The following is a 50,380-nucleotide window of genomic DNA, read 5'->3' on the forward strand; positions in this document are numbered from 1 at the left end:
CGGCCTGGTCCAGCGTCTTGCCCTTGACCCATTCGGTGACCAGCGACGACGAAGCAATCGCCGAGCCGCAGCCATAGGTCTTGAAGCGTGCATCTTCGATCACTCCGGTTTCCGGATTGACCTTGATCTGCAGCTTCATCACGTCGCCGCAGGCGGGAGCGCCGACCATGCCCGTACCAACGGAGCCGTCACCCTTGTCGAACGAACCCACATTGCGGGGGTTTTCGTAGTGGTCTACCACTTTTTCGGAATAAGCCATGATGTCTACCTCTTCAATTCTTCAGACCGTGGATCTTTGGACCAAGCTCAGTGGGGCACGCCTAGTGGGCAGCCCACTGGATGCTGCTGATGTCGATGCCGTCCTTGTACATTTCCCACAAGGGGCTCAGTTCGCGCAGCTTCTCGACATTTGCGCGGATGGTGCCGATCGCGTAGTCGATTTCTTCTTCGGTCGTGAAACGGCCGATGGTCATGCGCAGGCTGCTGTGGGCCAGTTCGTCGCTGCGGCCCAGGGCGCGCAGCACATAGCTGGGCTCGAGGCTGGCCGATGTGCAGGCCGAACCCGACGATACCGCCAGGCCCTTGATGCCCATGATCAGCGACTCGCCTTCAACGTAGTTGAAGCTGATGTTCAGGTAATGGGGAACGCGATGCGTCATGTCGCCATTGACGAACACCTGCTCGATGTCCTTGAGACCGTCGAGCAGACGGGTCTGCAGGGCACGCGCCTTGGCGATGTCCTGGCCCATTTCTTCCTTGGCGATGCGGTAGGCTTCGCCCATGCCGACGATCTGGTGCGTGGCCAGCGTGCCCGAACGCATGCCGCGCTCGTGACCGCCGCCGTGCATTTGTGCTTCCAGGCGAACGCGGGGCTTGCGGCGCACGTACAGCGCACCGATGCCCTTGGGGCCGTAGGTCTTGTGCGCCGTCAGGCTCATCAGATCGACGGGCAGCGTGGCCATGTCGATAGGCAGCTTGCCGGTTGCCTGCGCGGCGTCCACGTGGAAAATGATGCCCTTTTCGCGGCACAGCGCGCCGATGCGGGGGATGTCCTGCACCACGCCGATTTCGTTGTTCACCAGCATCACGCTGGCGAGGATGGTGTCGGGGCGGATCGCGGCCTTGAAGACTTCGAAGTCCAGCAGACCGTTGTCCTGCACATCCAGATAGCTGACTTCAAAGCCCTGGCGCTCGAGTTCACGCATGGTGTCGAGCACCGCCTTGTGCTCGGTCTTCACGGTGATCAGGTGCTTGCCCTTGCCCTGGTAGAAATGGGCCGCGCCCTTGATCGCCAGGTTGTCGGACTCGGTCGCGCCGCTGGTCCAGACGATTTCACGCGGATCCGCATTGATCAGCGCCGCCACATGACCGCGCGCCGCCTCGACCGCCTCTTCGGCTTCCCAACCCCAGGCATGGCTGCGCGATGCCGCATTGCCGAAGTGCTCGCGCAACCACGGAATCATGGCGTCGACCACACGCGGGTCCACCGGCGTGGTGGCGCCGTAGTCGAGATAAATGGGGAAGTGCGGGGTCATGTCCATGGCTGGCTCAATGCAATGTCTGGCTGGCAAAAAAACGAAATTTTCTCTACACACCTGGCAGTGCCCCGCCCCCTGGCGCTGGCACCGTTGCTCGGCGCGGATTACGACTTGGCGAAAACGTTGCCCAAGGCAAACACCGAGTTCGGTGCATTCACGCGTATCGGCTTGACCACGGGAGCCGTGGAGATCGCGCGGCGCACCACAGGCTTGTCTTCGATCTGCACGCCCTTGGCGATCTGTTCGTCGACGAGCTTTTGCAAGGTCACCGAGTCAAGAAACTCGACCATGCGCTGGTTCAACGCGGCCCACAGCTCGTGGGTCATGCAACGGCCGGCTTCGCCCAGACAGTTTTCCTTGCCGCCACACTGGGTGGCGTCGATGGGTTCGTCCACCGAAACGATGATGTCGGCAACAGTGATATCCGCGGCCTTGCGGGCCAGCGTGTATCCGCCGCCAGGGCCACGGGTCGATTCGACCAGTTCGTGGCGGCGCAGCTTGCCGAACAGCTGTTCCAGATAGGACAGCGAAATCTGTTGACGCTGGCTGATGGCAGCCAGCGTGACGGGACCGTTGTTTTGGCGCAGGGCCAAGTCGATCATGGCAGTGACCGCAAAGCGGCCTTTGGTTGTGAGACGCATCGCGAGCTCCTTTGTCAGGCTTGTTCGTTACAGAAATACCCTAGGCAGGTTCTTGACCCGTCCGGGCACCGTCTCCGCCCATACTCCGCCCTACAAAAGGTCCAGAGCCCTTCTTCATCGAAGTCTTTGTTGTTATTGAATGTGGGGTCTAGTGTATCACAAACCCCATCAATTTTGTCGGGTACCCCAAGACAAAGCTCGCGGACCCGCTCACACTACTGGCGACTCGCGTCCGGAAGCGCCGAAAAAGCGCGCCTTGAGCTGCGCCAACTGGTCGCGAACGCGCGCTGCCTGCTCGAACTCCAGGCTGCGCGCATGCTCGAGCATCTGCTTCTCGAGGCGCTTGATTTCGCGCGCCACGTCCTTCTCCGACATCTCTTCCACGCGCACCCGTTGCGCGTCGGCCTGCTCCAGCCGCTCGGCTTCCTTGCCGCTTTTTTCGCTGTAAACACCGTCAATCAGGTCTTTCACCTGCTTGACAATGGCCTGCGGCGTGATGCCGTTGTCCAGGTTGAACTGCGTCTGCTTGGCGCGCCGGCGCTCGGTTTCGTCTATCGCCTTGCGCATCGAATCCGTGATGCGGTCCGCGTAGAGAATCGCCTTGCCGTTGAGGTTGCGCGCCGCGCGGCCTATGGTCTGGATCAGGCTGCGCTCGGCGCGCAGAAAGCCTTCCTTGTCGGCGTCGAGAATCGCCACCAGCGAGACTTCGGGGATGTCCAGGCCTTCGCGCAGCAGGTTGATGCCGACCAGCACGTCAAACAACCCCAGCCGCAGGTCGCGGATGATTTCCACGCGCTCGACGGTGTCCACATCGGAATGCAGGTAACGCACCTTGACGCCGTTGTCGGTGAGGTAATCTGTCAGTTGCTCGGCCATGCGCTTGGTCAGCGTGGTGATCAGCACGCGCTCGTTGATTTCCGAGCGCAGGCGGATTTCCTGCAGCACGTCGTCGACCTGGTGGATAGCGGGCCGCACTTCGATCTCGGGGTCGATCAGGCCCGTGGGCCGCACCACCTGCTCGACCACCTGGCTCGCATGGGTCTTCTCGTAGTCGGCAGGCGTGGCCGAGACGAACACGATCTGGCGCATGCGCTGCTCGAATTCGGCGAACTTGAGCGGCCGGTTGTCGAGCGCCGAAGGCAGGCGAAAGCCATATTCGACCAGCGTGGTCTTGCGCGCCCGGTCGCCGTTGTACATGGCGTTGAGCTGGCCTATCATCTGATGGCTTTCATCGAGGAACATCAGCGCGTCGGCCGGCATGTAGTCGGTCAGCGTGCTCGGCGGATCGCCGGGCGCCGCGCCCGACAGGTGGCGCGTGTAGTTCTCGATGCCCTTGCAATGCCCGATTTCGCTGAGCATCTCGAGGTCGAAGCGCGTGCGCTGCTCCAGCCGCTGGGCCTCGACCAGCTTGCCCTGCCCCACCAGCTCGTTCAGGCGCTCGGCCAGCTCGAGCTTGATGGTCTCGACGGCCGCGAGCACCTTGTCGCGCGGCGTGACGTAATGGCTGCTGGGATAGACCGTGAAGCGTGGGATCTTCTGCTTGACCCGGCCGGTGAGCGGATCGAACAGCTGCAGCGTCTCGATTTCGTCGTCAAACAGCTCGATGCGCAGCGCCAGCTCGGAATGCTCGGCCGGAAACACGTCGATGGTGTCGCCGCGCACGCGGAACTTGCCGCGGCTGAAATCCTGGTCGTTGCGCTGGTACTGCATGCGTATCAGCTGGGCAATCACGTCGCGCTGGCCCATGCGCGCGCCGGTGCGCAGCGTCATCACCATGCGGTGGTAGCTTTCGGGCTCGCCAATGCCGTAGATCGCCGACACCGTGGCGACGATCACCACATCGCGCCGCTCCATCAGGCTCTTGGTGCACGACAGCCGCATCTGCTCGATGTGCTCGTTGATCGCGCTGTCCTTCTCGATGAACAGGTCGCGCTGCGGCACATAGGCTTCGGGCTGGTAATAGTCGTAATAGCTGACGAAGTACTCGACCGCGTTCTTGGGGAAGAACTCGCGGAATTCGCTGTAGAGCTGGGCGGCCAGCGTCTTGTTGGGCGCGAAGACGATGGCCGGCCGCCCCATCTGGGCGATCACATTGGCCATGGTGAAGGTCTTGCCCGAGCCGGTGACGCCCAGCAGCGTCTGGAACACTTCGCCGTCCTGCAGCCCCTCCACCAGCTTCGCAATCGCCTGCGGCTGGTCGCCGGCCGGCGGATACGGCTGATAAAGCTCGAAAGGCGAGCCTTCATACGAAACAAATTGGCCAGTCAATGGCAGATCAGTAGCTTGGTGCATAACGTGGTGATACTAGCCTGCCCCGCAGGCCGCTAAAATTCCGGGGCTAACCCAAATGAATAATGCAGCTTGGGGCTGGCAGCCATATTTTCATCCTCCGAGGATTTTTTTCATGTCTTTGTTTACCGCCGTCGAAATGGCCCCCCGCGACCCTATTTTGGGTCTGAACGAGCAATTCGCCTCTGACACCAACCCCAACAAGGTCAACCTGGGCGTGGGCGTGTACTTCGATGACAACGGCAAGCTGCCCTTGCTGCAATGCGTGCAGACCGCCGAAAAGGCCATGATGGCCCAGCCCACGGCACGCGGCTACCTGCCCATCGACGGTATCGTCGCCTATGACAACGCCGTCAAGGGCCTGGTCTTCGGCGCCGACAGCGATGTCGTCACCTCGGGCCGCGTGTCCACGGTGCAGGCCATTGGCGGCACCGGCGGCCTGAAGATCGGCGCCGACTTCCTCAAGAAGGTCAGCCCCCAGGCCAAGGTGCTGATTTCCGATCCCAGCTGGGAAAACCACCGCGCGATCTTCCAGAACGCCGGTTTCGAAGTCGACTCCTACGCCTACTACGACGCCGAAAAGCGCGGCGTCAACTTCGAAGGCATGCTGGCCAGCCTCAACGCCGCAGCGCCCGGCACCATCGTCGTGCTGCACGCCTGCTGCCACAACCCCACGGGCTATGACATCACTGCCGCCCAGTGGGACCAGGTCATTGCCGCCGTCAAGGCCAAGCAACTGACAGCCTTCCTCGACATGGCCTACCAGGGCTTTGGCGAAGGCATTGCCGAAGACGGCGCCGTGATCGGCAAGTTCGTCGCCGCCGGCCTGGACATCCTGGTCTCGACCTCGTTCTCCAAGAGCTTCAGCCTGTACGGCGAGCGCGTGGGCGCGCTGTCGGTGGTTGCCAAGGACGCCGAAGAAGCCAAGCGCGTTCTGAGCCAGCTCAAGATCACGATCCGCACCAACTATTCCAACCCTCCCATCCACGGCGGCGCCGTGGTCGCGGCCGTGCTCAACAACCCCGAGCTGCGCGCCCTGTGGGAAAAGGAACTGGGCGAGATGCGCGTGCGCATCAAGGCCATGCGCCAGAAGCTGGTCGACGGCCTCAAGGCCGCGGGCGTGCAGCAGGACATGTCGTTCATCACCCAGCAGGTCGGCATGTTCAGCTACTCGGGCCTGTCCAAGGACCAGATGGTGCGCCTGCGCAGCGAATTCGGTGTCTACGGCACCGACACCGGCCGCATGTGCGTCGCTGCCTTGAACAGCAAGAACATCGACTACGTCTGCCAGGCCATCGCCAAGGTGATCTGAACATGTCCAGGGGCCCTGGTTCCCCTTGAAAAAGGCGCCAGGCTCCCTTGAGGATATCTGCAGCAAGCCCTCCCAGCCCCTCTTGCAGGGGCTTTTTCTTGCCTTGATTCACAGCGAACTTCCGGGCTGCCTGTGCCGGGGAAGCCTGATGCTGAGGAATACGGAGGCCAGTACGATCAAGGCCACGATCGACAGCGACCACTGCACGGGCATGTGAAACCAGGGCATCAGCAGCATCTTGGCACCGATGAAGACCAGCACCAGCGCGAGTCCATACCGCAGCAGGTGAAAGCGTTCGGCCATGTCCGTGAGCAGGAAATACTGCGCCCTCAGACCCATGATGGCAAAGATATTCGACGTAAAGACAATGAAGGGATCGGTGGTGACCGCAAAAATGGCGGGAATGCTGTCGACCGCAAAAACCAAGTCGCTGGCTTCTATCATGACGAGTACCAGGAACATCGGGGTCGCATAGCGCAATCCGTCAATGTGCACAAAGAAATCCTGGCCGTGAAACCCGGGCGTGATGCGCAGGTGGCTGCGCAGCCAGCGCAGCAAGGGATTTTTTTCCAGGTCGGGCTTATGGTCGACCAGAACCAGCATCTTGATGCCGGTGACCACAAGAAAAATGCCGAACACATAAAGCATCCAGCGGAACTCAGAAACCAGCCACACTCCCCCCATGATCATCACGGCACGCATGGCTATGGCGCCGAGCACGCCATACAGCAGCACACGGCGCTGCAACTCGGGTGGAACGCCGAAGTAAGCGAAGATCACCACGAACACGAACATGTTGTCCACGGACAAGGCCTGCTCGATCAGGTAGCCCGTAAAGAACTCCAGCGCCTTGCGATTGGCTATTTCGCGGCCGACCTCTGCATCGAGATGCCACCACAACAATGCACCAAAAGATGTCGCCAGAGAAATCCAGATGACGGTCCAGCCCGCGGCTTCCTTGACCGACACCCGGTGGGCCTTGTTTCCTCCCAGAACAAACAAATCCAGGGCCAGCACGATCAATACGAATACGATGAATCCGATCCACATCGGACCTGTCGCCAACGATTCGATGTTGTTCATGGGCCAGCTCCAGGAGCGTCGCGTTCATCGGGGTGGGACATCGGTCAATTCGCAGCCATCCAGAGCGCGAGGATTCCTGCGCCTGCCCCTATGCCTGCCGGGATGCCGACACGCTCGAGCGTTGAGGCGCTCTCGCCGGCGATCACTTCCACCGGAACATGGGCTCTTTCAAGCACCTTGTTGGTCACCGAACTCTCGACAAGACGCACCAAGGAGCTTTTGCGCGCCGTGCCCATCACAATGCCGTCGCAATGGAGTTCGGCGGCCATGTCGACAATGCAGTCGACGGTGTCGCCCACCTTGGAGTGGGCGGTATACGGAACTCCAGCATCGTCGAGCACCCGGCGCGCCGGCGCGAGTGCGGCATCGGCCTGCTCCTGGTGAAAATCCGTTCTGGCGATCTTGCTGCTGTGCTCGCAGATCAGCGCCGAAAACGGCGGCTGCACGTTGAGCAAATGGATATCCAGCGCATGGTTCTGGTCGTATTCGTGCAAAACATGGCGTATCGCGTGTAGCGCATTGCGCGAGCCATCCGATGGGACAAGAACTCTCAACATGATGCTTCTCCTGCGGTTGTGTTTCACGAGGGGCACTCCCACGATAAAGACACAGCCGCTTTATAGAAGCAGATAATCAGGAAGTATCAGTTCCGAAAAAGGTGAACCAATGAGTTCCGCCTTCAGTTACCGCCATCTGTACTACTTCTGGGTGGTTGCCAAGGAAGGCGGCATGGCCCGCGCTGCCGAGCGTCTGGGCATGGCAGTGCAAACCGTCAGCACACAGGTGAAGGAACTGGAGCGCGCGCTGGGCTATGCGCTGCTAAAGCCCGCGGGACGCGGCGTGGCACTCACGGAAGCGGGTCTGGCGGCCATGCGCCAGGCCGAGCAGATTTTTCAGTTGGGCGAGCAGTTGCCTGCACTGCTGCGTGACGCAGCCGACTTGCCGGCGGTCAGGTTGGTGGTCGGCATCTCCGACGAACTGCCCAAGCTTGCGGTCAGGAGCCTGATGCAGGCCGTGCTGCAAGAACCCCACCTCAGGCTTCTGTGCCTGGTCGATGAGTTTGAAGATTTGCTCGGCGACCTGGCCTTGCACCGGATCGACGTAGTGCTTGCCGACCGCGCCGCACCGCAAAATCCCAGTTTGAAAGTCTACAGCCACCTGCTGGGCGCATCGGAATTGGCGTGGTACGCGCCCGCACCGCTGCTGACCGCAGCACGCTGCAATTTTCCGCGCTCCCTGGCCGCGGTACCCGTGCTGCTGCCCACCGCCCATGCAGCGGTACGTTTCAGGCTGGACCAATGGTTCGAGCGGCTGGAGATCAAGCCGCACATCGTGGGCGAATTCGAGGACAGCTCAATGCTGCAAACCTTCAGTGCCGCAGGCATGGGTGTCTTTCCCATGGCGTCCCTCGTGCAAGACGATCTCACGATCCGATATGAGGTGCAAAAGATAGGTGCCTGTGAGGGCGTGGAAGAGCAATTCTTTGCCATAGGCGCACAAAAACATGTACAGCATCCCCTGGTGCAGAAAATGCTGTCGGGCCGTTTGGCGCAATAGGCCGTCAGCGCAGCGGGACTGCGTGCCCCAGCCAGCGCCTTCCTTGCGGGTCACCGGAAGGCCGCAAGGCCCTCCGGGATCAATCGCGATCAGTCCGCGATCGCGCCCGATTCGCGCACGACCTTGCCCCACTTGACGCTTTCCTTCTGGATGAAGGCGGCGAACTCGGCAGGCGTCTCACTGTAGGCCTCGGCGCCCTGGTCGTTGATCTTCTTCTTGATGTCGGGCTGGGCCAGCACCTTGACCAGCGCGGCGTTGAGCTTGGCGACGATGGGCGCAGGCGTGGCGGCCGGGGCCAGCATGCCGAACCAAGACGTGGCTTCATAGCCGGGCACGCCGGCTTCGGCAATGGTCGGCACGTTGGGCAGTTCGGGCGAGCGCTTGGCCGTGGTCACGGCCAGCGGCACCAGCTTGCCCGAGCGCACATGCTGGATGGCGGACGGCATGTTGTCGAACATGATGCCGATCTGGTTGCCCAGCAGGTCGGTCACGGCCGGCGCGCTGCCCTTGTAGGGAACGTGCACCATGTCGACCTTGGCCAGCGAATTGAACAGCTCGCCCGAGAGGTGGATGGAGCTGCCGCTGCCCGACGAACCGTAGTTCACCTTGCCCGGATTGGCCTTGGCGTAGGCGATCAGTTCCTTGACGGTCTTGTAGGGCTGGTTGGGGTTGGCGACCAGCAGGTTGGGCACGTTGGCCACGCGCGTCAGCGGTGCGAAGTCCTTGACCGGGTCAAAGGACATCTTCTTGTAGAGCGAAGCGTTGATGGCATGCGTGCCCACGGTGCCCATGAACAGCGTGTAGCCGTCGGCCGGGGCCTTGGAGGCCAGCAGGCCGCCAATGTTGCCGCCCGCGCCGGGACGGTTGTCGATGACCACCGACTGGCCCAGCTCGGCCGTCAGGCCCTGGGCAACGATGCGCGCCAGGATGTCGGTCGTGCCGCCGGCCGAGAACGGCACGATGATGGTGATCAGCTTGCTGGGGTACGGCGCCTGGGCCAGCGCGCTGGTGGGCAGCGCTGCAGCGCCGACAGCCAGGCTGGCCAGCGTGGCGAGGGCCGCGCGGCGGCCCGTGAACTTGGTGCTTGTCTTCATCATTATGGTCTCTGTCTCTCTAGTGGTTAGCACCTGCAGCCTCATGGGCCGCAGGCAGGGTCAAGGCCTTGGGGGCCTGTCGGATGGTGTGCGGCTCAGACGCCGGCAACGCCGACGGTCATGCCGCCGCAGACATAGATCACCTGGCCGGTGACAAAGCCGCTGCGCTCGTCGAGCAGGTAGCTGGCCGTGTGGGCCACGTCATCTGCCGTACCCACGCGCTTGACCGGCACCGATTCGATGATGGCGCGCGTGCGCGGTGCATCGGGCGGGTTGGCGCGGTCGAACAGCTCGGTGCGGATGGGGCCGGGGCCGATGGCGTTGGCCGTGATGCCGTGGCGGCCGAGTTCGAGCGCCCAGACGCGCGTCATGCCGATCAGGCCGGCCTTGGTCGCAGAGTACGCCGTGCGCAGCTCCTTGCCCAGCGCGGCGCGCGAGGACATGTTGACGATGCGGCCAAAGCCCGCTTCCTTCATGCCCGGCAGCAGCGCCTGCATGCACTGGAAGGCGCAGCGCAGGTTCAGCGAGACCGCCAGGTCGAATTCGGCCAGGGTCTGGTTCTCGGCCTCGGCCGGCACCACGATACCCACGTTGTTCACGAGGCGCGTGATCGGGCCTGCGGCCAGGGCTTCGCGCAGCGCGCGCTCGGTGTCGGCCGCGTCGGACAGGTCGGCGCGTATGCCGTCGCCCACGCGGTCAATGACCACCGGCTCGTAGCCTTCGGCGCGGCAGCGCTCGGCAATCGCCGCGCCTATGCCGCTGGCGCCGCCGGTGATCAGCACGCGCTGGGCATTCTGGGTAGCAGTATTCATGGAAACTCCGAAAAAAAGATGCGCTGCGCGGGCGGGCCCGCACAGCGCATAGCCGCGCGAATCAGACGCGCTCGAGGATCACGGCAATGCCCTGACCCACGCCAATGCACATCGTGCACAGCGCGTAGCGGCCGCCGGTGGCGTGCAGGCGGTTGACGGCCGTCGTGGCCAGGCGTGCACCGCTGGCACCCAGCGGGTGGCCCAGGGCAATCGCTCCGCCCCAGGCGTTGACGCGGGCGTCGTCATCCTGCAGACCCAGGGCGCGCAGCACGGCCAGGCCCTGCGCCGCAAAGGCTTCGTTGAGCTCGATCACATCCATCTGCTCGAGCGTCAGGCCGGTCTGGGCCAGCACCTTGAGCGTGGCGGGCGTGGGGCCGAAACCCATGATGCGCGGCGCGACGCCGGCCGTGGCCATGCCGACCACGCGGGCGCGCGGCACCAGGCCGTACTTGGCGGCGTTGGCTTCGTCGGCCAGCAGCAGCGCGCAGGCGCCGTCGTTCACGCCCGAGGCATTGCCGGCCGTCACGCTGCCGTCGGCACGCACCACGCCCTTGAGCTTGGCCAGCGCTTCGATGGTCGTGGCGCGCGGATGCTCGTCCTGGCTCACGATGATGGCGTCGCCCTTCTTCTGGGCAATCGAGACCGGCACGATTTCGCGCGCCAGGTGGCCGGCGGCAATCGCCGCCGCGGCATTGATCTGGCTGGCCAGCGCCATGCGGTCCTGGGCTGCGCGCTCGATCTTGAAGTCATCGGCGACGTTCTCGGCGGTTTCGGGCATGGAGTCCACGCCGTACTGCGCCTTCATCAGCTTGTTGACGAAGCGCCAGCCTATGGTCGTGTCATAGACCGCGTTGTTGCGGCTGAAAGCGCTTTCGGCCTTGGGCATGACGAAAGGCGCGCGGCTCATGCTTTCGACGCCGCCGGCAATCATCAGGCCGGTTTCGCCCGACTTGATGGCGCGTGCAGCCGTGCCCACGGCGTCCAGGCCCGAGCCGCACAGGCGGTTGATGGTCGCGCCCGGCACTTCCAGCGGCAGGCCGGCCAGCAGGCCCGACATGCGCGCCACGTTGCGGTTGTCTTCACCGGCCTGGTTGGCGCAGCCGTAGATCACGTCGCTCACGGCAGCCCAGTCCACACCGGGATTGCGCTCCATCAGCGCCTTGATCGGCAGCGCGCCCAGATCGTCGGCGCGCACGCTCGACAGCGCGCCGCCGTAGCGGCCGAAGGGGGTGCGGATCGCATCGCAAATAAAGGCCTGGTTCATGTTGTCTCCTGAATGGGTCGAATGAAGTAAATGGGGCGGTGGCGCGGACTCAGGCCTGGATAGGCAGGCCCACGAGCTGTTCGAGCTCGGCATGGGTCAGGCCGGGCACCATGTCGACGAGCTTCAAGCCGTCGGGCGTGCACTCGAGCGTCGCCAGGTCGGTGTAGATGCGCTTGACGCAGCCTATGCCGGTCAGCGGATAGGTGCACTGCGCGACGATCTTGCTTTCGCCCTTCTTGGTCAGCAGGTCCATCATCAGCCAGGTCTGCTTGGCGCCAATGGCCAGGTCCATGGCACCGCCGACGGCGGGAATCGCGCCGGGCTCGCCCGTGCTCCAGTTGGCCAGGTCGCCCGTGGCCGACACCTGGAACGCGCCGAGCACGCAGATGTCGAGGTGGCCGCCGCGCATCATCGCGAAGCTGTCGGCGTGGTGGAAGAAGGCGCCGCCGGGCAGCAGCGTCACGGGCTGCTTGCCGGCGTTGATCAGGTCGTAGTCTTCGGCGCCCGCGGCCGGTGCCGGGCCCATGCCCAGGATGCCGTTCTCGCTTTGCAGGATGACTTCGCGGCCCGCGGGAATGTGGTTGGCCACCAGCGTCGGCTGGCCGATTCCCAGGTTCACATAGGCACCGTCATGGATGTCTTCGGCCACGCGCTTGGCAAGCTCGTCTTTGCTGCGTTTTTGATAGCTCATGTTGTTCTTTCCTTGTCGCGCGCCGCTCAGGCGGCTTTCTTGATGCCGCCGGCCTGGGTCGCAACGCGTTCCACGCGCACGATCTGGCTGACAAAGATGCCTGGCGTGACGATGCTTTCGGGGTCCATCTCGCCGAGCTCGACGATCTCGTGCACGGTGGCCACGGTGTGGCGTGCGGCCATGGCCATCACGGGGCCGAAGTTGCGGGCCGACATGCGGAAGTTCAGATTGCCCCAGCGGTCGCCCTGCTCGGCCTTGATCAGCGCCACGTCGCCGTGGATCGGATACTCGAGCACGTAGTGCTTGCCGTTGATCTCACGCGTTTCCTTGCCCGCGGCCAGCTCGGTGCCGTAGGCCGTGGGGCAGAAGAACGCGCCGATGCCGGCGCCTGCGGCGCGCAGGCGCTCGGCCAGATTGCCCTGGGGCACGAGCTCGAGCTCGAGCTTGCCGCTGCGGTACAGGCCGTCGAACACCTGGCTGTCGACCTGGCGCGGGAAGCTGCAGATGATCTTGCGCACGCGGCCGGTCTTGAGCAGGGCCGCCAGGCCTTCCTCGCCATTGCCCGCATTGTTGTTGACCACGGTGAGGTCACGCGCGCCGTGCTCTATCAGTCCGTCAATCAGCTCGATGGGAATACCGGCCGTACCGAAGCCACCAATCAGTACCGTGGCGCCGTCTTTCACTTCGGACAGCGCCTGGGCCACCGAGTCGGCAATCTTGTTGATCATGTAATGCGTCTCCTGGGGATCAAAAATCCTGGCAAATGTTCGCCTAAAGAACAAATGTTCGTATAATGAATTATAGAGAGGCATCCCATGACCGTCCAGCCCCCGACCCAAGACCCCAAGCCCGGTGACAGCTATGTGCAATCGTTTGCGCGCGGCCTGGGCGTGATCCATTCATTCAGCGCCGACGCGCCGCAGCAGACGCTCAGCGAAGTCGCGGCGCGCACCGGCCTCACGCGCGCCGGCGCGCGCCGCATCCTGCTGACGCTGCAGACGCTGGGCTACGTGGAAAGCGACGGCCGGCTGTTTCGGCTCACGCCGCGCATCCTGGAGCTGGGCTTTGCCTATCTGTCGTCGATGCCGCTGTGGAATCTGGCCGAGCCGGTAATGGAAGACGTGGTGGACCAGGTGCGCGAGTCGTGCTCGGCCGCGGTGCTCGACGGCCTGGACGTGGTCTATGTGATGCGGGTCCACACCCACAAGATCATGCGCTCCCACCTGGGCATAGGCTCGCGCCTGCCGGCCTGCTGGACGTCCATGGGGCGGGTGCTGCTCGCCGGGCTGCCGGACGCTGCGCTGCAAGCGCGCCTGCAGACGCTCAAGACGGAGCGCTTCACGCAGCACACCATCACCGATGTGAACGAGCTGACCGAGCGCATACGCCAGGCACGCAGCCAGGGCTGGTGCCTGGTCAACCAGGAGCTCGAGGAAGGCCTGATCTCGCTGGCCGCGCCGCTCACCAACCGCGCGGGCCAGACCGTGGCCGCGCTCAACATCAGCGGCCAGGCCAACCGCACCAGCGCCGAAGTCATGCAGACGCAGATGCTGCCCGTGCTGCTGCAGGCCGCGCGCGCGATCTCGCAGCGCCTGGGCGCAGCGCTCGACTGACGCGCAACACGGGCCGCATGAGGGCTTGCACCGAGGGCCGGGAAGCGCGCATCTGCGTATAAAGACATGAACCCGACACATTGGCATGGCGCCAATGCGTTACGCGGACGCCGTACTTACGAGGTCATGACGATGCACAACCCCTCTTCCTGGTCGGCCCTGCCCCTGCACCCGCTGCGCGGTGTGCGCATTCTGAGCCTGGCGCTGAACCTGCCGGGCCCGGCCGCGCTGCGCCGCTGCGCGGCCATGGGCGCGCAATGCACCAAGCTCGAACCCCTGGCCCCGGCCGGCAGCGCAAGCGCCGACCCGGTGCAGACCTACTGCCCCGAGGCCTACAACGCCTTGCACAAGGACATCACCCGCCTGCAGGCAGACCTCAAATCGCCCGAGGGTCAGGACCAGCTGCACGCCGAGCTCGCGCGCAGCGATGTGCTGCTGACCTCGTTCCGGCCTGCGGCGCTGCACAAGCTGGGGCTGGATTGGGACACGCTGCAAAAGCGCTACCCGCAGCTGTCGATGGTGCGCATCTTCGGCGCGACCGGCGAAGGCGCAGACATCCCCGGTCATGACATCACCTACCAGGCCGAAGCCGGGCTGCTGCCCGGCGGCCAGATGCCGGCATCACTGATGGCTGACATGACCGGCGCGCTGATGGCCAGCGAGGCCGTGCTGCAGACGCAGATGCACAGGCTGCGCTCGGGCGCGGGCGCGCTGCTCGATGTCGGGCTGTTCGAGGCCGCGCAGTGGCTGGCCCAGCCGCTGCACTGGGGGCTTTCAGCGCCGCAGGGCGATGTCGGCGGTGCACATGCGGGCTACCGCACCTACCGCTGCGAGGACGGCGTGGTGGCGATTGCCGCGCTGGAGCCGCATTTCGCCGCCCGGCTTTGCGCCGCCGCCGGCCTGCCCGCGCGCGGCGATGTCGGCACCATGCGCGAAGCTTCCACGCATGAAGCGATCACCCGCTTCATGGGCGAACGCTCGGTCGCGCATCTGCGCGAAATGGCCCTGCAGCAGGACATCCCGCTGCATGTGATTCCGGCCTGATGGCGATCCGAGGCCGGCACCGGCCTCGGCGGTATCAGCGTGCGCCGCCGCGCTTGCCCTGGGCGGGGCGCGCATTGCTGGCCGGACGCGCATTGCCCGGGCGGGCCATGGGCTTGGCACCGGGTTTGGCACCGGTGCCCGCGCGCGGCGGCAGGCCGGTGTGCTGCGTCAGCAGCTGGCCCTTGACCGGAGCCGCCGCATTGCGCGCGCCCGAGGACGCGGCCTGGGGACGCGCCACGGCCTTGTCGGGCGCGGTGCTGTTCTTGCGGCGCGCGCTCTGGTACGTGCCGTCCGTCATCGGCTGGAACGTAGGAATCAGATGGTGCTTGCCGTTGCCGATCAAATCGGCGCGACCCATGGTCTTGAGCGCCTCGCGCAGCAGCGGCCAGTTGTTTGGGTCGTGGTAGCGCAGGAAGGCCTTGTGCAGGCGGCGGCGCTTTTCGCCGCGCACGATGTCGACCGACTCGTCCTCGCTGAGCACCGTGCGGCGCACGCGCTTGAGCGTGTTGCGGCCCGAGTGGTACATGGCCGTGGCCGTGGCCATGGGGCTGGGGTAGAAGGTCTGCACCTGGTCGGCGCGGAAGCCGTTCTTCTTGAGCCAGATGGCCAGATTCATCATGTCGTCATCGCTGGTGCCCGGGTGGGCGGCGATGAAGTAAGGAATCAGGAACTGCTTCTTGCCGGCCTCTTCGCTGAACTGTTCAAACATCTTCTTGAACTTGTCGTAGCTGCCAATGCCCGGCTTCATCATCTTGGTCAGCGGACCCTGCTCCGTATGCTCGGGCGCAATCTTCAGGTAGCCGCCCACATGGTGCTGCACCAGCTCCTTGACGTACTCGGGCGACTGCACGGCGAGGTCGTAGCGCAGGCCCGAGCCGATCAGGATCTTCTTGATGCCCTTGAGCGCACGGCCACGGCGGTAGATCTTGATCAGCGGATCGTGGTTGGTGGTCAGGTTCTGGCAGATGCCCGGGTAGACGCAGCTGGGCTTGCGGCAGGCGGCCTCGATTTCGGGCGTGCGGCAGCCCAGGCGGTACATGTTGGCCGTGGGGCCGCCCAGATCGGAGATGGTGCCGGTGAAGCCTGCGACCTTGTCGCGGATGTCCTCGATCTCGTGAATGATCGAATCTTCCGAGCGGCTCTGGATGATGCGGCCTTCGTGCTCGGTGATCGAGCAGAAGGTGCAGCCGCCGAAGCAGCCGCGCATGATGTTGACCGAGAAGCGGATCATTTCCCAGGCGGGAATCTTGGTCGCGCCATCGTGGCTGCCGTTTTCATCGGCATAGCTTGGATGGGGCGAGCGCGCATACGGCAGATCGAACACATAGTCCATCTCGGCCGTGGTCAGCGGAATCGGCGGCGGGTTGATCCAGACGTCGCGCGCGGTCGCGCCTTCGCCATGGGCCTGCACCAGCGCGCGCGCGTTGCCGGGGTTGGTTTCCAGATGCAGCACGCGGTTGGCGTGGGCATAGAGAATGGGATCGCTCTTGACCTGCTCGTAGCTGGGCAGGCGTATCACCGAGTGGTCGCGCGGCGGCGCCTTGAGCTTGCTGCGAAGCAGCGGGTTGGCGACGAACTGTATGGGCTGAACCGAATCGCCCTCCTCCACGCCCGCGACCAGCGGCGAGTCGTACTGGCGCCGCGCCGGCACATTCTTGCCCGTGCCGCAGCTCGGGCCCGCGATCTCGGGAATGGCGGAGGCCGCGGCGGCCTCGCCGTCTTCCTTGCTGCAGGTGCTGCCCTGAGCCGCGGCCTGCTCGCTGGTGGTCTGGTAGGGGTTGATGTGGGCTTCGACACGGCCCGGTTCGTCGACCGTTGTGGAGTCGATCTCGAACCAGCCGGCTTCGGAGGCGCGGCGCACAAAGGCCGTGCCGCGCACGTCGGTGATGGTGTCCACCGGCTCGCGCGCAGCCAGGCGGTGGGCGACTTCGACCAGCGCGCGCTCGGCATTGCCGTACAGCAGCAGATCGCACTTGGAATCGACCACGACCGAGCGGCGCACCTTGTCGCTCCAGTAATCGTAATGCGCGATGCGGCGCAGGCTGCCTTCGATGCCGCCAAGCACCAGCGGCACGTCCTTGTAGGCTTCGCGGCAGCGCTGGCTGTAGACGATGGCCGCGCGGTCGGGACGCTTGCCGGCGACGTCGCCGGGCGTGTAGGCGTCATCCGAGCGGATCTTGCGGTCCGCCGTGTAGCGGTTGATCATCGAATCCATATTGCCCGAGGTCACGCCCCAGAACAGGTTGGGCTTGCCCAGGGCCTTGAACGCCTCGGCGCTTTGCCAGTCGGGCTGGGCAATGATGCCGACGCGAAAGCCCTGGCCTTCAAGCACGCGGCCGATCACCGCCATGCCGAAGCTCGGGTGGTCCACGTAGGCGTCGCCCGTGACCAGGATGACATCGCAGCTGTCCCAGCCGAGCTGTTCCATTTCCTTGCGCGTGGTGGGCAGGAACTTGGCCGTGCCGAAGCGCTTGGCCCAGTACGGGCGGTAGCTGGTCAGCGGTTTGGCGGCGCGGGCAAAGAAGGAAACGTCAACGGGGGCGTTCATGGCGTGCGATCGTGGGGACTGGAACCTGCCAGTGTACTTTTGCACAGGTAGCTTTGCTGCAGCAGGGTCTTGACCGCCCTGCTGCGCGCGCGGTGAACGCCTAGAGGTCCTTCTGCGCTTTCGCCACCAGCGTGGCCAGCAGCTGCGCATCGCCGATCTGGCGCGCGCTGAGCAGCGCCAGCTTGACGAGGAACAGCTCGGTTTTATCAGGCCCGACGGCGTCTATCGCCGAAGCCAGGGTTTCATAGACCGACTCGAGGCCGGCGATATCGAGTGCGGGCGCGGCCGCAGATGGGGAGTTGTGGGACATCAACGGCTTTCAACAGGGACAGAAATAGCCAGCGCGCTGTCTAGCGCCGACTGCAGGCGTGCGGCGTCCAGCGCGAGCCAGCGCGCGCAGACATGCTGGTCCGGGCGCAGCAGATAGGCCGCGCCTTCGGCGGCCACGCCGTAGCGCGCGCGGCAGCGGCCTGCACTGTCCTGCAGCAGCAGATCGGCGCCGGCCACGGGTCCGCTGCCGCGGCCCACGGCGACGATGCGCAGCGGCAGGCCGCGCGCCCGCGCCGCCGCAGCCGTGGCCTGCAGCGGCGCAGGAATGGACGCGCCATCGGTGAAATACAGCAGATCGAAATGACCACCCACATGGTCGAGCAGAAAATCCTCGGCGCCCAGGCGCACGTTCTGCGGCGGCGCGCCATGGCCTGGGCCAGCCTCGAACAACGCATTGTCGTCGTGCGTACTGTTGAGCGGCGACTGCTCGTAGGCATGCGGGCGCGAAGTGCGCCAGTGGTACAGCGGCCCGACAAACGGCTCGCTCAGCGACAGCGACAGCACGGCGTCGCGCAGCAGCCGGTAGCCGCGCGTGGGCGGCGCCATGAAGCGCGTGCTCTTGCCGGCCTCCTCGACAATCTCGCGCGCCGCGCCCACGCGCTCGCTGCTGTAGGTGGCCAGCAGCGCGCGCGGCGCGACGCCGCGTGCCACCAGCGCCAGCCGCCAGGCCAGGGCCTGCGCATCCTGAAAGCCGGTATTGGCGCCGCGCACGCCGAAGATGGGCAGCATGTGGGCCGCGTCGCCGCAAAACACCACGCTGCCATGCACATAGTCGGGCAGCGTCAGCGCGCGCGCGGAGTACACCGAACTCCAGTCCATGCGCCAGGGCGTTCCGGCGAAGCCGATCATGGCCAGTTGGGCGTCTATGCGTGCCTTGAGCGATTCGGGCCGCAGTGCATCCTGCGGGTCCTCGTCCAATGGCAGCTGGTAGTCCACGCGCCAGATGCCATGCGGCTCGCGGTGCATGAGTATGGTGTTGCCCGGATTCCAGTCGGGATCGAAATACGCCAGGCGCTCGGTCGGCAGCGGCAGGTCGATGCGGATGTCGGCGATCACGAAGCGTCCTTCGTACGACGCGCCTTCCATCTGCAGGCCCATGGCCGAGCGTATGCCCGAGCGCGCGCCGTCGCAGGCCACGAGCCAGTCGGCTTGCAGCGTGTAGAGGCCTTCGGGCGTGTCGACCTGCACATGCGCAAAGTCCGCTTCCTGCACGACTTCGGCAACGCGGTTGCCCCAGCGAAAGTCGATCAGCGGATGGGCCAGCGCGGCATCGATCAGATATTCCTCGAGATACTGCTGCTGCAGGTTGATCATGGGGTGGAAGCGATCGTCGTCATCGTGCGGCGCCTCCATGCGGTAGACGCGCTGACCGCGGTAGATCGAATTGCCGCAACGCCAGGGCAATCCGTTCTCGCTGACGCGTTCGGCCACGCCCACCTGCTGCAGGATTTCCATGGAACGGCGCGTGAACACGATGGCCCGGCTGCCTTCGCTGACCTGCAGCTCGGACTCGAGCACCACGCAGGCCACGCCCTGGCGCGCCAGCTCCAGCGCGGCCGTCAGGCCCACGGGCCCGGCGCCGGCAATGACCACCGGATGGCGTGGCTGGGCCGGGTGCGCGGACGCGAGCCAGGGCGCATGCACCTGGTAGCGGTAGTAGATCGATGGCCTCGGCTGGGCATGGGGCTGGTGCATGGCGCTTGTCTCCTGGGCGGGCGCGGAAATCGGGATTTGTGCAAGCAGTGTAAAAAGCGGCAGACCACAATTTGTCCCCATATAGGGACATCGCCAGGACATTCTTCAGCGGCGCTCGCCGGGCTCCATCAGCAGCGCGAACAGTTCACGCTGGCCTTGCACGCCGAGCTTGCGGCACACGCGCTTGAGGTAGGTGCGAGCGCTCTCGAGCGTAAGCCCCAGACGCTGCGCCAGCGCCGCGGTGTCCAGCCCTTCGAGCACGGCGCGCACCACGTCGAGGTCGCGCTGCGTCAGCTGCGCAAAGCGCCGCTGCAGGCGCGCGATCACCCAGCCAGCGAGATCGTCCTCGAGCGTCTGCCCCGCGTAGTGCAGCCGCATGATGTCCATGAGCATGGGCGCGAACGCTTCGATCACGCCAATCGCGGCGGCATCGAATGGACCATGTTCTTCGCCGCGGTACAGGTTCACCGACAGCCAGCGCGCGCCCTGCTGGCGGCTGAGCAGCGAAAGCCGCTCGACCACGCGCGGCTGCTCGTAGCAAACGGCGCGGTATTCGGGATGAAGCACCTCGTCGCGTGCCTGCAGATGCAGCCAGATGCGTACACTGGCCGCCGTGGATGCTGGCGCGGCGCGCTGGCCGTTGACCCAGGCCAGCTCCTCGGCAAGAACACGCTGGGCACCGTCGAGCAGATAGAAGCGTTGCGCGTAGTCCTGCGAAATCGCAGCCAGCGCCCCCGTGCGTGCGCGGTCGCCAAATCCGACCACCTGGGGCCGCCCCTGGCCCTGAAACGAAAAAATGGCGCATTGCGCCAGCGGAACTTCACGCAGCAGCAGCTGCAACAAGGCTTCGGCGACTTCGTGGCTGCCCGTACCGCCCAGGCCGTGCAGCAGGCGCCCGATATCTGCGAGCGCTATCTGGCGGGAACGGGCTGCGGCGGGTTGAAGCAACCAGTATCGAGACATAGGACGCGGACTTTAGCATTGCGCAATGCGGTCGACGCGGGCCGCGCGAAACTGCTCAGGTCACTGCAATCAACCGGTGTGGAGTTTGCCGAGCGCAAAAACAGCACCGCCGGCAGCAATGCCGGCGGGGGCCTGGTTTCACCATTCACCTACGTTGCGTATGCGCTGATCGAGGTCCAGAACGGGTGCGGCATATGCCAGCGGATCCTGGCCTGCAGCGAGCGCGCCCACGGAAGATGCGCGTTCGAGATTGTCTGGCAAAGGCGGTGGAGTGAACTGGTGGCGCCCGAATGTGTGCGCGGCCAGGTCGTGGGTTGGGGGTAGGCTACTGGACATGGACGGTCACTCCTATGACCTCTAGGTTAGCTTTTCACCAATGCAATCCTTGTAGGACAAATGCCGGCAATGATGTCGCCGATTCGCCTAGGCTGCGCGCGCCTTGCGTTAAGCTCACAGACCCCATGTCCCAGACTCTCGCCGCGCCCGCACGGAGCGAACTCATCATCAAGAAAAGCCGTTTCATCGGCTGCGTGCAACCGATGGCCGATCGCGCCAGCGCCCAGCAGGTGGTCGACAGCCTGCGGCGCGAACATCCGGGCGCAGCCCATGTCTGCTGGGCGCTGCTCGCGGGCGGCCAGTCGGCGGCCGTCGATGACGGCGAACCCAGCGGCACGGCGGGCCGGCCCATGCTCGATGTGCTGCGCCACCAGGAGCTCGAAGGCGTGCTCGCGACCGTGGTGCGCTACTTCGGCGGCGTCAAGCTGGGCGCGGGCGGGCTGGTGCGCGCCTATACCGACTGCGTCGCCCAGGCATTGCTCAGCGCGCCCAAGATACGGCTGCAGCGCATGACCGCACTGCGCTGCAGCGTGCCCTATTCGCACGAAGGCATGATGCGCCGCGAGATCGCCGCGGTGCAGGCGGAATTGCTCGAGGTCGCGCACGGCAGTCTGGTGACGCTGCTGTGGCGCATGCCCGAGGATGCGAGCGCGGCCTTTGTGCAGCACCTCAACGATATCGGCCAGGGCCGGCTGGGCTGGCTCGACGCCTGATACGCGCGCTAGCGTGGCGTCCGGCCCGGGGCTTGCATGCCGGCCTACAGCCGGCAACATGGGTCCCATGCAAAGTGAACGCATGAACCAGACCCCTGCATACGACTATGACGTTCTCATCATCGGCGCGGGCTCGGCGGGCCTGGCCGCGCTGCGCGCGGTGCGCCGGCATACGCAGCGCTTCGCGCTGATAGACGCCGGCCCCGGCGGCACGACCTGCGCGCGCGTGGGCTGCATGCCGTCCAAGCTGCTGCTCGAAGCCGCGCATGCGTTTCACCGCCGCCATCAGTTCGAGGCCTTCGGACTGCGCGGCAGCGAACAATTGAGCGCCGACATCCCCGCCGTGCTGCAGCGCGTGCGCGCCGAGCGCGACCGCTTTGTCGCCGGCGTGCTGCAGACCACGGCCGACCTGGGCCCGCGCGCCATCACCGGCCGCGCGCGCATTCTGGACCCGCATACCGTCGAAGTGGACGGCCAGCGCCGGCTGACCGCGCGCAGCCTGATCATCGCCACCGGCTCCAAACCCCATGTGCCCGACGAATGGCAGGCGCTGGGCAATCGCGTGCTGACCACCGACACGCTGTTCGAGCAGACCGACCTGCCCGCGCGCATCGCGGTGCTGGGCCTGGGGCCGCTGGGCACCGAAATGGCGCAGGCGCTCGCGCATCTGGGCCTGGACGTCACGGCATTCCACAGCGACGACCATCTGGCCGGCCTCGCCGACCCCAAGGTCAATGCCGCGCTGATCCAGAGCATGGCGAGCAGCATGCAGCTGCAGCTCGGGCAGATGCCCGAACTCCGGGCTTTCGATGGCCACGCGATCACCGTCGGCGCGGGCGCGTTTTCCACGCAGGTCGATGCCGTGCTCGCCGCCACGGGCCGGCGCCCGGCGATCGAGGGCCTGGGCCTGGAAAACCTGGGACTGGCGCTCAACGAGCGCGGCCTGCCCGAAGTCGACCCCCATACCTTGCAGCTGGGCGGTCTGTCGGTGTTCTGGGCCGGCGATGTCAACCCCGACCGCGCCCTGCTGCACGAGGCCACGGACGAAGGCGAAATCGCCGCCAACAATGCGCTTTCCGAGGAGCCGCGCGCTTTCGCGCGGCGCACGCCGCTGGCGATCACGTTCACCGAGCCTTCGGTCGCGGCCATCGGCATGCCTTATGACCCGCACTGGAGCGACGAGGTGGCGATAGGCGGCGTCGATTTCGCCGACCAGGGCCGGGCGCGCGCGGGTCTGCGCAACCAGGGCGTGCTGCGGCTGTATGCGCGCGCCGACGGCGGCGAGCTGCTGGGCGCGCAGCTGTGCGCGCCCGCAGGCGAGCATCTGGCCCATCTGCTGGCCTGGGCGATAGCGCGGCGCAGCAGCGTCGCCGAGCTGCTCGAAATGCCGTTCTACCACCCGGTCATAGAGGAAGGCCTGCGCACCGCGCTGCGCGATCTGCAGGCCCATGTGCACGCGCCGCGCGCCACGCCAGGCCCGCATTACTGCGAGCAAAGCAGCCTCGATTGCCTCGACTGATCGCCGGTAAAGGACGGTAGGCCGGGCTTTTTTCGGGCCATGGCGAAGTGGCGTGCAGCGCTAAAGTCGAGCCACTTCAATCAAGGACCCCAGAGGTCATCGGCATCATGGACATCACTTACCAACGCGCTCTCGACAACGCCAACCGGGCCTGGTCACAGCAGCGCGTGGTCGATGCCCAGAGCCTGGCCGTGGTCCGCCGCGGCGAACGCGCCGCAGCGCAGAACGCGGCAGCACCTGCGGCCACGCAGCAGGCCTTGCTGCAGCCGGAGCTCGCGCGCTTCGGCCTGCTCGGAACCCGGCTCAATCTGTTTGCCTGAGCAGCCCGCCAGCGCCAGGCAGGGGCGTTAACATCCCCGAGATGACCCACCCCCTGATAGAACAACTGACCCAGGCGCGCAAGGCCGCGCAGATGACACAGGCCGATCTGGCCGAACGCGCGGGACTCTCGCGCATGACGGTGCAGCGCCTCGAAAGCGGCGGCCTGGACCCGCGCCTGTCCACGCTCAGCGAAATGGCGCACGTGCTGGGCCTGGAATTCCACACCCGCCAGCGCAGCGACGACAGCGAGGTCATGGGCTGATACCCAGGAGGCGTGTTTGCATAATGGAAGCATCCGCAATGCAAAGGACACGCCGATGAATGCTTCTTCTCCTTCGTTTCGACAACTGGGCCGCTCGGGCCTGCAGGTTTCGCCGCTGTGCTTTGGCGGCAATGTCTTCGGCTGGACCGTGGACGAAGCCACATCCTTCGCGCTGCTCGACGCCTGGCTTGATGCAGGTTTCAATTTCATAGACACCGCCGACGTGTATTCGCGCTGGGTGCCCGGGCACACGGGCGGAGAATCCGAGCGCATCCTCGGCAAGTGGCTGCAGCGCAGCGGGCGGCGCCAGCAGGTGGTGCTCGCAACCAAGGTCGGCAAGGACATGGGCGACGGCAAGGTCGGCCTGCGCCCCGAGTACATCCGCGCGGCAGTCGAAGCTTCGCTGCAGCGCCTGCAGACCGACTACATCGACCTCTACCAATCCCACGACGACGACGCCGATGTGCCGCTGGCCGACACGCTGGGCGCCTATGCCGACCTGATCGCCGCGGGCAAGGTGCGCGCGATAGGCGCATCGAACTACGGCGCGGCACGTTTCAAGGAGGCGCTGCTGACCAGCGAGCGCCTGGGCCTGCCGCGCTATGAAAGCCTGCAGCCGCTGTACAACCTCTGCGACCGCGCGGTGTTCGAGCGCGAACTCGCGCCGCTGTGCGTTGCCCAGGAAATCGGGGTGATCAATTTCTACGCCCTGGCCGCGGGCTTTCTCACGGGCAAATACCGCAGCGAGGCCGACGCCGGCAAGAGCCCGCGCGGCGCCAAGACCGTGAGCACTTATCTGAATCCGCGCGGACTGGGCATTCTGCAGGCGCTGGACAGCGTGGCCCAGCAACTGGGCGCGCAGCCCGGCCAGGTGGCCCTGGCCTGGCAGATGCAGCGCCCGGCAATCACGGCGCCGATTGCCAGCGCCAGCACGCTTGACCAGCTCCAGCAGCTGATGGCGGCGGCGCAGCTGCGCCTGTCAGCGGATGACCTGGCGCTGCTCAACGCCGCCAGCGCCGAGCCCGGCGCGCGCGACTGAGACGGCCGTCTTCAGGCGGCGGCCAGCCGCTGGCGCACGGCTTCAAACAGGCACACGCCGCTGGCCACCGACACGTTGAGGCTTTCGACCGCGCCCTGCATGGGAATGCTCACCAGCTCGTCGCAGGTCTTGCGCGTGAGCTGGCGCATGCCATCGCCTTCGGCGCCCAGCACCAGCGCGACCGGGCCCTTGAGGTCCATCTGGTAGATGTTCTTGTCGGCATCGCCGCTGGTGCCGATGATCCAGATGTTGCGCTCCTTGAGCTCATTGAGCGTGCGCGCCAGATTGGTCACCATGAAATAGGGCACGGTCTCGGCCGCGCCGCTGGCGACCTTGGCGACGGTGGCGTTGATGCCGGCCGCATGGTCCTTGGGAGCGATCACCGCGTGCGCGCCCGCGCCGTCGGCCACGCGCAGGCAGGCGCCGAGGTTGTGCGGATCGGTCACGCCGTCGAGCACCAGCAGCAGCGGGTTCTTCACGCCGCTTTCCTCGAGGTTTTCGAGCAGCTCGTCAAGCGAGGTGATCTGCTTGGTGGGCTCGACGCGCGCGGCCACGCCCTGGTGGCCGTGGCTGCCGGCAAGCTTGGCCAGGCGTTCGCCGTCGGCTTCGATCAGCCGCGCTCCGGCTTCACGCGCACGGTCCAGGAACTGGCGCATGCGGGCGTCGCGGCGCGAAGCCTCGTAGTAGATTTCGACGATGGATTGCGGCGCGGTCTTCAGACGCACGCCTACGGCGTGGAAGCCGAAGAGAACTTTGGGGGACGACATAGCCTTCGATTATCGACCCAAGCCCATGCCCGGCACATTCCCGGTGGCATCGAAAGCGACAAATCGGCGCCAATGCTGTTGCTAACTACGCTGCCAGGCCGCATGCCGCCTAGCATCCTGCCGTGGGGCGGGGTTTTGCCCAGCGCTTAAACTCCCGGCTCCCGCGGCACGGCTGCCCGTGCTGCCGCGTCCGGCATGCCGCAGCGCCCTGCTCCCTCGGCCCCATTCGTTCTTCTTTATTCCATGATCTTCAAGCCATTGCTGCACCTGATGCAGCGCACCAGCCTTGTGACGCAAATCGTGCTGGCCTTGATTGCCGGTATTGCGTTTGCCTTTCTTTTCCCGGCGGCCACGCCCGGTGTGGGGCTGCTGGGCAAGCTGTTCATCTCGGCGCTCAAGGCCGTCGCCCCGGTGCTGGTGCTGATACTGGTGATGGCTTCGATCAGCAACCACCGCCCCGGAGACTCGACGCTGATTCGCCCCGTGCTGTGGCTGTATGTCGTCGGCACACTGGCCGCGGCTATCGTCGGCGTGTTCGCGAGCATGTTGTTCCCCTCGACGCTGGTGCTGCAGACCGCGGCCACGGGCGTCACACCGCCGGGCAATGTGCAGGAAGTGTTGATGGCGCTGGTGCTCAGCGCCGTCGACAACCCGGTCAACGCGCTGCTGAGCGCGAACTACATCGGCATTCTGGTCTGGGCCGTGGGCCTGGGACTGGCGCTGCGCCATGCGAGCGAAAGCACGCGCAAGCTGCTGGGCGACCTGTCGAACGCCATCACGCTCGTCATCCAGGGCGTGATCCGCTGCGCGCCGCTGGGCATCTTCGGCCTGGTCGCGGCAACGTTTGCCGACGCCGGCATGGCCGCGCTGCTGGGCTACGCCCACCTGCTGACGGTGCTGGTCGGCTGCATGCTGTTTGTCGCGCTGGTGGTCAACCCGCTGATCGTGTTCGCCAAGATCCGCCGCAACCCCTATCCGCTGGTGCTGATGTGCCTGCGCGAAAGCGCCGTGACGGCGTTCTTCACGCGCAGCTCGGCGGCCAACATTCCGATCAACCTGGCCCTGGCCAAGCGTTTGAACCTTGACGAAGACACCTACAGCATTGCGATTCCGCTGGGCGCGACCATCAACATGGCCGGCGCCAGCATCACCATCAGCGTGCTGTCGCTCGCCGCAGCGCATACGCTGGGCATCGTGGTCGACATTCCCACGGCCATCCTGCTGTGCGTCGTGGCCTCGGTCTGCGCCTGCGGCGCCGCGGGCGTGGCCGGCGGCTCGCTGCTCTTGATTCCGCTGGCCTGCAGCCTGTTCGGCATTTCCAGCGATGTGTCGATGCAAGTCGTGGCGATAGGCTTCATCATTGGCATACTGCAGGACTCGGCCGAAACCGCGCTGAATTCCTCCACCGACGTGATCTTCACCGCCGCGGCCTGCCAGGCCGAGGAGCGAAAGAACGCGGCACTGATCTGAGACCTGTCCCATGCTGTTCGCCCCCCTGAAATACATCCATCTGCTGGCCGTGATCGTCTGGCTGGGCGGCATGGCGTTCTCCCACTTCTTCCTGCGCCCCGCCGTGCAGTCGCTGGCGCCCGCGCAGCGCGTGCCGTTGATGCACAACGTGCTGCAGCGCTTCTTCGCGGCCATGCTGGTGACCGTGGCCGTGGTGCTGCTGTCGGGCGCGGGCATGGTCGCCTCGGTCTATCACATGGCGGACCAGGCCGAACTGCAGTTCCAGATGCCGCTGGCCTGGAAAGTCATGACCGCGCTGGGCCTGGTGATGGCCGGCATCTTCGGCCATATCCGCTTTGCGCTGTTCAAGCGCCTGGACCGCGCGGTGCAGGCCGCCGACTGGCCCGCAGGCGGCAAGGCATTGGCCAGCATCCGCGTCTGGGTCGCGGCCAATCTGGCAATAGGCGTGGCCATCGTCACGGCGCTGCGGCTGTCCGTTTGACAGCGCCGATTAGAATCACCGCGTTGGTGCTGGCCCGGCAAATCTTGCCGGGCCGTTAAACGGGAAACAGGGCGGCGATGCGCAATGCATCGCTCCAGCCTGTACTGCCCCCGCAACAGTGAGTGAAGCGGCCCGAACATTCGGGCCGGCGCGCATCGACAAGCCACTGGCGCAGCCGCCGGGAAGGCGATGTGCGTGATTCACCAGTCTGGATACCGGCCAACAAGGCGGTTGCTGCATGCGCGGCAACCTTGTGAGTGAAGCGCCGGCGGGGTCGCGGGCGCGAACTGGTAATCCTTCATGACTATTTCCTTTCGACCGAACACCGGCGCTGCGGTGCGACTGCACGCCTGCGCGTTTGCCGCCATGGCACTGTGCGCGCCGGCCTGGGCGCAGACCGGCTCCGCGCTCGACACCCTGGTGGTCACGGCTGCGCGCGAAGCCCAGCCGCTGCGCACCGTCACCGCCGACATGAGCGTGATCGACCGCGCGGCCATAGAGCGCAGTGGCGCCACGGGCGTCGCCGACCTGCTGGCCCAGGTGCCTGGCGTGCAGATCACGCGCAACGGCGGCCCGGGCCAGACCACCTCGGTGTTCCTGCGCGGCATGGGCAACCAGCACACGGCGGTGTTCGTCGACGGCGTGCGCTTCAACAGCCAGGAACTGCAGGGCGGCGCAGCGTGGGCCGCGCTGCCGCTGGCGCAGATCGAACGCATCGAGATACTGCGCGGTCCGGCCGCGGCCATCTACGGTTCGGACGCAATGGGCGGCGTGGTGCAGATCTTCACGCGCCGCGGCGACGGCCCGCTGCGCGCATACGCCGAAGCCGGCCTGGGCAACCTGGGCACCTCCAAGATTTCCACCGGACTGCAAGGCGGCGGCAACGGCTGGAGCTATGGCCTGCATGTGGCGGACGAGCGCAGCGACGGTTTCGACGTGAACCCGGGCAACCCCTGGACGCCCAACCCCGACCGCGATGGCTACAGCAACAGCTCGCTGGGCCTGAACGCGGGCTACAGGCAAGGCATTCACCAGATCGACACGCGCCTGCAGCACAACCGCCTCAAGGCGCAATACGACCAGAGCGCCGCGCCGTTCGACGACTACGACCGCGTGAAGAACACCTCGGGCACGCTGCGCTGGCAGGCCGCCTGGAGCGATACCTACCAGAGCGTGGTGCAGCTGGGCCAGGCGCGCAGCGACATCCGGCGCTTCACCGATTCCCCCGAAGGCAACGACGGCCGCAGCAGCAACTACCTGCTGCAGAACCAGTGGAAGCTGGGTGACAGCCGCGTCAACATCGATCTGGAGCGCCGCGAGGACCGGCTGAACACCGATTACGCCTGGACGCAGAACACCGACAGCAAGCGCGTGCAGAACTCGCTGTCGGCCGGCTGGCGCTATGCCAGCGGCCGGCACCAGCTCGACGCCAACGTGCGCCACGACCGCGTGCGCGAGCAGCAAAGCAAGACCACGGGCGGCCTGGGCTATGGGCTGCAGCTCAATGACAGCCTGCGCTGGGTGGTGTCGGCGGGCACGGCCTTTCGCACGCCCACGCTCTACGAGCGCTTCACGGGCCAGGCCGCGGCGGATCTCAAGCCCGAAAGCAGCGCCAATGTCGAAACCGGTCTGCACTACAACACGGGTAACCAGCAGCTGTCGGCCGTCGCCTATCGCAACAAGATCAAGAACCAGATCACCTATGACTTCACCAGTTCGCCGGCCTGCAACTGCTACCGCAACTGGGAAAGCGTGGAGCTCAAGGGCCTGACACTCACCAGTTCGACGCGCCTGGAGCGCATGAACCTGGGACTGTCGCTGGACTTCCTGAACCCCAAGAACCTCGAGAACGGCAGGCTGCTGCCCTACCGCTCCAAGCGCATGCTCAAGCTCTCGGCCGACACCCAGCTTGCAGGTTGGACGCTGGGCACCGAAGCCCAGCTCTACAGCGCACGCTTTGTCGATGCCGAGAACTCGGCCAGCCTGGGCGGCTATGGCGTGGTCAACCTCTATGCCCAGCACCAGCTGGCCAAGGACTGGTCGCTGCTGGCACGCGTCAACAACGTTGCCGACCGCGACTATGCGCCCACCAAAGGCTATGCCAACGCGGGCCGCACCCTGTTCGTCAGCGTGAAATGGGCGCCCGCAAACTGAGCGCGCGCCTCGCGCCCTGGCTGCTCGCGGCCTGCGTGCTGCTGGCTGCGACCGCGCCCGCGCTGGCGTACGGCGTGCGCGATGCCCAGGGCCGCACGGTGGAATTCGCCCGGGTGCCGCAGCGCATCGTGTCGCTGCTGCCTTCGGTCACCGAGTCGCTGTGCGCGCTCGGCGCCTGCGCGCGCCTGGTCGGCGTCGATGCGTTCTCCAACCACCCGCCCGAGATCGCGGCGCTGCCGCGGCTGGGCAAGTCTTCCGCGCCGTCCGTGGAAGCCATCGTGCGCCTGCGGCCCGACGTCGTGCTGTTGGCCTATTCGCCGCCGCTGATGGCCCAGCTCGCGCAGTTCGGCATCCCCGTGCTCGCGCTCGACGCCCACGATATCGCGGGCATGCGCGCACAGTGGCGCACGCTGGACGCCTTGCTGCAGCAGCAGCGCGCCGAGGCGCTGAACGCGCGCCTGCAGGACGGAGTCGAGCGCGTCGCGCAGTCGGCGCGCGCCCATGCGGGCCGCAGCGTCTATTTCGAAGTCGACGCCACGCCGTATGCTGCCGGCAGCACCTCGTTCATCGGCGAATTGCTGACCCGGCTGGGCGCGCGCAACATCGTCGCGCCCGCGCTCGGGCCCTTCCCGCGGCTGTCGCCCGAATATGTCGTGCGCCAGAATCCGCAGATCATCATCCATACGCCCGAAACGCCGGCCAGCGCGTTTGTCCAGCGCCCGGGCTGGCGCAGCATCGATGCGGTGCGCAGCGGCCGCATCTGCACGCTCAGCACAGCCGAGGTCGATCTGGTCTCGCGCCCCGGCCCCAGGCTGGACCAGGCCGCGGCCGTGCTCGCGCGCTGCCTGGCGCTTTCAGACAAGCCCTAGTCCGGCTGGACAGTGACCGCAAGTGCTGGCACGCTAGCCCCCGCACTGTCCACTGAAAGCGCGCATGAACTTCGCCGATATCACCGCCCACCGCATGGATGCGGCCTGGCTCGATGCCCACTGGATGCCGTTCACCGGCAACCGCAATTTCAAGGCCAGGCCGCGCATGGTGGTCGGCGCCCAGGGCGCGTATCTGCGCGATGCCCAGGGCCGCGAGATCTTCGACGGCCTCTCGGGCCTGTGGTGCTCGGGCCTGGGCCATGGCCGCAGGGAGATCGCCGAGGCGATAGGCCAGGCCGCGCTGCAGCTCGACTATGCGCCGGCCTTCCAGTTCGGCCACCCCGCGGCGTTCACGCTTGCCAACCGTATCAAGGAATTGATGCCCCAGGGCCTGGACCATGTGTTCTTCACGGGCTCGGGCTCGGAAGCCGCCGACACTTCTCTCAAGATGGCGCGCGCCTATTGGCGCGCCAAGGGCCAGGCGGGCAAGACGCGGCTCATAGGCCGGGAAAAAGGCTATCACGGCGTGAACTTCGGCGGCATTTCGGTGGGCGGCATCGCGGGCAATCGCAAGCTGTTCGGCCAGGGCATAGAGGCCGATCACCTGCCGCATACCCAGCCGCCGCCGGGCGGCTTCCACAAGGGCCTGCCCGCGACCGACGGCCGCGCGCTCGCCGACCGGCTGCTGGACATCATTGCCCTGCACGATGCCAGCACCATTGCGGCGGTGATCGTCGAGCCGTTCTCGGGCTCGGCCGGCGTGGTGGTTCCGCCGGCGGGCTATCTGCAGCGGCTGCGCGAAATCTGCACGCAGCACGACATTCTGCTGATCTTCGATGAAGTCATCACCGGCTTCGGCCGCTGCGGCGGCTGGACGGCGGCCCAGGTCTTCGGCGTCACGCCCGACATCCTGAACTTCGCCAAGCAGGTCACCAACGGCGTGCAGCCGCTGGGCGGCTGCGTCGCCAGCAAGGAGATCTACGCCACGTTCATGGCCGCGGGCGGGCCCGAATACCTGGTCGAGTTCGCCCATGGCTACACCTATTCGGCCCACCCCGTGGCCTGCGCGGCCGCGCTGGCCACGCTTGATCTGCTGCAGCAGGAAGACCTGCCGGCGCGCGTCAAGACCATGGCGCCGCATTTAGAGAATGCGGTCCACGGCCTGCGCGGCGCCAGGCATGTGCTGGACATTCGCAACTTCGGCCTGGCCGCGGGTTTTTCCATAGACCCGCTGCCCGGCGAGCCCGCGCGCCGGCCCTACGAGATCGCCATGAAGTGCTGGGAGATGGGGTTTTACGTGCGCTATGGCGCCGACACCATCCAGCTCGCGCCGCCGTTCATCAGCAGCCAGGCCGAGATCGAGCGCCTGGTCAGCGCGCTGGGCGATGCGCTGCAGGCCTGCGACTGAAAAAAAAAGCGCCCGAAGGCGCTGGTTCAAGGAAGGCGCAACAGCGCTTACTTGTAGAAGGCCTCGACCTTGCCCTTGATCTTGATCAGCAGCGGACGGCCCTTGCGGTCCAGTGTCTTGCCCGCGGGCACGCGCACCCAGCCTTCGCTGATGCAGTATTCCTCGACGTCGAAACGCTCCTTGTCGTTGAAGCGGATGCCGATGTCATGCTCGAACACCGCGGCCACATGGTGCGGGCTGCTGGGGTCGATGGAGAGGTGGTCGGGCAGCGCAGGGGCTTGGGTGGAGTCGCTCATGAAAACCTTTCTGTGCATTGAAGAATGCGTTCAACCCGCGATTTTCGCGGATTTTCGCGCGCTCAGCGCCCAGCGCCTTCATTCCCCAGTACCACGGCCGTGCCGCTGGCCGAGACCATCAGCATTCCATTGCCCTGGCCCAGCACCTCGAAGTCCAGATCGACCCCCACCACGGCATTGGCGCCGAGCTTTTGCGCCTGCTCCTGCATTTCCTGCAGCGCGACCTGGCGGGCCTTTTGCAGTTCCTTCTCGTAGGTTGCAGAGCGGCCGCCCACGATGTCGCGTATGCCCGCGAACAAATCCTTGAAAACGTTCGCGCCCAGGATGGCTTCACCGGCAACGATGCCCAGATAACGGGTGATGGGCCGGCCTTCAACGTTGGGAGTGGTCGTCACAAGCATGCGTTCACCTTGGAAATGAAGAGGATCTGATTGTGCCTGCGCGCTGCGGCCGCGCCAAGGCCGGGCAGCGCCTCACTCCGTGAACTTCGCCGCCGCACTGCCGGCCGCAAGACTGGGAGCGCGGTTGCGGCCTTCGTTTTCGTGGTTGATCTGCGCGACCATCTGCATGAACAGCGCGCGCTGCTCCACGGGCAGCGGATCGAGCATGCGCTGCTGGGCGCGCATGACCGCGGGCTGGGCGGCCTTGAGCAGGTCGACGCCGGCCGGGGTCACGGTGAGCAGGCGCACGCGCTTGTCGGTCTTGCTGGCATTGCGCACCATGAAGCCGCGCGCTTCGAGCCGGTCGATCACGCTGCCTATGGTGGAGGTGTCGAAGCCAATGAAGCGCGCCAGCGAGCGCTGGTCCATCTCGGGCTGGCGCAGCACCGCCGACAGCGCCGCGAACTGCACGGGCGTGACCGCGAAGTCCTGGGTTTCCTCCATGAAAACCGCCACGGCAATCTGTTGCAGCCGCCGGATATGGAAGCCAGGAAGCAGTTCAAGTTCTTCAGGACTGAAAGTTGTCATAGCAGCCAAGTTTAGGGGTGCGGCGGCGCTTTGCCGTATGCAAAACCCGAATTCAGCGACTCAGGGTTTTCACCCATTTCGCCGCAGCGAATATAAACACTACACTGATCGTCAGCATACTGTTGATTAATCGCAAGACGCCAATCGCCACGACCTTGATGCGGATTGGCATCACGCAAGCTTCGAAGAAAGAGTGGCCTCCATGACGACGAAATCATCTTCCGCCCTGCCCGTCCTGGTGGTCGGCGGCGGCATAGGCGGGGTTGCCGCGGCGCTGGCCCTGGCGCGCCAGGGCCATGCGGTGCAGGTGCTGGAACAGGCGCCGCAGCTCGGCGAGATCGGCGCGGGCATACAGCTGGGGCCGAACGCATTCGCGGCTTTCGATGCGCTGGGCATTGGCGAACAGGCGCGCGGCAGGGCCGTCTACACCGACGAAATGGTGATGCACGACGCGCTCGACGAGACCCTGGTCGGCCGCATCCCCACGGGCGCGGCGTTTCGCCAGCGTTTCGGCAACCCCTATGCGGTGATACACCGCGCCGACATCCACACCTCCCTGCTCGAAGGCGCACGCGCGCAGTCGGCGATAGAGACCGTCACCGGCACGCACATCACCCGCGTCGAACAGCATGCGGACCGCGTGACCGTGCACGACCAGAACGGCCGGTCCTTCACGGGCCAGGCGCTGATCGGCGCCGACGGCGTCAAGTCGGCCGTGCGCCAGCAGTACGTGGGCGACAACGCGCGCGTTTCGGGCCATGTGGTCTACCGCGCCGTGGTCGAGAAAGAGGATTTTCCCGAGGACCTGCGCTGGAACGCGGCCAGCATCTGGGTAGGCCCCAACTACCACCTGGTGCACTACCCGCTGCGCGGCGGCGAGCAATACAACGTGGTCGTGACCTTCCACAGCCGCGAGAACGAGGAATGGGGAGTGCGCGACGGCAGCCGCGAGGAAGTGCAGAGCTACTACCAAAGCTGCTGCGCACGCGCCCACCAGCTGATCGACCTGCCCAAGAGCTGGAAGCGCTGGGCAACAGCTGACCGCGACCCCATAGGCCAATGGAGCTTCGGCCGCGCGACGCTGCTGGGCGACGCCGCCCACCCCACGCTGCAATACATCGCCCAGGGCGCGTGCATGGCGCTCGAAGACGCGGTCACGCTGGGCGAAGCGCTCCAGGCCTGCGACCAGGATTTCGTCAAGGCCTTTGCGCTCTACGAACGCTCGCGCATTGCGCGCACCGCGCGCGTCGTGCTGTCGGCGCGCGAAATGGGCCGCATCTTCCACGCCCGGGGCGTGGAGCGCCTGGTGCGCAACGACCTGTGGAAAGGCCGCACGCCCGAGCGCTTCTACGACGCCATGGAGTGGCTGTACGGCTGGAAGGCCGACCACTGCCTCGCCGACTGAACCCATCCCAGGAGAACACCATGGAAGAACTCGGTCGCCTCGAAGACCTGCCCCAGGAGTACCGCGACGAGCTGGTGCGCAACAACCTCGTGCCGCTGTGGCCCAGCCTGCGCAGCGTGATGCCGCCGCTGACGCCCAAACCGCGCACCCAGCCCATACTCTGGACCTATGACAGCATACGCCCGCTGCTGCTGCGGGCCGGCGAACTCACGCCCATCGAGAAGGCCGAACGCCGCGTGCTGGTGCTGGCCAATCCGGGCCATACGCTGGAGAAGATGCAGGCCAGCTCGGCCATCTATCTGGGCATGCAGCTGCTGCTGCCCGGCGAATGGGCGCCTTCGCACCGCCACACGCCGAATGCCGTGCGCATGGTGGTCGAAGGCAAAGGCGCGTGGAGCACCGTGGACGGCGAGAAATGCCCGATGCTGCGCGGCGACCTGATCCTCACGCCCACGGGCCTGTGGCACGAACACGGCCACGACGGCGACCAGCCCGTGGTCTGGCTCGATGTGCTGGACCTGCCGCTGGTCTATTACATGGAAGCCACCTACCACGTCGACGGCCCGCGCCAGCAGACGCTGGCCGGCCGCGGCGATCGCGCCTATGCGCGCGGCGGCGTCGCGCCCACCAAGGTATTCGAGCGCAGCAGCCGGCAGTACCCGATGCTGCGCTATCCCTGGGCCGACGCGCGCGCCGCGCTGCTGGCGCTGGCCGACGACCAGCCCGCACTCGACTGCGTGCAGGTCACCTATGTGAACCCCGAGACCGGCGCCGACTGCGAAAACATCCTGGGCTTCTACGCGCTGATGCTGCGCCCGGGCCAGACGCTGCAGCTGCCCGCGCGCTCGCCGGCCACGGTGTTCCATGTGATCGAAGGCGGCGCGCTGATTGCCGTGATGGACCAGGACTGGCGCCTGGCCGAATCCGACACCTGCTGCGCGCCGGGCTGGGCGGCGATCACGCTGCGCAATGCCTCCAGCACCCAGGCCGCGTTCCTGTTTGTCGCCGACGAGGCGCCGCTGCACCGCAAGCTGGGGATTTACGAAGTGCGCGGCTGAACGCCGCACGCCCTGCATTTTTCGAAAGACTTTTTCATGATCACCAATTACCTCTGGACTCCGCCCGCCGTTCAATCCCTGCCGGTGCGCGGCAGCGAGCAGCGCCTGCCCATCCACCGCCTGTTCTTCGTGGGCCGCAACTACCACGCGCATGCGGTCGAGATGGGCCGCCCGGTCGACAAGAGCGTCGAGCGCCCGTTCTATTTCACCAAGGCGCCGTCGACGCTGGTGGAATCGGGCGCCACCGTCGCCTACCCGCCCGAGACCAGCAACTACCACTTCGAGATGGAACTGGTGGTGGCGATCGGCAAGCCGGGTTTCCGCATTGCCGCCGAACAGGCCCATGAATACATCTACGGCTATGCCTGCGGCCTCGACATGACGCGGCGCGACCTGCAGCTGGTGGCGCGCGACAAGGGCCGCCCCTGGGACCTGGGCAAGGACGTGGAGCAGTCGTCGGTGGCCAGCGAAATCGTGCCCATGCCAGGCGTGGTGATCGATCGCGGCGCGATCGCGCTGTCGGTCAACGGCCAGGTCAAGCAGCAGTCCAATGTCGACAAGCTGATCTGGGACATACGCGAAATCATTGCCGACCTGTCGCTGTTCTACCACCTGCAGCCCGGCGACCTGATCTACACCGGCACGCCCGAAGGCGTGGGCGCGGTGCTGCCCCGTGACCGCATCGCGGGCAGCGTCGAAGGCGTGGGCAGCGTGGCGCTGACCGTGGGCGCAGCCGAGTAAAGCACATGAAACTCTACAGTTTCTTTCGCAGCGGCACTTCGCACCGCCTGCGCATCGCGCTCAACCTCAAGGGCCTGAGCGCCGACTACATTCCCGTGGACCTGCGCGTCGACGAGAACCAGGGCGCGGCCTTCAAGGCCGTCAATCCCCAGGGTCTGGTGCCCGCGCTCGATGTCGACGGCCAGGTGCTGATCCAGTCGCCGGCCATCATCGAATGGCTGGAGGAAACCCATCCCACGCCCGCGCTGCTGCCCCAGGGCGCGGCGGCCCGGGCGCGGGTGCGCGCGCTCGCGGCGCTGATCGGTTGCGACGTGCACCCGATCAACAACCGCCGCATCTTGATGCGCCTGCGCCAGCAGTTCGGCGCCGACGAAGCCGCGGTGAACGCCTGGTGCGCGACCTGGATCAGCGCGGGCTTCGACGCGTTCGAAGCGCTGCTGGCCCAGGACAGTCAACGCGGCGACTTCTGCTTCGGCGGCGCGCCCACGCTGGCCGACGCCTACCTCGTGCCCCAGGTCGAAAGCGCACGCCGCTTTGGCGTGGACATGGGCGCCTGGCCGCTGATCAGCGCCGTCGACGCGGCCTGCGCGCGCCTGCCGGCCTTTGCCCGGGCCGCGCCCCTGGCCCAGCCCGACGCCGCCGGCTGACACCATCGAATCCCGCAAGCCCCGGAGACACGGGGCCTTTTCTTCCATCTGGAGACAAACTTGAAAACTGTTCCTTCTACACCGGCACTGGTCGCTGCCGCCCTGCTGACCACAGCGGGCTGGGCATCGGCGCAGACCGCCCCCTACCCCACCAAGCAGGTCAATGTGATCACGGCCTTTGCCGTGGGCAGCGGCCCCGACGCCGTGCTGCGCCTTGTGGGCCAGAAGCTGGGCCAGCGCTGGAAGCAGCCGGTCACGGTGGAAAACCGCCCCGGCGGCGGCGGCTTCGTGGCCATCGAGGCCGTGCGCCGCGCCCACCCCGACGGCTATACGCTGCTGCAACTCGACAGCGAACATGTCTCGGCCCTGCCCTATCTCTACGCCAAGCGCAATTTCGACACGCTCAAGCATTTCAACGCGGTTGCGCCGCTGTTTCTCACGCCGTTCTTCGTTGCCGTGCCCACGCAGTCGCCGTGGAAGAACATGGCCGACCTGATCAAGGCCGCCAAGGCCGAGCCCGGCCGCATCAGCTACGGCTCCTGGGGCGTGGGCAGCCCCGGCCATCTGGGCGGTGAATGGCTCGACTACCTCACGGGCAGCAAGATGACCCACGTGCCCTACCGCGAAGTCAGCCAGCTGTTCACTTCGGTCGCCAATGGCGATCCGGCCTGGAGCTTTGCCAGCATTCCTTCAAGCCAGGGCATCTACCGCGCGGGCAAACTGCGCTACCTGGCCGTGGCCAGCCCGCAGCGCAATCCGCAGATGCCCGACGTGCCCACGGTCGCCGAATCGGGCGGCCCGGCCGAACTCGACGTGAACTCCTTTGTGTCCCTGCTCGCGCCCAAGGGGATCGCACCCGCGGTGCGCGACAAGATCCACGCCGACGTGGTTGCCGTGCTGCAGGACCCCGAGGTCAAGGAGAAGTTCGCCACCTTTGCCTTCCAGCCCATCACCTGGCCGCTGGCGCAGATGGACCAGTTCGCCAAGGGCAAGGCCACGCAGTACAAGCTGTTGATACAAAAGGCCAATATCAGTCTGGACTGAGGTCGCAGCGAACTCCGTTCGCCCTGAGCGTGTCGAAGGGCAGAGGCATCCAGGGGCAGGCGCTGCATTCACTGCGGCGGCTGCAGCCGCTGCGCCTCCTCCTTCAGCGTCTCCTTGAGCCAGCGCCAGACGGCCTGGATGCGCGGCACCGACTGGCCTTCCTGGGGCATGGACATCCAGAACGTGCGCGTGAAGCGCGCCTGGGGCTGGTGCACGCGCGCCAGCCGCGGGTCGCGGTCGGCCAGAAACGCGGGCAGCACGCCCAGGCCCGCGCCGGCGCGCACGGCTTCGTATTGCGCCGTGATGCTGGTGCTGCGAAATGCGTAGCGCTGCGGCTGGTAGAGGCTGTCGATCAGCTGCAGCTCCTTGGTGAACAGCAGGTCGTCGACATAGTGCACGAACGCATGGTGGCGCAGGTCGGCGGTCTCGCGCACCAGCGGGCGGCGCGCGAGGTATTCGCGCTCGCCGTAGAGATAGAGGTCGTAGTCGGCCAGTCGCGTCACGACCACGGCGCCGCGCTTGGGGCGTTCGAGCGAAATGACGATGTCGGCTTCGCGCCGCGACAGGTGCAGCAGCCGCGGCAGCGCCAGCAGATCGACCGACAGCTGCGCATGCCTGCAGGTCAATGCGGCCAGCTTGCCGGCCAGCAGCGTCGTTCCCAGCCCTTCGGTCGTGCCCACGCGCACCAGCCCGCTCGGGCCTTCGGCCGAGGTGGCGGCCTGGTCCACGCTGCGCTCTATGCCGCGCGCGGCCTGGGCCATGGCTTCCACGGCGGGCAGCAGCGCACGCCCGGCCTCGCTGGGCCGCAGGCCCCCGGCCTCGCGCGTGAACAGCGCCTGGCCCAGGCTTTTTTCCAGCGCCTGGATGCGGCGCGCGACCGTGCTGTGCTCGACCTGCAGCACGCGCGCCGCGGCCGAAAGGCTGCCGTGCTGGCCCACGGCGGCGAAATAACGCAGATGTTCCCAGTCCATGAAAACCCTTAATGAATACGCGCAATCCAGCGCTGGCGCGGCCTGCGCGGCCTGTGCATTTTTGCAAAGCGAAAGTGCACAAACCGATATTGCCCTATGAATTTCGCACAGCTAGCATAGTCCATCGCTGGAAAATTTCTTACTACACCGGAGACCATGTCATGAACGCCCCTACCGCTGCCGCAGTCCTCGCCCCCACGGTCAAACTGCTGATTGACGGCCAACTGGTCGAATCGCGCACCACCCAGTGGCGCAACGTGGTCAATCCCGCGACCCAGCAGGTGCTGGCGCGCGTGCCGTTCGCCACGCCCGAGGAAATCAACCTGGCCGTGAGCAGCGCCAAGAAGGCGTTCGCGACCTGGAAGAAGACGCCCATAGGCACGCGCGCGCGCATCTTTCTCAAGCTGCAGCAGCTGATACGCGAGAACATGGGCGAGCTCGCGGCGCTGCTCACCGCCGAGCAGGGCAAGACCCTGGCCGACGCCGAAGGCGATGTGTTCCGCGGCCTCGAAGTCGTCGAGCACGCGGCCGGCATAGGCAACCTGCAGCTGGGCGAGCTGGCCAACAACGTCGCCAATGGCGTCGATACCTATTCCATACTGCAGCCGCTGGGCGTGTGCGCGGGCATCACGCCGTTCAACTTCCCGGCGATGATTCCGCTGTGGATGTTCCCCATGGCGATCGCCACGGGCAACACCTTCGTGCTCAAGCCGTCCGAGCAGGACCCCATGGTCACCATGCGCCTGTGCGAACTGGCCGTCGAAGCCGGCCTGCCCGCGGGCGTGCTCAACGTCATCCATGGCGGTGAAGACGCGGTGAACGCCATCTGCGACCACCCCGACATCAAGGCCGTGAGCTTTGTCGGCTCTACCCAGGTCGGCACCCATGTCTACAACCGCGCCAGCCTGGCCGGCAAGCGCGTGCAATGCATGATGGGCGCGAAGAACCACGCCATCGTGCTGGCCGATGCGAACAAGGAGCAGACGCTCAATGCGCTCGCCGGCGCCTCGTTTGGCGCGGCCGGCCAGCGCTGCATGGCGGTCTCCACCGCCGTGCTCGTGGGCGAGGCGCAGAACTGGATTCCCGAACTGGTCGCCAAGGCGCGCACGCTCAAAGTCAGCGCCGGTGTCGAGGCCGGCACCGATGTCGGCCCCGTGGTTTCCTGCGCGGCGCTGGCGCGCGTCGAAGGGCTGATCGCGCGCGGCGAGGCCGAAGGCGCCAAGCTCGAGCTCGATGGCCGCAAGCCCACCGTGGAAGGCTATGCCAACGGCAATTTCGTCGGCCCGACCATCTTCAGCGGCGTCAAGCCCGGCATGGCGATCTACGACCAGGAAATCTTCGGCCCGGTGCTGTGCCTGATGGCCGCCGACACGCTGGACGACGCGATTGCCCTGATCAACGCCAATCCCAACGGCAACGGCACGGCCATCTTCACGCAGTCAGGGGCGGCGGCGCGCAAGTTCCAGGAGGAGATCGACGTCGGCCAGGTCGGCATCAACGTGCCGATTCCCGTGCCCGTGCCCATGTTCTCGTTCACCGGCAGCCGCGCTTCCAAGCTCGGCGATCTGGGCCCCTACGGCAAGCAGGTCGTGTTGTTCTATACCCAGACCAAGACCGTGACCGCGCGCTGGTTCGATGACAGCACCACGGCGGCGCGCGTCAACACCACCATCAATCTGCACTGAAGGCAGCCCCAAGGCTGGGATGATGGCGGCATGAATGCCTTGTCTTCCCCTTCCCTTCTCGGCGCCGCGGCGCTGGCGCTGCTCGCGGCGCTGGCCCCCGGCATCAGCCAGGCCCAGGCCGGAGCGGCCTGCGAGCGAGCCTCGGTTGACGCCGGCGCGCGCAATGCCTGCGCCGTGCTCGACTTCCAGGCCGCAGACACCGCCAACACCATTCTGTATGGCGACGTGATGCGCGCGCTGTCGGCGCACGAGCGCCCGGCCTTGCGCCGCGACCAGACAGCCTGGACGCGCCAGCGCATCACGGCCTGCAAGACCAGCCATGCGCGCGAGGAGGCCCTGGCCGACTGGCCTGCGCGCTACCACCAGTGCCTGCGCCAGGCCACCGAAGCGCGCCGCGCGGCCCTCATGCATTGGCTGCAGACCGGCGAGGCGCCCGCACAACAATAGGAATACCCATGGACTTTGAACTCAGCGACGAACAACAGGCTTTTGCCGACACCGCGCGCCAGTTTGCGCTGGCCGAACTCGCCCCGCATGCGGCGCGCTGGGACGCCGAAGGCCACTTTCCGCGCGAAGCCATTGCCAAGGCCGGCGAACTGGGCTTTTGCGGCCTGTACGCGCCCGAGAACGCGGGCGGCCTGGCCTTGCCGCGGCTGGACGCAACCCTGGTGTTCGAGGAAATGGCGGCCGTGGACCCCTCGACCACGGCCTTCATCACCATCCACAACATGGCGACCTGGATGCTGGGCACCTGGGCCCAGGACGCGGTGCGCGAGGAATGGGGCCCGCAGCTGGCCAGCGGCGCCAAGTTGGCCTCGTACTGCCTGACCGAACCGGGCGCGGGCTCGGACGCGGCCGCGCTGGTGACGCGCGCCGAACGCGCCACCGACGGCGAAGGCGAGCACTACCGCATCAGCGGCAGCAAGGCCTTCATCTCGGGTGCGGGCAGCACCGACATGCTGGTGCTGATGGCGCGCACCGGCGCCGTGGGCTCGGGCGCGGCCGGCATCAGCGCGTTTGCCGTGCCCGCCGACCTGCCCGGAATCACCTACGGCAAGAAGGAAGAAAAAATGGGCTGGAACAGCCAGCCCACGCGCGTGATCCATTTCGACAACGTGCGCGTGCCCGCGCAAAACCTGCTGGGCAGCGAAGGCGAAGGCTTCAAGATCGCGATGAAGGGCCTGGACGGCGGGCGCATCAACATCGCCTGCTGCTCGGTGGGCGCGGCCCAGGGCGCGCTGGCCCAGGCCCAGGCGCATCTGCACGCGCGCCGCCAGTTCGGCAAGAGCCTGGCAAGCTTCCAGGCGCTGCAGTTCAAGCTCGCCGACATGGCAACCGAACTCGTTGCCGCGCGCCAGATGGTGCGCCTGGCAGCCAGCAAGCTCGACGCCGGCGCGCGCGATGCCTCGACCTACTGCGCGATGGCCAAGCGCTTTGCCACCGACGCCGGCTTCATGGTCTGCAACGAGGCGCTGCAGCTGCATGGCGGCTATGGCTACATTCGCGAATACCCGCTCGAGCGGCTGATGCGCGACGCGCGCGTGCACCAGATTCTCGAAGGCACGAACGAAATCATGCGCGTGATCATCGCGCGGCGCATGCTCGAAGCCGACGCGCCCGACGTGATCCGCTGAAAGCCCTGCGATGGCGCGCGATCCCGACGCTTTTTCCCCCGGCCTCACGGCCGCGCTGCGCCAGGCGCTCGATGCGCGCAGCGACGTCGAGGAGCGCCAGATGTTCGGCTGCCTGTGCTTCATGGTCGACGGCAAGATCTGCCTGGGCGTCAGGCGCGACGAGCTGCTGGTGCGCCTGCCGCCTTCGCGCCATGACGAATTCGCCGAGCAGCCCGGCGTGCGCGAACTGTCGCCCGGAGGCGGCATGCAAGGCTATTTCTTCATCGAACCCGATGGCTATGCGCGCCGCGAACAGTGGGAGTTCTGGCTCGGCGAAGCGCTGGCCTACAACCCCCAGGCCCGCGCCACGCCAAAGCGCAAACCGCGCACCACCACCGAAGACTGAAATTTCCAATCACCACAAGAGGAGACAAACATGCACATCGCATTCATAGGCCTGGGCCACATGGGCGGCCCCATGGCCGTCAATCTGCAAAAAGCCGGCCACAGCGTCGCCGCCTTCGACCTGTCCCAACAGGCCTGCGACAAGTTCGCTGCCGCGGGCCTGACCATTGCCGCGAGCGCCGAAGCCGCGGTGCAAGGCGCCGAGGTCGTGATCAGCATGCTGCCCGCAAGCCGCCATGTGCAGTCGCTCTATCTCGGAGCGTCGGGTGAAGGTGGCCTGCTCGCGCATATCGCTGCAGGCACGCTGGTGATCGACTCCTCGACCATTGCCGCGGCGACCAGCCAGCAGGTCGGGACCGCCGCCAACGCCGCGGGAATCGACTTCATCGATGCGCCGGTCTCGGGCGGCACGGGCGGCGCGATTGCCGGCACGTTGACGTTCATGGTCGGCGCCAGCGCCGCCCAGCTCGAACGCGCGCGTCCGGTGCTCGAGAAGATGGGCAGCAACATCTTCCACGCCGGCCATGTGGGCGCGGGCCAGACAGCCAAGATCTGCAACAACATGCTGCTGGGCATCCTGATGATAGGCACCAGCGAAGCGATTGCGCTGGGTGTGGCCAACGGCCTGGACCCGCAGGTGCTGTCCGAAATCATGCGCCGCAGCTCGGGCGGCAACTGGGCGCTGGAAAAGTACAACCCCTGGCCCGGCGTGCAGGAGAATGCACCGAGCAGCAAGGGCTATGCGGGCGGTTTCGGCACCGACCTGATGCTCAAGGACCTGGGCCTGGCGCAGGAAAACGCGGGCGCGGTGCAGGCCGCCACGCCGCTGGGCGCCCTGGCGCGCTCGCTGTATGCGATGCATTCGATGGCCGGCCATGGCGGGCTTGACTTCTCGAGCATCGTGCAAAGCCTGCAAAAGCGCGCGGGCTGACGGCGACGACGCGCACCGCGGTTTTGCCGCAAGGCGCGTGAATGGGCAACAATGCAGGTTGCGTTCCGGCACGGCGCGCAGCGCCTGCCCTGACATCTGTTCGCAGGGGTCGTCCTGGAAAATCAAGACGGCCCCACCCAGGATGGCGCCACTTTTTGCGCGCACCGCGCAGCATTCTTGCCCGAAAGGAAATCTGAATGAAATACCTGCAACCTTCCGCCATTGCCTCGGCCCTGCGCGCCGGCGGCCTGAGCCTGATCAGCATGGTTGTCATGGGCAGCGTCAGTGCTCCCGTCTACGCCGAATCGCCGGCCCAGTGGCAGGCCGCGCTGCAGCAGACCCGGCTGTCGCTGTCGCAGGCGATAGACGCAGCCGAAAAGGCCGTTCCGGGCCGCGCTTTCGATGCCCAGCTCGACATCGACGATGGCTCGCCGCGCTTCGACGTGGACCTCATCACGACCCAGGGCGACCATGTCGAGGTGCATGTCAACGCGGGCACGGGCGCGGCGCAGCAGCACAAGAACAAGGGCTCGGCATCGTCCAAGGACAGGAAGCGCCTCGACGCCAGCAAGATCACGCTCAAGCAGGCGCTGGACGCCGCGCTCAAGCACACGCCAGGAACGGCCGTCGATGTCGAGCTGGGCAACGACTGGGGCCGGGCCGTGATTGCCGTCGATGTGCTGACCGCGGCCGGCCAGCGCATGGAAATCAAAGTCAATCCCGTGGACGGCACGGTCATCAGCGCGAAAGTGGATTGACCATCCGGGGGGACGCAGGTACGCCTGATCACACGGTTCTTGCCGATTGGCGCAAGAACCGCCAGAATTTCCCCATCCCCCTTATGGAGCGCACGCCATGGCCATTCCCCACGCCTTGCCCGCACAGGCCGTCGACGTCCATCCTTACGGTGCGCGGCTGGCAGACGAAAAATCCGTGGCGCTGTTCAAATCCGACGATCTCGAAGTGATACGCATGGTGCTGCATGCGGGCAAGCGCATGCCTGCGCACAAGGTCACGGGCGGGCTGGTGCTGCACTGTCTTGAAGGCCGATTGCAGGTCGACATCGACAGCCAGCAGCATGCCTTGCACGCCGGCCAGCTGCTGCATCTGCCAGGCAACGTCGCGCATGCGGTCAGCGCGCTCGAGGATTCTTCGGCGCTGCTGACCCTGGTCGTGCGCAAGTAAACGGCGGTCAGCAGGCGCAGATCTCAAGGCGCCACGCGGTCCAGCGCCTGTGCGAAAAGGCTCCATGCCTGCGGGTCGTCGGCCATGGGAACGGGTACGCGCACCATGCGGCTGGGTGCGCACTGGGGCGAAAACAGCATGCCGGGGGCAAGCAGCAGTCCCAGCGCCACGGCCTCGCGCGCCAGCGTTTCGGAATCGCGGCCGCAGTCGGCCCAGACGAACATACCCGCATGCGGCGGTTGTGCCACACGGCAGCCCAGCGCCTCGAGCTGGGACAGACAGCGCCCGCGTGCCTGATTCACGCGTTCGCGCAGCCGGTCGACATGGCGGCGGTACTGGCCGTCGGCCAGGATGCGGTGCACCACCTGCTCACCGAGTTCCGGCGAGGTCGGACTGCCCAGCAGCTTGGCGTCGACCAGCCGGCGCATCAAGGCCTCATGTCCCGCGATGTAACCCACGCGCAGTCCGCCGCCCAGCGTCTTGGCGTAGCCGCCGATCAGCAGCACGCGTTGCAGCCGGTCGAGCGCGGCCAGGCGCACCGGCGTGCCCGGATGGAAATCGGCGAAGGTATCGTCCTCGGCCAGCAGAAAGTCGAAGCGCTCGGCGATGCGCAGCACTTCATGGGCTACGCCCAAAGACAAGGTCGAGCCCGTGGGATTGTGCACGGCGGTGTTGATGATGAACATGCGCGGCCGGTGCTGCTCGGCCAGCTGCGCCAGCCCAGCCAGATCGGGGCCGTCATGGCGGCGCGGCACGCCGACCACCTGCAGACCCTGGGCCTGCAGCAAACCATGGACCAGAAACCAGCCCGGGTCTTCGACCAGCACCGTGTCGCCGGGCTGCAGCAGGCTGCGCACCACCAGATTGAGCCCCTGGGTGACGCCCGCGACCGTCATCAGATGCAAGTCAGGGTGGGCCGGCACTTCCTGGGACTGCAACTGCGTCGCGATCTGCTGGCGCAGCGGCCGGTAGCCATGGGGCGTGCCGTAGCTCAGCAGGCTCGTGCCGGCCGTGCGGCCCACGCTGCGGATCGCTGCGCCCAGCATGTCGGCGTCGAGCCAGTGCGCCGGCAGCAGCCCGGCTCCAGCGGAGGCAGCGCCGCGCCACGGACCGCTGAACATGCTGCGCAGCAAAAAGGCCCTGTCGAACGCCAGCGGCCCGGCGACGTCGCAGGCATCGCCTGAACGGCAAGGTGCCTGCACGGGTTGGGTACAGACAAAAAAACCCGCGCCGCGGCGCGACCCGACCAGACCCTGGGCCTCGAGCCGGCCATAGGCCTGGACCACCGTGCAACGGCTCAGGCCCGTCGCCTCGGCCATCACGCGCACCGACGGCAAGCGCATTCCCGGGCCCAGCCCCTGGTTGGTTATCAGCTCGACCACATGCGCGATCAACTGCTCCACCAGCGACAGCGGCGAATCGCGCAACGGTTGCCAGCCGCACCCTCGCGGCCCCTGCGTGCGGGCGAGCTCGCTCGCCTTTCTTGGGTCAAGTGTCATGGTGTTCGGCACAGGCCAGTCAGCCCGCATTATTAATTAACTGTATCGATATTAATTTACCAATAGTCAATAGCATGACATGGTTACGCCGGTTTTCCTAGCCCGCAGGCCAGGACACCACGCCGATTCACCCTGAATGGACTCAGCCATGAACGCATCTGCTTTTTATCCGCTGCTCATGTTCACTTTCGCCTACTCGATCACGCCCGGGCCGAACAATCTGTTGCTGGCGGCGTCAGGCGCGGCATTCGGTTACCGACGCAGCCTGCCGCACATCCTGGGAGTGAGCGTGGGCGCAGCCCTGATGCTGGTGGTGGTGGGCTGCGGCCTGTGCACGGTGTTCGACCGCGTGCCGCATCTGCACACTGCGCTCAAGTATTTTGGCGCGGCCTATCTGGTCTGGCTGGCGTGGTGCATTGCGCGCTCTGGCAACGCGGGCAAGCAGCGGACCGCGCGCCAGCCCCTGCGTTTCTGGCAAGGCCTGGCCTTGCAGTGGATCAACCCCAAGACCTGGGTGATGGCCGTGGGCATCGCCGCCACCTATACGCCGCGCGACGGCTATCTTCTGCACCTGCTGCTGGCCGGCGCGCTGCTGGTACTGGTGAGTTTCCCCAGCATCAGCGCCTGGACCCTGTTTGGTCAATGCGTGGCCTGCAGGCTGCGCTCGCCTGCGGCCATCCACCGTTTCAACCGCACCATGGCCGGCCTGCTGCTGGTGTCGCTCTATCCTTTTGCCGTCGAAGTCTGGGAGTGTCTCTGCGGCTAGCGCGCTGGCGCCACGGCGGCCACCTGCTGTGCGAGCCGCGCAATGCCGGCGTCGCTCAGATCCGCGCAGCCGATGCGCGCGCGCTGCTCCCAGCCGCGAAAATGCCGCGCCTGCGAGCGCTCGTACTGCGGATCGTAATGCAGCGCCATGAGTTCGCCGAACAGCGGCGCGAGGGCCTGCTCCTGCGCCCAGGCCTGCCAGCGCGCGACAATCACATTGCCCTGCATTTCCTTGAGCCGGCCCAGCTGCGCCGACAGTGCCTGCGCGTCCTCGCCCAGATAGGCGTAGTCGCGCAGCAGATAGTCAAGGCGGGCCTCGGCCGTGGCTTCGATTTCTATGCAGGGCGCGTCGCGCATGCGCTCGACCAGGCCCAGCGGCAGCGTGATGCGGCCTATGCGCTGGCTCTCGCCTTCGATGTAGACAGGGCGCGTGAGATCCAGCGCTTCCATGCAATCGACCAGTCCGGTCTCAAACGCTTTTTGCGACGGCTGGGCAATTCCCGGCAGTTGCCCCAGCAGCGAGCCCTTGTGGCGTGCCAGGCCTTCGAGATCGAGCACCTGCTCGCCCTGCGCGGCCAGCGCATGCAGCACGCGCGTCTTGGCACTGCCGGTCGCCCCGACAAGCACGCGCAACTGCAGCTGCGGCACCATCTGTTCCAACTGCGCCATCACATGGTGGCGAAAATATTTGTAGCCGCCCGCGAGCTGCTGCGCATCCCAGCCCACGAGGCGCAGCCAGGTGACCATGGAGCCGCTGCGCAGGCCGCCGCGCCAGCAGTAGATCAGCGGCTTCCAGTCGGCGGGCTTGTCGGCGAAGGTCTCGCGCAGATGGCGCGCGAGATTGGCCGAGACCATGGCCGCGCCCAGGCGCTTGGCCTCGAAGGGACTGACCTGCTTGTAGATCGTGCCTATGGTCGCGCGCTCGGCGTCGTCGAGCACCGGACAGTTGATGGCGCCGGGAATATGGTCGAGCGCGAATTCGGCGGGCGAGCGCGCATCGATCAGGGTATGGAACTGGTGCTTGTCGGTGATGCGTACGGGAGAGCGATGGGACACGGGAGAGGCTTTCTGAAAGCGCCGCCTCGAAGGGCGGCATGGGCTGCCAGTGATCGAGCCTCGATACGAGCTGGACGCCGCAAATGCGCTTGGCGCAAGCGCGCGCAAGGGGCGACCATTGTCGCATTCCATGCTTGGCCATGCTGGAAGGCTTAGCATTGGCGCGCATCCCGCACGCTCACCTTTCCGCCGCCATGCCCTCTGCCGCCCCCCCTGTCCTGCACTATATTTTCGATCCGCTGTGCGGCTGGTGCTATGCCGCCGCGCCGCTGCTCGCGGCCAGCCGCCTGCCCGGACTGCAGCTGCAGTGGCATGCGGGCGGAATGCTCAGCGGCGCGGCGCGCCGCACCATCACGCCCGACTGGCGCGCGCATGTGATGCCGCATGATGAGCGCATCGCCGCGCTCACGGGCCAGCCGTTTGGCGACGCCTACTACAACGGCCTGCTCAACCAGATCGGCGCGACGCTCGACTCCACGCCGCCGATCGCCGCGATGCTGGCCGCCGAATCAATGGCCGGCCTGGGCCTGGCAATGCTTGCGCGCGCCCAGACCGCCCACTACGTCGAAGGCCAGCAGATTTCCACGCTGGGCGTGCTGCAGTCGCTGGCGCAGGAGCTGGGGCTCGATGGCCGGGCCTTTGTCACGCAATATCAGGACGCGCTGGCCCACGCCGTCGCCGACCATATCCAGCAAAGCCGCGAATGGCTGCAGGCTTCGGGCGGCCAGGGATTTCCGACCTTCCTGCTCGAGTACACCGAAGCCGCGAGCAGCCGGCGCGTGGGCCAGCGTCTGGATATCTCACCCTGGCTGGGCAATGCCGCGGGCTGGCAGGCGCATCTGCAGCAATTGCTCGATACCGAAGCCGCGCCGATCTGAATCGGTGCCGCGGGGTCAGGACGGTCATTCGACAGCAATGAGAAAAATTCTCATTACAATTTGAGGTTCCATTACCGTCGGGCCGCGCGCCCTGCCCATTCAGATATGCATAAACTGCTGTTGATCGCTGCGCTCGCGGCCGCCCCCGTGGTCGCCCCCCTGGCCCAGCCCGTTGCCCCCATTGCCGCCAAGCAGTCCGCGCTCAGCGTCGAGCAAGTTGCCGGTCACTACGCCCAGCTGGTCCATGCCGGCTACAGCGATTCGCTGCAATCGGCCCAGGCGATGCAAAAAGCCATCAACGCCCTGATTGCGCAGCCCAGCGCGAAGACGCTGGCCGCGGCCCGCAAGGCCTGGCTGCACGCGCGCAACTTCTACGGCCAGACCGAAGCTTTCCGTTTCTACGACGGCCCCATCGACAACGAGGACGGCCCCGAAGGCCGCATCAACGCCTGGCCCATGGATGAGTCGTATGTCGACTATGTGCAAGGCAATGACGACGCCGGCATCATCAACGACCCTGCCCAGCCGATCACGGCCGAAGCGCTGTCCGAGCTCAATGAAAAGGACGGCGAAGAGAACATCGCCACCGGCTGGCATGCGATCGAGTTCCTGCTGTGGGGCCAGGACCTGAGCGCCAGCGGCCCGGGCGCACGCCCGCACACCGACTTCATCGACGGCAAGAAGCCCAATGCCGACCGCCGCCGCCAATACCTGCAAGTTGTCACCGACCTGCTGATTGAAGACCTCCAATCGATCCAGGCCGCATGGGCGCCGGGCGTCGCCGACAACTACCGCGCGCAATTCGTTGCCGGCGGCAATGAGTCGATACGCAAGATCTTTGTCGGCCTGGGCTCGCTGTCGCGCGGCGAACTCGCGGGCGAACGCCTGGAAGTGGCACTGGCCAGCCAGGACCAGGAAGACGAGCACTCGTGCTTCTCCGACAACACCCACAACGACGCGATTGCCAACGCCAAGGGCATAGAGAACGTCTGGCTGGGCCAGTACCGGCGTCTGGACGGCAGCCTGTTGCGCGGCCCGGGCCTGCGCGACTGGGTGGCGCTCAAGAACGCGGCCCTGGCCCAGGAAACCACCACGCATATCCGCAAGTCGGTGGCCGGCACGCAGCAGATTCCCGTGCCGTTCGACCAGGCCATACAGGGCCAGCGCTCGTCGCCGGCGCGCGCCAGGATCCAGGCCGTGATCGACAGCCTGACCCAGCAGAGCAAGGACCTCGCCGCCTCCGCCCAGGCCGTGGGCATTGACCGCCTGAACATCGTTCAACCCGAGTAAGCCGACTGCGTCCCATGAAAAGATTGACGGGCCGCCAGGCCCTGGCCGCAGTGGCCTGCGCTGCCGCGGCCGCCACGGCGGCACTCGCCGCCCAGGTTTTTGCCGAGAGCCGCGCCGCGCCAGCGGGCGC

General features: G+C 66.2%; 50 protein-coding genes, 2 pseudogenes and 1 riboswitch. Of the genes and pseudogenes, 30 read left to right on the top strand and 22 right to left on the bottom strand.

Annotation, left to right across the window (positions count from 1 at the left end; all coding sequences use genetic code 11):
* The 4 genes from RR928_RS06945 to uvrB form a co-directional block, all read right to left on the bottom strand.
* Positions 1-259 (bottom strand): iron-sulfur cluster assembly scaffold protein (locus RR928_RS06945; RefSeq protein WP_332681914.1); only part of this gene is annotated, 259 nt, incomplete at its 3' end.
* Positions 260-320: 61 nt separating this feature from the next.
* Entirely contained in the window at positions 321-1,541 is a 1,221-nt protein-coding gene (locus tag RR928_RS06950) for an IscS subfamily cysteine desulfurase (RefSeq protein WP_332537378.1), read from the bottom strand.
* A 101-nt stretch (positions 1,542-1,642) separates the two neighbouring features.
* Positions 1,643-2,179 carry a Fe-S cluster assembly transcriptional regulator IscR gene (gene iscR / locus RR928_RS06955; protein ID WP_159913519.1) on the bottom strand — a complete coding sequence of 179 codons (537 nt, stop codon included), beginning with the start codon at positions 2,177-2,179 and terminating at the stop codon, positions 1,643-1,645.
* 210 nt (positions 2,180-2,389) lie between these two features.
* Positions 2,390-4,471, bottom strand: coding sequence for an excinuclease ABC subunit UvrB (uvrB, locus tag RR928_RS06960; protein ID WP_332537380.1), 2,082 nt, complete (start codon positions 4,469-4,471; stop codon positions 2,390-2,392).
* 112 nt (positions 4,472-4,583) lie between these two features.
* Here uvrB and RR928_RS06965 point away from each other — a divergent pair, with 112 nt between their 5' ends.
* Positions 4,584-5,780 (top strand): amino acid aminotransferase, encoded by a 1,197-nt coding sequence (locus RR928_RS06965; RefSeq protein ID WP_332681918.1) that lies wholly within the window; start codon positions 4,584-4,586, stop codon positions 5,778-5,780.
* A 108-nt stretch (positions 5,781-5,888) separates the two neighbouring features.
* Here RR928_RS06965 and RR928_RS06970 read toward each other — a convergent pair whose 3' ends face one another.
* Together RR928_RS06970 and RR928_RS06975 are read right to left on the bottom strand one after the other, a co-directional pair.
* Positions 5,889-6,863, bottom strand: a complete 975-nt coding sequence (locus tag RR928_RS06970) for a TerC family protein (protein WP_332681920.1) — start codon at positions 6,861-6,863, stop codon at positions 5,889-5,891.
* 44 nt (positions 6,864-6,907) lie between these two features.
* The gene (locus RR928_RS06975; RefSeq protein ID WP_332539887.1) at positions 6,908-7,447 is read right to left on the bottom strand and encodes a universal stress protein; all 540 of its coding nucleotides are present in this window, start codon (positions 7,445-7,447) and stop codon (positions 6,908-6,910) included.
* Between the two features lie 82 nt (positions 7,448-7,529).
* On the opposite strand from RR928_RS06975, the gene RR928_RS06980 reads away from it, so the two are divergent.
* Positions 7,530-8,420, top strand: a complete 891-nt coding sequence (locus RR928_RS06980) for a LysR family transcriptional regulator (RefSeq protein ID WP_332539889.1) — start codon at positions 7,530-7,532, stop codon at positions 8,418-8,420.
* Positions 8,421-8,509: 89 nt separating this feature from the next.
* Here the strand turns inward: RR928_RS06980 and RR928_RS06985 are convergent, their stop codons facing one another.
* The 5 genes from RR928_RS06985 to RR928_RS07005 form a co-directional block, all read right to left on the bottom strand.
* Positions 8,510-9,514: a Bug family tripartite tricarboxylate transporter substrate binding protein gene (locus RR928_RS06985; RefSeq protein WP_332539900.1), complete on the bottom strand. Its 1,005-nt coding sequence runs from the start codon at positions 9,512-9,514 to the stop codon at positions 8,510-8,512.
* Positions 9,515-9,609: 95 nt separating this feature from the next.
* Entirely contained in the window at positions 9,610-10,326 is a 717-nt protein-coding gene (locus RR928_RS06990; RefSeq protein WP_332539891.1) for an SDR family NAD(P)-dependent oxidoreductase, read from the bottom strand.
* A 61-nt stretch (positions 10,327-10,387) separates the two neighbouring features.
* Positions 10,388-11,590, bottom strand: a complete 1,203-nt coding sequence (gene pcaF / locus RR928_RS06995) for a 3-oxoadipyl-CoA thiolase (RefSeq protein WP_332539892.1) — start codon at positions 11,588-11,590, stop codon at positions 10,388-10,390.
* Between the two features lie 49 nt (positions 11,591-11,639).
* Entirely contained in the window at positions 11,640-12,281 is a 642-nt protein-coding gene (locus RR928_RS07000; protein ID WP_332681923.1) for a 3-oxoacid CoA-transferase subunit B, read from the bottom strand.
* Positions 12,282-12,307: 26 nt separating this feature from the next.
* Positions 12,308-13,009: a 3-oxoacid CoA-transferase subunit A gene (locus tag RR928_RS07005; RefSeq protein WP_332539895.1), complete on the bottom strand. Its 702-nt coding sequence runs from the start codon at positions 13,007-13,009 to the stop codon at positions 12,308-12,310.
* 87 nt (positions 13,010-13,096) lie between these two features.
* Between RR928_RS07005 and RR928_RS07010 the strand changes: the two genes are divergently transcribed.
* Both RR928_RS07010 and RR928_RS07015 read left to right on the top strand, forming a co-directional pair.
* The gene (locus tag RR928_RS07010; RefSeq protein ID WP_332681925.1) at positions 13,097-13,894 is read left to right on the top strand and encodes an IclR family transcriptional regulator domain-containing protein; all 798 of its coding nucleotides are present in this window, start codon (positions 13,097-13,099) and stop codon (positions 13,892-13,894) included.
* Positions 13,895-14,026: 132 nt separating this feature from the next.
* Positions 14,027-14,938: a CoA transferase gene (locus RR928_RS07015; RefSeq protein ID WP_332539897.1), complete on the top strand. Its 912-nt coding sequence runs from the start codon at positions 14,027-14,029 to the stop codon at positions 14,936-14,938.
* A 34-nt stretch (positions 14,939-14,972) separates the two neighbouring features.
* Here the strand turns inward: RR928_RS07015 and RR928_RS07020 are convergent, their stop codons facing one another.
* The 4 genes from RR928_RS07020 to RR928_RS07035 form a co-directional block, all read right to left on the bottom strand.
* Positions 14,973-17,486 (bottom strand): YgiQ family radical SAM protein, encoded by a 2,514-nt coding sequence (locus tag RR928_RS07020; RefSeq protein ID WP_332681927.1) that lies wholly within the window; start codon positions 17,484-17,486, stop codon positions 14,973-14,975.
* 100 nt (positions 17,487-17,586) lie between these two features.
* Positions 17,587-17,796 carry a DUF2783 domain-containing protein gene (locus RR928_RS07025; protein WP_332538807.1) on the bottom strand — a complete coding sequence of 70 codons (210 nt, stop codon included), beginning with the start codon at positions 17,794-17,796 and terminating at the stop codon, positions 17,587-17,589.
* Positions 17,796-19,511, bottom strand: a complete 1,716-nt coding sequence (locus RR928_RS07030) for an FAD-dependent monooxygenase (RefSeq protein ID WP_332681929.1) — start codon at positions 19,509-19,511, stop codon at positions 17,796-17,798. The genes RR928_RS07025 and RR928_RS07030 overlap by 1 nt, the downstream gene beginning before the upstream one ends.
* A 105-nt stretch (positions 19,512-19,616) precedes the next feature.
* On the bottom strand, positions 19,617-20,474 hold the full coding sequence (locus RR928_RS07035) for a helix-turn-helix transcriptional regulator (protein ID WP_332681931.1): 858 nt from the start codon (positions 20,472-20,474) through the stop codon (positions 19,617-19,619).
* 18 nt (positions 20,475-20,492) lie between these two features.
* On the opposite strand from RR928_RS07035, the gene RR928_RS07040 reads away from it, so the two are divergent.
* The 6 genes and pseudogenes from RR928_RS07040 (at position 20,493) to RR928_RS07065 (ending at position 24,664) form a co-directional block, all read left to right on the top strand.
* The gene (locus RR928_RS07040; protein WP_332549339.1) at positions 20,493-20,798 is read left to right on the top strand and encodes a hypothetical protein; all 306 of its coding nucleotides are present in this window, start codon (positions 20,493-20,495) and stop codon (positions 20,796-20,798) included.
* A 137-nt stretch (positions 20,799-20,935) separates the two neighbouring features.
* The gene (locus RR928_RS07045) at positions 20,936-21,523 is read left to right on the top strand and encodes an IMPACT family protein (RefSeq protein ID WP_332549340.1); all 588 of its coding nucleotides are present in this window, start codon (positions 20,936-20,938) and stop codon (positions 21,521-21,523) included.
* 82 nt (positions 21,524-21,605) lie between these two features.
* Positions 21,606-23,042: a dihydrolipoyl dehydrogenase gene (locus RR928_RS07050; protein WP_332538813.1), complete on the top strand. Its 1,437-nt coding sequence runs from the start codon at positions 21,606-21,608 to the stop codon at positions 23,040-23,042.
* A gap of 107 nt (positions 23,043-23,149) precedes the next feature.
* Positions 23,150-23,362 carry a hypothetical protein gene (locus RR928_RS07055; protein WP_332538814.1) on the top strand — a complete coding sequence of 71 codons (213 nt, stop codon included), beginning with the start codon at positions 23,150-23,152 and terminating at the stop codon, positions 23,360-23,362.
* Positions 23,363-23,403: 41 nt separating this feature from the next.
* Positions 23,404-23,580, top strand: a pseudogene (locus tag RR928_RS07060) (helix-turn-helix transcriptional regulator); the annotation flags it as partial.
* Positions 23,581-23,680: 100 nt separating this feature from the next.
* Positions 23,681-24,664 carry an aldo/keto reductase gene (locus RR928_RS07065; RefSeq protein WP_332549342.1) on the top strand — a complete coding sequence of 328 codons (984 nt, stop codon included), beginning with the start codon at positions 23,681-23,683 and terminating at the stop codon, positions 24,662-24,664.
* 11 nt (positions 24,665-24,675) lie between these two features.
* On the opposite strand, the gene rlmB is transcribed toward RR928_RS07065, so the two are convergent.
* Positions 24,676-25,431 carry a 23S rRNA (guanosine(2251)-2'-O)-methyltransferase RlmB gene (gene rlmB / locus RR928_RS07070; protein ID WP_332538816.1) on the bottom strand — a complete coding sequence of 252 codons (756 nt, stop codon included), beginning with the start codon at positions 25,429-25,431 and terminating at the stop codon, positions 24,676-24,678.
* Positions 25,432-25,674: 243 nt separating this feature from the next.
* Between rlmB and sstT the strand changes: the two genes are divergently transcribed.
* The 5 genes from sstT to RR928_RS07095 all read left to right on the top strand — a co-directional run bounded on the left by sstT (position 25,675) and on the right by RR928_RS07095 (position 31,813).
* Positions 25,675-26,901, top strand: coding sequence for a serine/threonine transporter SstT (gene sstT / locus RR928_RS07075; RefSeq protein ID WP_332548785.1), 1,227 nt, complete (start codon positions 25,675-25,677; stop codon positions 26,899-26,901).
* A gap of 10 nt (positions 26,902-26,911) precedes the next feature.
* Positions 26,912-27,382 carry a CopD family protein gene (locus RR928_RS07080; RefSeq protein WP_332538819.1) on the top strand — a complete coding sequence of 157 codons (471 nt, stop codon included), beginning with the start codon at positions 26,912-26,914 and terminating at the stop codon, positions 27,380-27,382.
* A gap of 7 nt (positions 27,383-27,389) precedes the next feature.
* Positions 27,390-27,620: riboswitch (cobalamin riboswitch) on the top strand.
* Positions 27,621-27,682: 62 nt separating this feature from the next.
* A complete protein-coding gene (locus RR928_RS07085) occupies positions 27,683-29,536 on the top strand; it encodes a TonB-dependent receptor domain-containing protein (RefSeq protein ID WP_332681936.1) in 1,854 nt (617 codons plus the stop codon).
* On the top strand, positions 29,518-30,405 hold the full coding sequence (locus RR928_RS07090) for an ABC transporter substrate-binding protein (protein WP_332548788.1): 888 nt from the start codon (positions 29,518-29,520) through the stop codon (positions 30,403-30,405). Before RR928_RS07085 ends, RR928_RS07090 begins: the two co-directional genes overlap by 19 nt.
* 64 nt (positions 30,406-30,469) lie before the next feature.
* Entirely contained in the window at positions 30,470-31,813 is a 1,344-nt protein-coding gene (locus tag RR928_RS07095; protein WP_332681938.1) for an aspartate aminotransferase family protein, read from the top strand.
* Positions 31,814-31,860: 47 nt separating this feature from the next.
* Here the strand turns inward: RR928_RS07095 and RR928_RS07100 are convergent, their stop codons facing one another.
* The 3 genes from RR928_RS07100 to RR928_RS07110 form a co-directional block, all read right to left on the bottom strand.
* Positions 31,861-32,109, bottom strand: coding sequence for a DUF3297 family protein (locus RR928_RS07100; protein ID WP_332538823.1), 249 nt, complete (start codon positions 32,107-32,109; stop codon positions 31,861-31,863).
* Between the two features lie 62 nt (positions 32,110-32,171).
* Positions 32,172-32,510 (bottom strand): heavy metal-binding domain-containing protein, encoded by a 339-nt coding sequence (locus RR928_RS07105; RefSeq protein ID WP_332538824.1) that lies wholly within the window; start codon positions 32,508-32,510, stop codon positions 32,172-32,174.
* Positions 32,511-32,582: 72 nt separating this feature from the next.
* A complete protein-coding gene (locus RR928_RS07110) occupies positions 32,583-33,077 on the bottom strand; it encodes a MarR family winged helix-turn-helix transcriptional regulator (RefSeq protein WP_332538825.1) in 495 nt (164 codons plus the stop codon).
* 202 nt (positions 33,078-33,279) lie between these two features.
* On the opposite strand from RR928_RS07110, the gene RR928_RS07115 reads away from it, so the two are divergent.
* Genes RR928_RS07115 through RR928_RS07135 form a run of 5 tightly spaced genes read left to right on the top strand, consistent with a single transcriptional unit; the run spans position 33,280 to position 37,972 of the window.
* Positions 33,280-34,482 (top strand): 3-hydroxybenzoate 6-monooxygenase, encoded by a 1,203-nt coding sequence (locus RR928_RS07115; protein WP_332538827.1) that lies wholly within the window; start codon positions 33,280-33,282, stop codon positions 34,480-34,482.
* A gap of 20 nt (positions 34,483-34,502) precedes the next feature.
* Complete coding sequence (locus tag RR928_RS07120; protein ID WP_332681942.1) at positions 34,503-35,540, top strand: cupin domain-containing protein; 1,038 nt, start codon at positions 34,503-34,505, stop codon at positions 35,538-35,540.
* 36 nt (positions 35,541-35,576) lie between these two features.
* The gene (locus RR928_RS07125) at positions 35,577-36,281 is read left to right on the top strand and encodes a fumarylacetoacetate hydrolase family protein (protein ID WP_332681944.1); all 705 of its coding nucleotides are present in this window, start codon (positions 35,577-35,579) and stop codon (positions 36,279-36,281) included.
* Positions 36,282-36,286: 5 nt separating this feature from the next.
* Complete coding sequence (maiA, locus tag RR928_RS07130; protein WP_332538831.1) at positions 36,287-36,928, top strand: maleylacetoacetate isomerase; 642 nt, start codon at positions 36,287-36,289, stop codon at positions 36,926-36,928.
* 60 nt (positions 36,929-36,988) lie between these two features.
* Entirely contained in the window at positions 36,989-37,972 is a 984-nt protein-coding gene (locus RR928_RS07135) for a Bug family tripartite tricarboxylate transporter substrate binding protein (RefSeq protein ID WP_442881903.1), read from the top strand.
* Between the two features lie 68 nt (positions 37,973-38,040).
* Here the strand turns inward: RR928_RS07135 and RR928_RS07140 are convergent, their stop codons facing one another.
* Positions 38,041-38,943, bottom strand: coding sequence for a LysR family transcriptional regulator (locus RR928_RS07140; protein WP_332681948.1), 903 nt, complete (start codon positions 38,941-38,943; stop codon positions 38,041-38,043).
* 161 nt (positions 38,944-39,104) lie between these two features.
* On the opposite strand from RR928_RS07140, the gene RR928_RS07145 reads away from it, so the two are divergent.
* From RR928_RS07145 to RR928_RS07175, 7 genes and pseudogenes are all read left to right on the top strand, one after another.
* Complete coding sequence (locus RR928_RS07145; RefSeq protein ID WP_332548792.1) at positions 39,105-40,628, top strand: CoA-acylating methylmalonate-semialdehyde dehydrogenase; 1,524 nt, start codon at positions 39,105-39,107, stop codon at positions 40,626-40,628.
* 30 nt (positions 40,629-40,658) lie between these two features.
* Complete coding sequence (locus tag RR928_RS07150; RefSeq protein WP_442881622.1) at positions 40,659-41,075, top strand: lysozyme inhibitor LprI family protein; 417 nt, start codon at positions 40,659-40,661, stop codon at positions 41,073-41,075.
* 8 nt (positions 41,076-41,083) lie between these two features.
* Positions 41,084-42,262, top strand: a complete 1,179-nt coding sequence (locus RR928_RS07155; RefSeq protein ID WP_332548795.1) for an acyl-CoA dehydrogenase family protein — start codon at positions 41,084-41,086, stop codon at positions 42,260-42,262.
* 10 nt (positions 42,263-42,272) lie between these two features.
* Positions 42,273-42,647, top strand: a complete 375-nt coding sequence (locus RR928_RS07160; RefSeq protein ID WP_332539155.1) for a TfoX/Sxy family protein — start codon at positions 42,273-42,275, stop codon at positions 42,645-42,647.
* A 27-nt stretch (positions 42,648-42,674) separates the two neighbouring features.
* Positions 42,675-43,577 (top strand): annotated as a pseudogene (gene mmsB / locus RR928_RS07165) (3-hydroxyisobutyrate dehydrogenase); the annotation flags it as partial.
* 197 nt (positions 43,578-43,774) lie between these two features.
* Positions 43,775-44,335 (top strand): PepSY domain-containing protein, encoded by a 561-nt coding sequence (locus RR928_RS07170; protein WP_332539153.1) that lies wholly within the window; start codon positions 43,775-43,777, stop codon positions 44,333-44,335.
* A gap of 97 nt (positions 44,336-44,432) precedes the next feature.
* On the top strand, positions 44,433-44,762 hold the full coding sequence (locus RR928_RS07175; protein WP_332539152.1) for a cupin domain-containing protein: 330 nt from the start codon (positions 44,433-44,435) through the stop codon (positions 44,760-44,762).
* Positions 44,763-44,785: 23 nt separating this feature from the next.
* Here the strand turns inward: RR928_RS07175 and RR928_RS07180 are convergent, their stop codons facing one another.
* Positions 44,786-46,261: an aminotransferase-like domain-containing protein gene (locus RR928_RS07180; protein ID WP_332681955.1), complete on the bottom strand. Its 1,476-nt coding sequence runs from the start codon at positions 46,259-46,261 to the stop codon at positions 44,786-44,788.
* Between the two features lie 148 nt (positions 46,262-46,409).
* On the opposite strand from RR928_RS07180, the gene RR928_RS07185 reads away from it, so the two are divergent.
* Entirely contained in the window at positions 46,410-47,027 is a 618-nt protein-coding gene (locus RR928_RS07185) for a LysE family translocator (RefSeq protein WP_332539150.1), read from the top strand.
* On the opposite strand, the gene mnmH is transcribed toward RR928_RS07185, so the two are convergent.
* On the bottom strand, positions 47,024-48,082 hold the full coding sequence (mnmH, locus tag RR928_RS07190; protein ID WP_332539148.1) for a tRNA 2-selenouridine(34) synthase MnmH: 1,059 nt from the start codon (positions 48,080-48,082) through the stop codon (positions 47,024-47,026). The genes RR928_RS07185 and mnmH overlap by 4 nt on opposite strands.
* 194 nt (positions 48,083-48,276) lie before the next feature.
* Here mnmH and RR928_RS07195 point away from each other — a divergent pair, with 194 nt between their 5' ends.
* Together RR928_RS07195 and RR928_RS07200 are read left to right on the top strand one after the other, a co-directional pair.
* A complete protein-coding gene (locus RR928_RS07195; RefSeq protein WP_332539147.1) occupies positions 48,277-48,960 on the top strand; it encodes a DsbA family protein in 684 nt (227 codons plus the stop codon).
* Between the two features lie 105 nt (positions 48,961-49,065).
* Entirely contained in the window at positions 49,066-50,250 is a 1,185-nt protein-coding gene (locus RR928_RS07200) for an imelysin family protein (protein WP_332539145.1), read from the top strand.
* Positions 50,251-50,380: the final 130 nt, after the last annotated feature.

It is taken from the genome of Comamonas sp. (assembly GCF_036666375.1).
Taxonomy (GTDB): domain Bacteria; phylum Pseudomonadota; class Gammaproteobacteria; order Burkholderiales; family Burkholderiaceae_C; genus Comamonas.

What these genes read in the sequence shown, in the direction of transcription:
- RR928_RS06950 (WP_332537378.1), bottom strand. Translation starts at nt 1,541, where the DNA reads ATGGACATGACCCCGCACTTCCCCATTTATCTCGACTACGGCGCCACC.
- iscR (WP_159913519.1), bottom strand. Translation starts at nt 2,179, where the DNA reads ATGCGTCTCACAACCAAAGGCCGCTTTGCGGTCACTGCCATGATCGAC.
- uvrB (WP_332537380.1), bottom strand. Translation starts at nt 4,471, where the DNA reads ATGCACCAAGCTACTGATCTGCCATTGACTGGCCAATTTGTTTCGTAT.
- RR928_RS06965 (WP_332681918.1), top strand. Translation starts at nt 4,584, where the DNA reads ATGTCTTTGTTTACCGCCGTCGAAATGGCCCCCCGCGACCCTATTTTG.
- RR928_RS06970 (WP_332681920.1), bottom strand. Translation starts at nt 6,863, where the DNA reads ATGAACAACATCGAATCGTTGGCGACAGGTCCGATGTGGATCGGATTC.
- RR928_RS06980 (WP_332539889.1), top strand. Translation starts at nt 7,530, where the DNA reads ATGAGTTCCGCCTTCAGTTACCGCCATCTGTACTACTTCTGGGTGGTT.
- RR928_RS06985 (WP_332539900.1), bottom strand. Translation starts at nt 9,514, where the DNA reads ATGAAGACAAGCACCAAGTTCACGGGCCGCCGCGCGGCCCTCGCCACG.
- RR928_RS06990 (WP_332539891.1), bottom strand. Translation starts at nt 10,326, where the DNA reads ATGAATACTGCTACCCAGAATGCCCAGCGCGTGCTGATCACCGGCGGC.
- pcaF (WP_332539892.1), bottom strand. Translation starts at nt 11,590, where the DNA reads ATGAACCAGGCCTTTATTTGCGATGCGATCCGCACCCCCTTCGGCCGC.
- RR928_RS07000 (WP_332681923.1), bottom strand. Translation starts at nt 12,281, where the DNA reads ATGAGCTATCAAAAACGCAGCAAAGACGAGCTTGCCAAGCGCGTGGCC.
- RR928_RS07005 (WP_332539895.1), bottom strand. Translation starts at nt 13,009, where the DNA reads ATGATCAACAAGATTGCCGACTCGGTGGCCCAGGCGCTGTCCGAAGTG.
- RR928_RS07010 (WP_332681925.1), top strand. Translation starts at nt 13,097, where the DNA reads ATGACCGTCCAGCCCCCGACCCAAGACCCCAAGCCCGGTGACAGCTAT.
- RR928_RS07015 (WP_332539897.1), top strand. Translation starts at nt 14,027, where the DNA reads ATGCACAACCCCTCTTCCTGGTCGGCCCTGCCCCTGCACCCGCTGCGC.
- RR928_RS07020 (WP_332681927.1), bottom strand. Translation starts at nt 17,486, where the DNA reads ATGAACGCCCCCGTTGACGTTTCCTTCTTTGCCCGCGCCGCCAAACCG.
- RR928_RS07025 (WP_332538807.1), bottom strand. Translation starts at nt 17,796, where the DNA reads ATGTCCCACAACTCCCCATCTGCGGCCGCGCCCGCACTCGATATCGCC.
- RR928_RS07030 (WP_332681929.1), bottom strand. Translation starts at nt 19,511, where the DNA reads ATGCACCAGCCCCATGCCCAGCCGAGGCCATCGATCTACTACCGCTAC.
- RR928_RS07035 (WP_332681931.1), bottom strand. Translation starts at nt 20,474, where the DNA reads ATGTCTCGATACTGGTTGCTTCAACCCGCCGCAGCCCGTTCCCGCCAG.
- RR928_RS07045 (WP_332549340.1), top strand. Translation starts at nt 20,936, where the DNA reads ATGTCCCAGACTCTCGCCGCGCCCGCACGGAGCGAACTCATCATCAAG.
- RR928_RS07050 (WP_332538813.1), top strand. Translation starts at nt 21,606, where the DNA reads ATGAACCAGACCCCTGCATACGACTATGACGTTCTCATCATCGGCGCG.
- RR928_RS07055 (WP_332538814.1), top strand. Translation starts at nt 23,150, where the DNA reads ATGGACATCACTTACCAACGCGCTCTCGACAACGCCAACCGGGCCTGG.
- RR928_RS07065 (WP_332549342.1), top strand. Translation starts at nt 23,681, where the DNA reads ATGAATGCTTCTTCTCCTTCGTTTCGACAACTGGGCCGCTCGGGCCTG.
- rlmB (WP_332538816.1), bottom strand. Translation starts at nt 25,431, where the DNA reads ATGTCGTCCCCCAAAGTTCTCTTCGGCTTCCACGCCGTAGGCGTGCGT.
- sstT (WP_332548785.1), top strand. Translation starts at nt 25,675, where the DNA reads ATGATCTTCAAGCCATTGCTGCACCTGATGCAGCGCACCAGCCTTGTG.
- RR928_RS07080 (WP_332538819.1), top strand. Translation starts at nt 26,912, where the DNA reads ATGCTGTTCGCCCCCCTGAAATACATCCATCTGCTGGCCGTGATCGTC.
- RR928_RS07085 (WP_332681936.1), top strand. Translation starts at nt 27,683, where the DNA reads ATGACTATTTCCTTTCGACCGAACACCGGCGCTGCGGTGCGACTGCAC.
- RR928_RS07090 (WP_332548788.1), top strand. Translation starts at nt 29,518, where the DNA reads ATGGGCGCCCGCAAACTGAGCGCGCGCCTCGCGCCCTGGCTGCTCGCG.
- RR928_RS07095 (WP_332681938.1), top strand. Translation starts at nt 30,470, where the DNA reads ATGAACTTCGCCGATATCACCGCCCACCGCATGGATGCGGCCTGGCTC.
- RR928_RS07100 (WP_332538823.1), bottom strand. Translation starts at nt 32,109, where the DNA reads ATGAGCGACTCCACCCAAGCCCCTGCGCTGCCCGACCACCTCTCCATC.
- RR928_RS07105 (WP_332538824.1), bottom strand. Translation starts at nt 32,510, where the DNA reads ATGCTTGTGACGACCACTCCCAACGTTGAAGGCCGGCCCATCACCCGT.
- RR928_RS07110 (WP_332538825.1), bottom strand. Translation starts at nt 33,077, where the DNA reads ATGACAACTTTCAGTCCTGAAGAACTTGAACTGCTTCCTGGCTTCCAT.
- RR928_RS07115 (WP_332538827.1), top strand. Translation starts at nt 33,280, where the DNA reads ATGACGACGAAATCATCTTCCGCCCTGCCCGTCCTGGTGGTCGGCGGC.
- RR928_RS07120 (WP_332681942.1), top strand. Translation starts at nt 34,503, where the DNA reads ATGGAAGAACTCGGTCGCCTCGAAGACCTGCCCCAGGAGTACCGCGAC.
- RR928_RS07125 (WP_332681944.1), top strand. Translation starts at nt 35,577, where the DNA reads ATGATCACCAATTACCTCTGGACTCCGCCCGCCGTTCAATCCCTGCCG.
- maiA (WP_332538831.1), top strand. Translation starts at nt 36,287, where the DNA reads ATGAAACTCTACAGTTTCTTTCGCAGCGGCACTTCGCACCGCCTGCGC.
- RR928_RS07140 (WP_332681948.1), bottom strand. Translation starts at nt 38,943, where the DNA reads ATGGACTGGGAACATCTGCGTTATTTCGCCGCCGTGGGCCAGCACGGC.
- RR928_RS07145 (WP_332548792.1), top strand. Translation starts at nt 39,105, where the DNA reads ATGAACGCCCCTACCGCTGCCGCAGTCCTCGCCCCCACGGTCAAACTG.
- RR928_RS07150 (WP_442881622.1), top strand. Translation starts at nt 40,659, where the DNA reads ATGAATGCCTTGTCTTCCCCTTCCCTTCTCGGCGCCGCGGCGCTGGCG.
- RR928_RS07155 (WP_332548795.1), top strand. Translation starts at nt 41,084, where the DNA reads ATGGACTTTGAACTCAGCGACGAACAACAGGCTTTTGCCGACACCGCG.
- RR928_RS07160 (WP_332539155.1), top strand. Translation starts at nt 42,273, where the DNA reads ATGGCGCGCGATCCCGACGCTTTTTCCCCCGGCCTCACGGCCGCGCTG.
- RR928_RS07170 (WP_332539153.1), top strand. Translation starts at nt 43,775, where the DNA reads ATGAAATACCTGCAACCTTCCGCCATTGCCTCGGCCCTGCGCGCCGGC.
- RR928_RS07175 (WP_332539152.1), top strand. Translation starts at nt 44,433, where the DNA reads ATGGCCATTCCCCACGCCTTGCCCGCACAGGCCGTCGACGTCCATCCT.
- RR928_RS07180 (WP_332681955.1), bottom strand. Translation starts at nt 46,261, where the DNA reads ATGACACTTGACCCAAGAAAGGCGAGCGAGCTCGCCCGCACGCAGGGG.
- RR928_RS07185 (WP_332539150.1), top strand. Translation starts at nt 46,410, where the DNA reads ATGAACGCATCTGCTTTTTATCCGCTGCTCATGTTCACTTTCGCCTAC.
- RR928_RS07195 (WP_332539147.1), top strand. Translation starts at nt 48,277, where the DNA reads ATGCCCTCTGCCGCCCCCCCTGTCCTGCACTATATTTTCGATCCGCTG.
- RR928_RS07200 (WP_332539145.1), top strand. Translation starts at nt 49,066, where the DNA reads ATGCATAAACTGCTGTTGATCGCTGCGCTCGCGGCCGCCCCCGTGGTC.